Source organism: Pseudoalteromonas lipolytica (assembly GCF_001306915.1).
In the GTDB taxonomy this organism is placed as follows: domain Bacteria; phylum Pseudomonadota; class Gammaproteobacteria; order Enterobacterales; family Alteromonadaceae; genus Pseudoalteromonas; species Pseudoalteromonas simplex.
Genome location: NZ_LJTC01000002.1, coordinates 461374 through 519044 on the forward strand (window position 1 = coordinate 461374; position 57671 = coordinate 519044).

The 57671-nt window shown below is 40.6% G+C and carries 56 protein-coding genes (1 of these 56 running past the window's edge); 26 read left to right on the top strand and 30 right to left on the bottom strand.

Features of this window, described 5'->3' with window-relative positions; all coding sequences use genetic code 11:
* Both ftsH and rlmE read right to left on the bottom strand, forming a co-directional pair.
* Nucleotides 1-692, bottom strand: partial view of an ATP-dependent zinc metalloprotease FtsH gene (gene ftsH / locus AOG27_RS04015; RefSeq protein ID WP_054551702.1) — the beginning only. The gene continues 1246 nt to the left of window position 1, outside the view; 692 of the gene's 1938 nt are visible here — the first part of the coding sequence; its start codon is at nt 690-692; the stop codon falls past the left edge of the window.
* 66 nt (nt 693-758) lie between these two features.
* Nucleotides 759-1388, bottom strand: a complete 630-nt coding sequence (gene rlmE, locus AOG27_RS04020) for a 23S rRNA (uridine(2552)-2'-O)-methyltransferase RlmE (protein ID WP_054551703.1) — start codon at nt 1386-1388, stop codon at nt 759-761.
* An 89-nt stretch (nt 1389-1477) separates the two neighbouring features.
* Between rlmE and yhbY the strand changes: the two genes are divergently transcribed.
* The gene (gene yhbY, locus AOG27_RS04025; protein ID WP_054551950.1) at nt 1478-1774 is read left to right on the top strand and encodes a ribosome assembly RNA-binding protein YhbY; all 297 of its coding nucleotides are present in this window, start codon (nt 1478-1480) and stop codon (nt 1772-1774) included.
* Nucleotides 1775-1880: 106 nt separating this feature from the next.
* On the opposite strand, the gene AOG27_RS04030 is transcribed toward yhbY, so the two are convergent.
* A complete protein-coding gene (locus tag AOG27_RS04030; RefSeq protein WP_054551704.1) occupies nt 1881-3029 on the bottom strand; it encodes a serine hydrolase domain-containing protein in 1149 nt (382 codons plus the stop codon).
* Nucleotides 3030-3144: 115 nt separating this feature from the next.
* Between AOG27_RS04030 and AOG27_RS04035 the strand changes: the two genes are divergently transcribed.
* From AOG27_RS04035 to AOG27_RS04060, 6 genes are all read left to right on the top strand, one after another.
* The gene (locus tag AOG27_RS04035) at nt 3145-3951 is read left to right on the top strand and encodes a hypothetical protein (protein ID WP_054551705.1); all 807 of its coding nucleotides are present in this window, start codon (nt 3145-3147) and stop codon (nt 3949-3951) included.
* Between the two features lie 163 nt (nt 3952-4114).
* Nucleotides 4115-4954: a MipA/OmpV family protein gene (locus AOG27_RS04040; protein ID WP_054551706.1), complete on the top strand. Its 840-nt coding sequence runs from the start codon at nt 4115-4117 to the stop codon at nt 4952-4954.
* The gene (locus tag AOG27_RS04045) at nt 4944-5333 is read left to right on the top strand and encodes a DUF3019 domain-containing protein (protein WP_054551707.1); all 390 of its coding nucleotides are present in this window, start codon (nt 4944-4946) and stop codon (nt 5331-5333) included. Before AOG27_RS04040 ends, AOG27_RS04045 begins: the two co-directional genes overlap by 11 nt.
* A gap of 13 nt (nt 5334-5346) precedes the next feature.
* Complete coding sequence (locus tag AOG27_RS04050; protein WP_054551708.1) at nt 5347-6054, top strand: response regulator transcription factor; 708 nt, start codon at nt 5347-5349, stop codon at nt 6052-6054.
* Between the two features lie 12 nt (nt 6055-6066).
* The gene (locus AOG27_RS04055) at nt 6067-7356 is read left to right on the top strand and encodes an ATP-binding protein (RefSeq protein WP_054551709.1); all 1290 of its coding nucleotides are present in this window, start codon (nt 6067-6069) and stop codon (nt 7354-7356) included.
* 173 nt (nt 7357-7529) lie between these two features.
* Nucleotides 7530-8882, top strand: coding sequence for a sodium-dependent transporter (locus tag AOG27_RS04060; RefSeq protein ID WP_054551710.1), 1353 nt, complete (start codon nt 7530-7532; stop codon nt 8880-8882).
* A gap of 31 nt (nt 8883-8913) precedes the next feature.
* Here AOG27_RS04060 and AOG27_RS04065 read toward each other — a convergent pair whose 3' ends face one another.
* Nucleotides 8914-9354 carry a GNAT family N-acetyltransferase gene (locus AOG27_RS04065; RefSeq protein ID WP_054551951.1) on the bottom strand — a complete coding sequence of 147 codons (441 nt, stop codon included), beginning with the start codon at nt 9352-9354 and terminating at the stop codon, nt 8914-8916.
* 66 nt (nt 9355-9420) lie between these two features.
* The gene (locus AOG27_RS04070; RefSeq protein ID WP_054551711.1) at nt 9421-10164 is read right to left on the bottom strand and encodes a sporulation protein; all 744 of its coding nucleotides are present in this window, start codon (nt 10162-10164) and stop codon (nt 9421-9423) included.
* 221 nt (nt 10165-10385) lie between these two features.
* Between AOG27_RS04070 and AOG27_RS04075 the strand changes: the two genes are divergently transcribed.
* From AOG27_RS04075 to AOG27_RS04085, 3 genes are all read left to right on the top strand, one after another.
* Nucleotides 10386-11957: a cation:proton antiporter family protein gene (locus AOG27_RS04075; RefSeq protein WP_054551712.1), complete on the top strand. Its 1572-nt coding sequence runs from the start codon at nt 10386-10388 to the stop codon at nt 11955-11957.
* Nucleotides 11958-12240: 283 nt separating this feature from the next.
* Nucleotides 12241-12522 (top strand): hypothetical protein, encoded by a 282-nt coding sequence (locus AOG27_RS04080; RefSeq protein ID WP_054551713.1) that lies wholly within the window; start codon nt 12241-12243, stop codon nt 12520-12522.
* Between the two features lie 138 nt (nt 12523-12660).
* Complete coding sequence (locus AOG27_RS04085) at nt 12661-12879, top strand: DUF3820 family protein (protein ID WP_054551714.1); 219 nt, start codon at nt 12661-12663, stop codon at nt 12877-12879.
* Nucleotides 12880-12987: 108 nt separating this feature from the next.
* Here AOG27_RS04085 and AOG27_RS04090 read toward each other — a convergent pair whose 3' ends face one another.
* From AOG27_RS04090 to ilvY, 6 genes are all read right to left on the bottom strand, one after another.
* Entirely contained in the window at nt 12988-14235 is a 1248-nt protein-coding gene (locus AOG27_RS04090) for an ATP-binding protein (RefSeq protein ID WP_054551715.1), read from the bottom strand.
* Nucleotides 14236-14241: 6 nt separating this feature from the next.
* Nucleotides 14242-14934, bottom strand: a complete 693-nt coding sequence (locus AOG27_RS04095) for a response regulator (RefSeq protein ID WP_054551952.1) — start codon at nt 14932-14934, stop codon at nt 14242-14244.
* 14 nt (nt 14935-14948) lie between these two features.
* Nucleotides 14949-15335 (bottom strand): DUF3019 domain-containing protein, encoded by a 387-nt coding sequence (locus AOG27_RS04100; RefSeq protein ID WP_054551716.1) that lies wholly within the window; start codon nt 15333-15335, stop codon nt 14949-14951.
* A 1-nt stretch (nt 15336) separates the two neighbouring features.
* Nucleotides 15337-16116 (bottom strand): MipA/OmpV family protein, encoded by a 780-nt coding sequence (locus AOG27_RS04105; protein WP_054551953.1) that lies wholly within the window; start codon nt 16114-16116, stop codon nt 15337-15339.
* A 225-nt stretch (nt 16117-16341) separates the two neighbouring features.
* Nucleotides 16342-17391, bottom strand: coding sequence for a GGDEF domain-containing protein (locus AOG27_RS04110; protein WP_054551717.1), 1050 nt, complete (start codon nt 17389-17391; stop codon nt 16342-16344).
* A gap of 179 nt (nt 17392-17570) precedes the next feature.
* A complete protein-coding gene (gene ilvY, locus AOG27_RS04115) occupies nt 17571-18473 on the bottom strand; it encodes an HTH-type transcriptional activator IlvY (RefSeq protein WP_054551718.1) in 903 nt (300 codons plus the stop codon).
* Between the two features lie 146 nt (nt 18474-18619).
* On the opposite strand from ilvY, the gene ilvC reads away from it, so the two are divergent.
* From ilvC to AOG27_RS04135, 4 genes are all read left to right on the top strand, one after another.
* A complete protein-coding gene (gene ilvC / locus AOG27_RS04120; RefSeq protein WP_054551719.1) occupies nt 18620-20092 on the top strand; it encodes a ketol-acid reductoisomerase in 1473 nt (490 codons plus the stop codon).
* 144 nt (nt 20093-20236) lie between these two features.
* A complete protein-coding gene (locus tag AOG27_RS04125) occupies nt 20237-22150 on the top strand; it encodes a methyl-accepting chemotaxis protein (RefSeq protein ID WP_054551720.1) in 1914 nt (637 codons plus the stop codon).
* Between the two features lie 84 nt (nt 22151-22234).
* Nucleotides 22235-23419, top strand: coding sequence for a tetratricopeptide repeat protein (locus AOG27_RS04130; protein WP_054551721.1), 1185 nt, complete (start codon nt 22235-22237; stop codon nt 23417-23419).
* Nucleotides 23406-24272 carry a M20/M25/M40 family metallo-hydrolase gene (locus AOG27_RS04135; protein WP_054551722.1) on the top strand — a complete coding sequence of 289 codons (867 nt, stop codon included), beginning with the start codon at nt 23406-23408 and terminating at the stop codon, nt 24270-24272. The genes AOG27_RS04130 and AOG27_RS04135 overlap by 14 nt, the downstream gene beginning before the upstream one ends.
* Here AOG27_RS04135 and AOG27_RS04140 read toward each other — a convergent pair whose 3' ends face one another.
* On the bottom strand, nt 24273-24590 hold the full coding sequence (locus AOG27_RS04140; RefSeq protein WP_054551723.1) for a GIY-YIG nuclease family protein: 318 nt from the start codon (nt 24588-24590) through the stop codon (nt 24273-24275).
* A gap of 117 nt (nt 24591-24707) precedes the next feature.
* Here AOG27_RS04140 and AOG27_RS04145 point away from each other — a divergent pair, with 117 nt between their 5' ends.
* Nucleotides 24708-25070, top strand: a complete 363-nt coding sequence (locus AOG27_RS04145; protein ID WP_054551724.1) for an outer membrane protein assembly factor BamE — start codon at nt 24708-24710, stop codon at nt 25068-25070.
* A gap of 41 nt (nt 25071-25111) precedes the next feature.
* On the opposite strand, the gene AOG27_RS04150 is transcribed toward AOG27_RS04145, so the two are convergent.
* Both AOG27_RS04150 and AOG27_RS04155 read right to left on the bottom strand, forming a co-directional pair.
* Nucleotides 25112-25438: an RnfH family protein gene (locus tag AOG27_RS04150; protein ID WP_054551725.1), complete on the bottom strand. Its 327-nt coding sequence runs from the start codon at nt 25436-25438 to the stop codon at nt 25112-25114.
* Entirely contained in the window at nt 25435-25875 is a 441-nt protein-coding gene (locus tag AOG27_RS04155) for a type II toxin-antitoxin system RatA family toxin (RefSeq protein WP_054551726.1), read from the bottom strand. Before AOG27_RS04155 ends, AOG27_RS04150 begins: the two co-directional genes overlap by 4 nt.
* A 133-nt stretch (nt 25876-26008) precedes the next feature.
* Between AOG27_RS04155 and smpB the strand changes: the two genes are divergently transcribed.
* Together smpB and AOG27_RS04165 are read left to right on the top strand one after the other, a co-directional pair.
* On the top strand, nt 26009-26488 hold the full coding sequence (smpB, locus tag AOG27_RS04160) for an SsrA-binding protein SmpB (protein ID WP_054551727.1): 480 nt from the start codon (nt 26009-26011) through the stop codon (nt 26486-26488).
* Between the two features lie 265 nt (nt 26489-26753).
* Nucleotides 26754-29279 carry a TonB-dependent receptor gene (locus AOG27_RS04165; protein WP_235523675.1) on the top strand — a complete coding sequence of 842 codons (2526 nt, stop codon included), beginning with the start codon at nt 26754-26756 and terminating at the stop codon, nt 29277-29279.
* Between the two features lie 68 nt (nt 29280-29347).
* On the opposite strand, the gene AOG27_RS04170 is transcribed toward AOG27_RS04165, so the two are convergent.
* Nucleotides 29348-29953, bottom strand: a complete 606-nt coding sequence (locus tag AOG27_RS04170; RefSeq protein WP_054551729.1) for a peroxiredoxin C — start codon at nt 29951-29953, stop codon at nt 29348-29350.
* Nucleotides 29954-30232: 279 nt separating this feature from the next.
* Between AOG27_RS04170 and AOG27_RS04175 the strand changes: the two genes are divergently transcribed.
* Nucleotides 30233-31114: an NAD-dependent epimerase/dehydratase family protein gene (locus AOG27_RS04175; protein WP_054551730.1), complete on the top strand. Its 882-nt coding sequence runs from the start codon at nt 30233-30235 to the stop codon at nt 31112-31114.
* A gap of 51 nt (nt 31115-31165) precedes the next feature.
* Here AOG27_RS04175 and fadR read toward each other — a convergent pair whose 3' ends face one another.
* The gene (gene fadR, locus AOG27_RS04180) at nt 31166-31879 is read right to left on the bottom strand and encodes a fatty acid metabolism transcriptional regulator FadR (RefSeq protein WP_054551731.1); all 714 of its coding nucleotides are present in this window, start codon (nt 31877-31879) and stop codon (nt 31166-31168) included.
* A gap of 232 nt (nt 31880-32111) precedes the next feature.
* Between fadR and nhaB the strand changes: the two genes are divergently transcribed.
* Nucleotides 32112-33692 carry a sodium/proton antiporter NhaB gene (nhaB, locus tag AOG27_RS04185; protein ID WP_054551954.1) on the top strand — a complete coding sequence of 527 codons (1581 nt, stop codon included), beginning with the start codon at nt 32112-32114 and terminating at the stop codon, nt 33690-33692.
* Nucleotides 33693-33780: 88 nt separating this feature from the next.
* On the opposite strand, the gene tyrA is transcribed toward nhaB, so the two are convergent.
* From tyrA to ffh, 6 genes are all read right to left on the bottom strand, one after another.
* On the bottom strand, nt 33781-34914 hold the full coding sequence (gene tyrA, locus AOG27_RS04190) for a bifunctional chorismate mutase/prephenate dehydrogenase (RefSeq protein WP_054551732.1): 1134 nt from the start codon (nt 34912-34914) through the stop codon (nt 33781-33783).
* Between the two features lie 268 nt (nt 34915-35182).
* The gene (gene rplS / locus AOG27_RS04195; protein WP_054551733.1) at nt 35183-35542 is read right to left on the bottom strand and encodes a 50S ribosomal protein L19; all 360 of its coding nucleotides are present in this window, start codon (nt 35540-35542) and stop codon (nt 35183-35185) included.
* Nucleotides 35543-35575: 33 nt separating this feature from the next.
* On the bottom strand, nt 35576-36343 hold the full coding sequence (gene trmD, locus AOG27_RS04200; protein WP_054551734.1) for a tRNA (guanosine(37)-N1)-methyltransferase TrmD: 768 nt from the start codon (nt 36341-36343) through the stop codon (nt 35576-35578).
* Nucleotides 36343-36876 carry a ribosome maturation factor RimM gene (gene rimM / locus AOG27_RS04205; protein ID WP_054551735.1) on the bottom strand — a complete coding sequence of 178 codons (534 nt, stop codon included), beginning with the start codon at nt 36874-36876 and terminating at the stop codon, nt 36343-36345. Before rimM ends, trmD begins: the two co-directional genes overlap by 1 nt.
* A gap of 17 nt (nt 36877-36893) precedes the next feature.
* Nucleotides 36894-37142 carry a 30S ribosomal protein S16 gene (gene rpsP / locus AOG27_RS04210; protein ID WP_054551736.1) on the bottom strand — a complete coding sequence of 83 codons (249 nt, stop codon included), beginning with the start codon at nt 37140-37142 and terminating at the stop codon, nt 36894-36896.
* Between the two features lie 240 nt (nt 37143-37382).
* Nucleotides 37383-38759 carry a signal recognition particle protein gene (gene ffh, locus AOG27_RS04215; RefSeq protein ID WP_054551737.1) on the bottom strand — a complete coding sequence of 459 codons (1377 nt, stop codon included), beginning with the start codon at nt 38757-38759 and terminating at the stop codon, nt 37383-37385.
* 243 nt (nt 38760-39002) lie between these two features.
* Here ffh and AOG27_RS04220 point away from each other — a divergent pair, with 243 nt between their 5' ends.
* The 3 genes from AOG27_RS04220 to AOG27_RS04230 all read left to right on the top strand — a co-directional run bounded on the left by AOG27_RS04220 (nt 39003) and on the right by AOG27_RS04230 (nt 42140).
* On the top strand, nt 39003-39806 hold the full coding sequence (locus AOG27_RS04220) for a cytochrome C assembly family protein (protein WP_054551738.1): 804 nt from the start codon (nt 39003-39005) through the stop codon (nt 39804-39806).
* 61 nt (nt 39807-39867) lie between these two features.
* The gene (locus tag AOG27_RS04225) at nt 39868-41136 is read left to right on the top strand and encodes an HlyC/CorC family transporter (protein ID WP_138601544.1); all 1269 of its coding nucleotides are present in this window, start codon (nt 39868-39870) and stop codon (nt 41134-41136) included.
* Between the two features lie 164 nt (nt 41137-41300).
* Nucleotides 41301-42140 carry a mechanosensitive ion channel family protein gene (locus AOG27_RS04230; protein ID WP_054551740.1) on the top strand — a complete coding sequence of 280 codons (840 nt, stop codon included), beginning with the start codon at nt 41301-41303 and terminating at the stop codon, nt 42138-42140.
* Between the two features lie 43 nt (nt 42141-42183).
* Here AOG27_RS04230 and AOG27_RS04235 read toward each other — a convergent pair whose 3' ends face one another.
* Together AOG27_RS04235 and gshA are read right to left on the bottom strand one after the other, a co-directional pair.
* Nucleotides 42184-42792: a hypothetical protein gene (locus AOG27_RS04235; protein ID WP_054551741.1), complete on the bottom strand. Its 609-nt coding sequence runs from the start codon at nt 42790-42792 to the stop codon at nt 42184-42186.
* Nucleotides 42793-42928: 136 nt separating this feature from the next.
* A complete protein-coding gene (gene gshA / locus AOG27_RS04240; protein WP_054551742.1) occupies nt 42929-44503 on the bottom strand; it encodes a glutamate--cysteine ligase in 1575 nt (524 codons plus the stop codon).
* A 386-nt stretch (nt 44504-44889) separates the two neighbouring features.
* Here gshA and AOG27_RS04245 point away from each other — a divergent pair, with 386 nt between their 5' ends.
* On the top strand, nt 44890-46437 hold the full coding sequence (locus AOG27_RS04245; protein WP_054551743.1) for a PAS domain-containing methyl-accepting chemotaxis protein: 1548 nt from the start codon (nt 44890-44892) through the stop codon (nt 46435-46437).
* 59 nt (nt 46438-46496) lie between these two features.
* Here AOG27_RS04245 and clpB read toward each other — a convergent pair whose 3' ends face one another.
* The 3 genes from clpB to rluD all read right to left on the bottom strand — a co-directional run bounded on the left by clpB (nt 46497) and on the right by rluD (nt 50887).
* On the bottom strand, nt 46497-49073 hold the full coding sequence (clpB, locus tag AOG27_RS04250; protein WP_054551744.1) for an ATP-dependent chaperone ClpB: 2577 nt from the start codon (nt 49071-49073) through the stop codon (nt 46497-46499).
* A gap of 108 nt (nt 49074-49181) precedes the next feature.
* Nucleotides 49182-49904 (bottom strand): peptidoglycan editing factor PgeF, encoded by a 723-nt coding sequence (gene pgeF, locus AOG27_RS04255; RefSeq protein WP_054551745.1) that lies wholly within the window; start codon nt 49902-49904, stop codon nt 49182-49184.
* A 5-nt stretch (nt 49905-49909) separates the two neighbouring features.
* The gene (gene rluD / locus AOG27_RS04260) at nt 49910-50887 is read right to left on the bottom strand and encodes a 23S rRNA pseudouridine(1911/1915/1917) synthase RluD (RefSeq protein WP_054551746.1); all 978 of its coding nucleotides are present in this window, start codon (nt 50885-50887) and stop codon (nt 49910-49912) included.
* Nucleotides 50888-51016: 129 nt separating this feature from the next.
* Between rluD and AOG27_RS04265 the strand changes: the two genes are divergently transcribed.
* Entirely contained in the window at nt 51017-51775 is a 759-nt protein-coding gene (locus tag AOG27_RS04265) for an outer membrane protein assembly factor BamD (protein WP_054551747.1), read from the top strand.
* Between the two features lie 96 nt (nt 51776-51871).
* On the opposite strand, the gene AOG27_RS04270 is transcribed toward AOG27_RS04265, so the two are convergent.
* Nucleotides 51872-52210 carry a P-II family nitrogen regulator gene (locus AOG27_RS04270; RefSeq protein WP_054551748.1) on the bottom strand — a complete coding sequence of 113 codons (339 nt, stop codon included), beginning with the start codon at nt 52208-52210 and terminating at the stop codon, nt 51872-51874.
* A 138-nt stretch (nt 52211-52348) separates the two neighbouring features.
* On the opposite strand from AOG27_RS04270, the gene AOG27_RS04275 reads away from it, so the two are divergent.
* Both AOG27_RS04275 and AOG27_RS04280 read left to right on the top strand, forming a co-directional pair.
* Nucleotides 52349-52897, top strand: a complete 549-nt coding sequence (locus tag AOG27_RS04275; protein ID WP_054551749.1) for a GspH/FimT family pseudopilin — start codon at nt 52349-52351, stop codon at nt 52895-52897.
* Nucleotides 52898-52968: 71 nt separating this feature from the next.
* Nucleotides 52969-53496, top strand: a complete 528-nt coding sequence (locus AOG27_RS04280) for a GspH/FimT family pseudopilin (RefSeq protein ID WP_082389185.1) — start codon at nt 52969-52971, stop codon at nt 53494-53496.
* Between the two features lie 2 nt (nt 53497-53498).
* Here the strand turns inward: AOG27_RS04280 and AOG27_RS04285 are convergent, their stop codons facing one another.
* On the bottom strand, nt 53499-53924 hold the full coding sequence (locus AOG27_RS04285; RefSeq protein WP_054551751.1) for a type IV pilin protein: 426 nt from the start codon (nt 53922-53924) through the stop codon (nt 53499-53501).
* Between the two features lie 108 nt (nt 53925-54032).
* Nucleotides 54033-57251 (bottom strand): pilus assembly protein, encoded by a 3219-nt coding sequence (locus tag AOG27_RS04290; RefSeq protein WP_054551752.1) that lies wholly within the window; start codon nt 57249-57251, stop codon nt 54033-54035.
* Nucleotides 57252-57671: the final 420 nt, after the last annotated feature.

Here is a 57671-nt window from a genome sequence, read left to right on the forward strand (position 1 = left end):
CCAACACCAACAAACATTTCTACGAAATCAGAGCCTGAAATTGTGAAAAACGGCACTTTAGCTTCACCAGCTACCGCTTTAGCTAGTAATGTTTTACCTGTACCAGGAGGACCAACCATCAACACACCTTTCGGGATGCTACCACCTAGCTTTTGGAATTTTGATGGGTCACGTAAGAAGTCTACAAGTTCAGTTACATCTTCTTTCGCTTCGTCACAACCAGCAACATCAGCAAACGTTGTTTTAACTTGGTCTTCACTCATCAGGCGCGCTTTACTCTTACCGAAAGACATCGCGCCTTTACCGCCACCACCTTGCATTTGACGCATGAAGAAAATCCACACACCAATAAGCAGTAACATCGGGAACCAAGAGATTAAAATGCTGGCGAGGAATGACTGCTCTTCTGGCTTAACGCCTTTGACATTAACGTTGCTTTTTAAAAGATCATTCAAGATGTCTTTATCATACATAGGCATGATGGTTTGAAAGCGCTCACCATTTGTTTTAGTACCAGTAATCGTACCAGTGGTGCTTTCAATTGAGACTTCTTGGATAGCGCCACTGCGAGCGTCGCTAACAAATTGAGTGTAACTTGTTTGGCGATCTGCCTGATCACCACCATTAAAGCTCTGGAACACTGACATTAGCACTACTGCAATGACCAGCCAGAGTATTAGATTTTTCGCCATATCGCTCAAGGAGTTAACCTCTTGTATCCAATTAATTTAAATTCAACTTAACGCAGCACAACTGTACTACAGTTTGTAACCTGTCGCCACTATATATACTTCCCGAGAGCGGGCACGTGACGCATCGGGCTTTCTAATTTTCACTGCTTTAAAGCTATTACGTACTTCTTGTAAGTATTGATCAAATCCTTCACCTTGGAAGACTTTGACACAAAACGCACCATTTTTCTTTAAAACTTGGTGACACATATCTAATGCTAATTCGACTAAATACATACTTCCCGCTTGGTCCACTGATGTATTACCACTCATATTGGGTGCCATATCAGAAAAAACTACATCAACATTTTTTCCGTCAATACGTGTTAATAGTGCATCAAGTACCGCTTCTTCACGAAAGTCACCTTGCAAGAAATCAACACCTGCTAAGGAATCCATAGGCAAGATATCACAAGCAATAACCTGACCTTTATCACCAACCTTTTCAGCTAAATACTGTGACCAACTTCCTGGCGCAGCACCTAAATCAACCACCGTCATCGATGGTTTGATTAATTTATCTTTGTTTTGAATTTCGTCTAATTTGAATACCGCACGAGAGCGCCAACCTTTCTTTTGCGCTTCGTGAACATAAGGATCGTCGAAATGTTCCTTCAGCCAACGCTTAGAACTGGCTGAATGTTTTTTATTTGCCATAAAATTAATACGTAACTAATTAGTAATATTCTCTAGATGGCGTTAGAATACCCTTAATTCAAGCCATATTCAGCAAAATTTGTAACATGATGAAATTATCGAACAAACAAAAGCAGTTTTTAAAAGGCCAAGCGCACAGTTTAAAACCTGTTGTATTACTTGGTGCAAACGGATTAACCGAAGGCGTTTTAGTTGAAATCGAAAGCGCTCTTGAAATCCATGAGTTAATCAAAGTTAAAGTTCCTACAGATGAACGTGAAACTAAAACATTGATTTTTGATGCAATTGTTCGCGAGACAGGCGCAACAAAACTACAAACAATTGGTCATACAATTGTACTGTATCGTCAAAGCGAAGAGAAAAAGATTCAATTACCGCGCGGTTAATCCTGCCTTGTGGAGTTTCGAATCAGAAAAAGCCAGCAAATTTGCTGGCTTTTTTGTAGGCAAAAATAATTTTCCATTAATTTGTAACTAAACTTTTTTACCTAAGCTATTTTTGCTCTCGCGTGAATTTAAGAACCCGATTGATAAACTCGGTAGTAAGCTCGTTAATTAACCCAGTTTCGGCATTAAGAACTAAGCTAAACCCGATGTTTAGATGCGGAAATACAACAATATCGCTGCGATAACCTTGTACCCAACCGCTATGGTAGTAAAGCACTTCATCATCATAATCATAAACACGCCAACCTAATCCATAATAAGCATCTTTTACATGTTCACGCCAAACCCTACGACGAGTTTCTTTTTTAGTATGTGTGTAAGGGCGGGTTTGTTTGATCAATGCCTCGAGTGGTAATACGTCAGGGTATTGCCCTAACTGTGCATTCAACCAAATCGCCATGTCATTTGCGCTGGCGTTCACTCCTGCAGCCGCAGGCACTTTATAATAGTTTTTCTTCAAGCGTGATGTATACCATCGTTTTCTGCCGCGCACATGAGGGTGAGCATAATTATCATCTTTCACCATCCCCTCAAAACCAACACTCGCATCCGCCATTTTTAATGGTGCAAAAATATACTCCGAAATCCAGTGTGAGTAATCCATCTGTGTTGATTGATAAATCACAGAATCAATCAAGCTAAACATCACATTTTGATAACCGTAACATTCACTTGGTTTGCAGATAGGCTCAACAGTCAATAGCCGCTCGACAATATCTGGGTAGCTCATACGCGACTCAATTAGGTTATCGTATGCGTTAGGTACCAAGCCACTAGAGTGACTCAATATGTGATAAATTTTTAAGTCATCTTTATAAGCAGTATTAGCAAAAGCAGGAATAAACTTACTGATAGGGTCATCAATATTAAACTCCCCTTGTGCTGCCAGTTTAGCGGTTAATGAACCCGCAAAGGTTTTTGAGACGGATGCCAATCGAAAGCGGGTATGTTTATCGACTCTGCGGCCTTTTTCTATTTTTGTTCGACCAATACCGTTAATAAAATCATCATGACCAATATTTACAATTGCCAATGAGCCACCTGGGATCCCTTTACTTTTTAGTTTTCGGGTGAGGTGTTTATTATAATCAGCAACGAATGTTTGCCATTGCTTATCACTCGAAGCAGCTTCACCACTAACAAAAAGCAGTGTTAAAGAAAAAAGAAAGGAAATTAAAAATAAGCTGTACTTCATTATTTATTTTTTTAAGTCTGTTTAGGAAGTTTCTTATAACATAATATCATGAACTTTTGCCTCGACTAACGTACAATACGCTTAATCTTAATTATTTATGGGTAGATTATTTTTTATGCGCTTATTCGTGCTTTTATTTTTTGTTTTAATTTCAGTCGGTTGCGCCCTTAAACCAGAGCCAGCGCCGTTACTTACAATGCCAAAAAAACCGAGCTTACAGAGCCAGCGTTTTCAAGTTGAGTATCAAACAGAGCATGCATCACCTAAAGTAAAATCGGTACAGCTACCAGCTCATACAGTAAGTAAAAATCAAACCGTCATGATAGTTGCCGACAAAACCAGTGTCACAGATACACTGTACTCTCAACTAACTGAGGCACTTATAGCTAAGCAGTTAAAAGTCGTAGCCGAAAGCGCACAAGCAGATTATACCCTATCTATCCATCAGCTTGATCTTGAGCTTATTGAAGAAACAGAATACCAATTGGTGAAACCCAAAAAGCCACTTTCTTTATTCGATGAAGTCGCCAAGCAATACCCTGTTCAACAATGTGCGACTATTTTAGGCCAAGTAAGTATGCGTTTAACTCATAGAAAAACCGGTGATGTCGTGTGGTTTGCAAAATCGTCAATTGATAGCGCAAGCTTTCACCGCGAGCCGCTAATCTACAGCTTTGAGCAACAACAACTAATAAAGAATGAACTTGAAGTAGCCAGTTTTGTGCATGAGCAAAATTCAGAGCAAGCACGTATGGCACGTGTGAATAAAGACGTGACGATACCTGAGTATCAGACCATTACACGCATGGACATGTTAAAAAAAGAACAAGGCCCGTGTACCCGTACTGAAGTTAGTGCTCTTACGCCTATGATGCAATACTATCTTAGCAGTATCTTAATCGATAAAATCAAAGTTCAATAAGTAACTTTCGCTGTTTGTCTGCCCATAGGCAAACAGCGCCCTTCACTATCTCCTCAACATCATTTCATTCGTCTGTTGCTACATTTTTTTACAGATTACAGGAACTCATTAACAATATACTATATGCTATTACCCTTTCTTACAGACAGACAAGGAAGCCACGTTGCGAGCTCAAAGTACCCTATTTTTAATATGTTTAACCTTGCTAAGTACCCCAAGCCTAGCAAGTAATCGCTATTATGCCGACAATACACTAGAGCCTAGCCAAGGCTTTGCATGGGACTGGGGCATAGGCGCTGGGTATTACATTGAAGACTCGTATCTAATAGGCATGGACTCTTACAATGATGGCTTTGAACCAGATATTCACCTTGCCATTACTTACAACAATTTTTACCTTGATTATGATCAAAGCCAACTTAGTGGTGGTTTGACTCTGGGTTATAGTGTTATCGACAAATTTGAATGGGGCTTAGACCTAGTAGGCACAAATGTTCAATCTGGTTTTGATGATACAGGCTTAACTTTTTACGGTGACGAAGTCATCGCAGAACTCGAAGGTATAAAAAGCCGTAATTATGATTTTGATGTTGGCCTTCGCCTATCACGCCGTTTCGAAAACTCACAAATCTCATTTGAGTATTTACATGATGTTTCTGGTACCCACAACGGCTGGGTGATGAATTCATTTTTTAGTCAGATTATCCCTTGGCGAAATTGGGAGTTCCGCTCTGGTGTTGGCTTAAGTGCTTACTCTAATGATTTTACTGACTATTACTTTGGAATTTCACCATCAGAATCTTTATTAACACGCCCTGTCTATGATCCTGATACCTCGTACAGTTTAATTTTTGAATTCCATGCTGAATACCCTATAAATAGGCATTGGGTGTTTCTAACTGGCTGGCTTTCAACCTGGTTTTCTAAAGACATTCATCAAAGCCCAATTATTTCGCAAGAGTATCAGCATAAAGCCAAGGTAGGCGTGCGTTATGTTTTTTAAGTATTGTGTAACGTTAACAATATTATTTGCAAAACCCGTGTTTGCCCAAGATCAAGCAAATACAGATAATGCGTTAGTTGCATTGCCTGATACATGCGTAGCCTTACGTGAAGGTAGAAATTGCTTTGCCGAGGTGGATATAACCTGGCAACAACATAATACTGGCAATTACTGCTTACGCAACGCTCAAAGTAAGCACATCATGCAATGCTGGTTAATGCAACAAAAAGGGCTATTTAGATACCAGTTTGATTCTGCTGAAAGTATTGGTTTCGAGCTAATAAATAGTAATAACGGTAAAGTTGTCGCAAGCACCGAAATACAATTGCAATGGGTCTATAAAAATCGTCAGAAGAAACGACGCTGGCGATTGTTTTAACTAGGAGTGAATAATGGAACATTATGGGACCATCTTATTGGTTGAAGATGATATATCTCTTGCCAACTGGGTTGCAGAATATTTAATCGAACAAGGCTACCAAACAACACTATGTCAACGCGGTGACCAAGTTGTTGAGCAAGTACGTAAAACAAACCCAGACTTGGTTTTGTTAGATATTATGCTACCAGGACAAGACGGTATTAGTGTGTGCCGAGACTTAAGGCAGTTTTATCAAGCCCCAATTATTATGCTAACCGCTCGTGATGATGAAATGGATGAAGTGATTGGCCTTGAAGTGGGTGCAAGCGATTATATGATGAAGCCCGTTCGTCCCCGTGCATTATTAGCACGTATTAAAGCGGCACTGCGCTCTAAAACTGATACGCAAGAGTCAACAGCCAACTCTGAACTAATAAATGTGGGTAAGTTATCAATTAATACTGAATCACGTACCGTTTACTTGGCAGATGAAGAAGTTCATATTTCAAGTGCTGAATACCTTCTACTCCATTACTTAGCAAGTAATGCAGGCCAAGTTGTATCCCGCGACTCTGTGTTTAAAGCGACGAAAGGTCGAGAGTATGATGGCTTAGACAGAAGTGTGGATGTGCTCATTTCATCGTTACGTAAAAAATTTAATGATGACCCACAACACCCTGAAAAAATTAAAACCATCTGGGGCAAAGGCTATTTACTTGTTGCCACGGCATGGCAATAGCATTGAGCGCCTGTGAAAAAGTTTTATCTTTCGCTACTTGGTAGTGCTTTACTTTCAATCATTGTTTTGGGTTGGCTAATTGATGCTTTCAGTCAGCAAACCCAAGCTCCTCAAGATGTGTTTTCTAGCGAAACACAAATGATTAAAGGTTTTGCAAAACAAATCGCCAAGCTTGACGCTAAACAGCGCGAGCAAGCTATCACGGATATTAATCAAGACTTTGCAGTGCAACTTGAGTATCGCCCGACGCAATCGCTTGCGCTACCTCATTCATTGTTAGCACAAATGACCCAACCTAGCGGTCTGATCCTCGAAGATCAACAAGGCTACTATTTACTTTATAGTGAAGCCGCTTTAGGCACGCACCACTTAAAAATGCGTTTAGATAAAGACTTAACACACGAACAAGGCAACGATGTGTTACTCACCTTGTTGTTCTACGCTGGGTTATGCGTATTTATGGGCTTTATCATTGCGCCACTAGCCAAGCGTTTAACCGTTTTAAACGAAGCAGCAAAACGCTTTGCCAAAGGCGATTTAAAAAGTCGTATTCACTTATCTCATTTTACCTATATCAAAGATGTTGAGCTAACATTCAACCGTATGGCTAGCCAAATTGAAAAACTGCTTGATGAGAATAAGTTGATGGCATCGAGTTTATCTCACGATATTCGCACACCTATCGCCTGCTTGCGGTTTGGTCTTGAAGCAGCGCAAGATTGTAGTAGTGAAGAAAAGCGCCTAGAGTATCTTGCTCGCATGGAAAACGACTTAGATCAAATGGAGTCAATGCTAAAGAGTTATCTGGCATTTGCTACCCTTGAGCAAAAAGCGAATCAATTGACCTTCAATCATTCTGATTTAGAAACCTACATCCTTACACTCATTCATCAAATTGAACCTAAAGTAGAACAACATGGCTTACGCATTAATCACCGCGTTGAAGGCGAAGATATTTGTGCTGATTTGCACTGGTTAGCTCGGGCCATTGTTAATTTATTAAGTAATGCTTGCGACTTTGCTGAATCTGAAATTTTACTCAGTGCAACCAGTACCAGTGAACTCGTTACCATAAAGGTTGAAGATGACGGCCCGGGTGTCAGCGAACAAAACTGGCAAAAAGTATTTAGTCCATTTTTCCAAGAACAAACACATCGAAATCGGGATGGAGAAAGCTACGGGCTAGGTTTAGCCATTGTCGCTAAAGTTGCTGACTGGCACCACGGCACCGTCAGCGTTACAAAGAGCGAACAGCTCAGAGGCGCGTGTTTTACTCTTTCAATTCAAAATAAAAGCCTTTAAACATGTTTCAATTACGTTAATTGTCTCGTATTGTAGAGAACAATTGCACGAAATGTACGCTGACTTCAAAGATAACAATATATAGAACGAATTTGACCTAGATTAACCCTTTTTATTTAGCGTTAATTAAAGTAGATTGTCAGCGCCGTCACAAATAGAGAAGTAACAATAATATGAGCGCATCACGTGGGGAGTTCAGCTCCCGCTTTGGATTTATTATGGCTGCAGCAGGCTCTGCTGTTGGCTTAGGAAATATTTGGGGTTTCCCAACACAAACTGCAAGTAATGGCGGTGCCGCATTTTTAGTGGCTTATTTAGTGTTAGCATTTTGTCTTGCTTATCCTGCTTTAATGGCTGAGTTAGTGATTGGTCGTCATGGTCAAGCTAATGCAGTTACTTCACTTCGAAAAGTAACAAATCAAGCATGGCAAAAAAAGTTTGCCTTCATAGTTGGCTTTGGCGGTATTATTTGTGCGGGCCTAATCCTAAGCTTCTATGCGATAGTGGCTGGCTGGATGCTGAGCGCTACACTTGAACCCGCAGCACAATTAGTGGGGCAAGAGCAAGCTAGCAGTTGGCTTAGTGAGCAGTCACTATCAAGAAACCTTATATTTACTGCTACATTTATTATTTTAACCGTTGCGATTATCTCTAAAGGCGTCGAAAACGGCATTGAAAAATGGTCGAAGCGCTTAATGCCTGCCCTGTTAGGTATTTTGTTTATGCTGATCATCTATGTAATGACTCAAGATGGCGCAATGGCAGGCCTAAAAGCGTATTTAGTGCCAGACTTTTCATCGATTTTAAACCCTGAGTTATTAGTGAATGCGTTAGGGCAAGCATTTTTCTCACTATCGCTTGGTACCAGCGTAATGATCATCTACGGCTCATACATCAGCAAAAAGGAGAACTTAGTATCGTTAGGCGCTTATGTGACTTTAATCGATGTGTTCATTGCATTTGTTGCCGGTTTACTTATTATTCCTGCGATGTATGTAGCCCAGGCACAAGGTGTTGAGATTTTCTCTGCAGAAGGTGCACTACTTTCAGAAGATACCTTAGTATTCCAAGTGTTACCGGCGCTTTTCACCAGCATGGGTGATGTGGGTATTTTTGTTGGTTTTGCTTTTTTCGCGTTAATGAGTATTGCAGCATTAACGTCATCAATTTCGATGCTAGAAGCACCTGTTTCTTATGCTGTTGAACGTTTTGCGCTAAAGCGAGTACAAGCGACTTGGATCATTGGCGGTATTATTGCCCTTATCAGTTTTACAATTGTCTTTAACCTAGGCACCTTGTTTGGCTTTGTGATCACCTTAACAACTAAGATTGGTCAACCTATTCTAGGCTTAATGTGTTGTATTTTTGTTGGTTGGATTTGGCATCGCGGGTCGTTACTAAAAGAAATTCAACAAGGGTGCCCAGAAGCTGCTAGTAGTTTCTTTTGGAAAGTATGGCCATGGTATATCAAGTTTATTTGCCCACTCGCCATTGCACTCGTATTCGCTAACTCTTTGTTAAGCTAGTAAGCATTTATGTTTGAAGTGGCCCCATAGGCTACTTCAAACACATATCCTGATGTGGAATACCATCTTCTAGGTAATCATCGCCCACATTTTCAAAACCAAATTGCTGATAAAACCCTGTTAGGTAACACTGAGCACCAATCATAATCGCTTTATCAGGCCAATGCCTCTTACATGTATCAATCGCGGTTTGCACTAGCTTGCTTGCGAGTCCTTCACCACGAAATTGCTCTGCTACCAGCACACGACCAAATGCGCTAAATTGCTCATTCTTTTTATAGCATCGTGCATAGGCTGCCACCTGCAGGCCTTTGAACAAGAACACATGTTGGGTCAGTTCATTGTTATCCACTTCGTCAATTTCTGGGTAAGGGCAAGTTTGCTCTACCACAAATACATCAACCCGCGCCCGTAAAATGGCAAATAACTCATCTTTACTGAGTTCGTTATAACTTTTAATTGAAAACATAATGCTCCTTAATGAAAACAAAAAACCCAGCCGTAGCTGGGTTTTAACTCGCTATTCAGTCGTTAATCTTTAAGCAAATAATCGCTCTAGCTGATCACACAGCTGCGACAGGTTTACATGATCATGCTCAATCGTTAAATCGACATAACCGTCCCCCCTAAAGGCACGGTCAAGCTCGATTAATACATGAGTTTTATGTGCTTCAGGCACAAACGACAACTCAATCTCTTGTAAGCCAAATAGGCTTCGGCTATTTGGGCGATATTCAAGTTCTTGATAACAGCCTGAATGCGATTGAAAAGTAGGTGCTTTTAAATAACCCTTTTCTACATCTGCTTTCACTAAGCTAAAACCAAGTCTATCCATCGCTTCCATTAACGTGCTTACAGCGTCATTAGGATAAATGTGTAATGCATCACGGTCAGTTGGATCAAGGGCTAGATCAATGTCTAAGCCTGTTTCAAGCCAAACATGCGATTGGTTATAACCAGCGTTAATTTCAGTGATCGGGGTTTCAGAATGTAGGCGAGCTTCAAATGGGATATGCTTTTCAGCGCCCGCTGCAATCATGCCAATATCTGTAATTCGCCATTTTTCTATCACATGGTTTGTAAAATACTCACCGTCATCACTTTCAACTTTCACACGGGTCATAAGTGCTAGGTCTAAACCCGAAATTTCTTGATCAACATCACCACCTTTGATGACTATCACGGCATTAAATTTTTGACCAGGTTGTAAATGCTCTGTCTCAAGTACAGTGTCAACTTTTGCTGCACCAATACCTACTGATGCAAGGATTTTCTTAAACATCTATTCTCCTTAAGCCAGCTTCTTAGTTATGGCTTAAATTCCTTTGTTAATGCATCTTAACCACAATTAAAAGCTATTGTCAGCGAAAAAATGTTGCTTTTGGCGGATTAATCAATAAATCATGGATAAGTGCTTATTTTTTGAACTCTTCTTGCTCGATATTGTTTTCCAATAACGAATATTTCGCTACACTGCTAGCAAATGAAGCTAAAAGAACAATTATGGAACTTATCTACTTTGCTACCGCTTTCGTGTTTGGCTTTGCCATTTATCAATTAAAGCTACCTCCTCTCATCGGCTTTTTATTAGCAGGCTTTGCGCTTAATCTTTATGGTTATAAAACAACCGAACTACTAAATACATTAGCAAACCTCGGTGTAACACTATTACTTTTTAGCATAGGTCTAAAACTTAAAGTGTCTAATTTAATGAAACCGCAAGTGTGGGCGCCTGCCTCAATGCACATTGTTCTGAGCAGCACGCTGTTTAGTGGTTTTATGTTACTGCTAGGTGCCCTTGCACTGCCTTTATTTAGTGAACTTACTTGGCAAAGTGCATTGTTAGTCGGCTTTGCTTTTAGCTTTTCAAGCACCGTATTTGCCGTAAAAGTATTGGAAGAACGCGGTGAGATGGCAAGCCTGCATGGTAAAATCGCCATTGGCATTCTAGTTATGCAAGATATCTTCGCTGTTATCTTCTTAGCCATCAGTACAGGTAAAGCACCGAACATGTGGGCACTGGCATTATTAGTGGGATTGCCTATTTTACGTCCAGTGATGTTTTGGGTATTAAATCGCTCAAAACACGGTGAACTATTACCTTTATTCGGGTTTTTCTTTGCACTAGTTTTAGGTTACCAAGCATTTGAATTTGCAGGTCTTAAAGGTGATTTAGGTGCGTTGATTATCGGTATGATGTTCGCATCACACAAAAAAGCAGGTGAGTTATCAAAGTCATTACTGAATTTAAAAGATGTGTTACTGGTTGGCTTTTTCTTAAATATTGGTTTGAATGCCGAACTGACAAGTCACGCAGTGATTGTTGCACTTATCATTATACTCGTCTTGCCACTAAAAGTTGCACTTTATTATGTACTGACAAACGCATTTAAGTTACGTGCTCGTACTTCGTTATTAAGTGCATTTAGCTTAGCCAATTACAGTGAGTTTGGCCTGATCGTTTGCGCAGTTGCAGCTACCAGCAATTTAATTACTTCTGAATGGCTGGCAGTTATGGCTATTGCAGTTTCAATCACATTTGTTTTAGCCTCGCCTCTTAACAAACGATCAAATGAGATTTATGTCAAAATCGAACATTGGCTACTTAAATTTGAAAGTGACAGCCGTCTTGCTGAGGAACTACCTGTTAATTTAAATGATACTAAAATCGTGATATTTGGCATGGGCCGAATTGGCACGGGTGCTTATGAAACGATTAGCCAAACCCATCCAAATCTTGTCGCGGGTATTGATATCAAACCTGATGTAGTAGAAAAGCACATCAAACGTGGTCGTCGGGTATTACTCGCTGATGCAACAGACCCTGATTTTTGGCAACGTGTAAATCATTCACATGTCGGTATGGTAATGCTCGCTATGCCTAAACATATGCAGAATATTTTTGCTTTGGAGCAACTACGAGCCTCAGGTTATCAAGGACAAGTTACTGCAATTGCCAATTATCCAGATCAGCAAAAAGAACTAGAAGATATGGGCGTTGACTCTACTTATAACTTTTATTTAGAGGCAGGAAGTGGTTTTGCAGAGCATGTAAAGCAAAAACTTTTTTCTTAGCACCTAAAATAATTATTGGTACTTAAGGATGGTACCAATAATTATCTCTAAAATTTTCAGCAAGTTGCATAGTCAGGATAAAATCACCTGTTTTTTAGTTCCCTTTATTAGGTCAACTCTATTTACAAAGCTTTACATGTAGATTAGCAATCACCAATAAAAAAAGAGTAGAATCCTAAGAGTACTAATAGCTTAGTATCTATTTTTAACACAAAGAAGTGACTCAGTATAAGCATATAACGACTAGCATATGCGTAACTGTAAACTGATTAGGGTTGTTTAAATGAAGAATAAGTTTACCAACGAAGTTTTGGCAGACACGGATGATGCGCGTTCTGGGAAACTTTCAGACATTCAGCAGCAGCTTGATGAATTACAACAAAATGGCATGACCCCAATGGATATAAGGGCGGTGCTTTTTAACAAGATGCTCGATATCTATCAGGTACCTAATGATCACTTTCTGAGAGATGCAGAAACACCGGAAAGAATTGATGATCCGTCTATTGCATTGCAATTGCAACAGCTCGGTTTTTCAAAAAAACCTCGATATCAATTACACTAACTACTAGGCATTACTCTAGTAGTATCTATTCTGAGGGCCTACCTCCCTCACTAAATAGGCTGTTTCTTGCCCGTCACAGCCTATTTTCTCTCTTATTTTTACCGTATCATCTAGCTTTAAAATTTCTTTGAGATAAAGATGGATACAGCTGAACTCAAACGTGCCATAAATACTAAGATGCCATTTGGAAAGTATGCTGGCCGCCCTTTATTGTTACTCCCTGAGCCTTATTTAGTTTGGTTTAAACAGCAAGGATTTCCAGACTCTAAATTAGGAGCACAACTGGCGATGATGTATGAAGTGAAGCTAAATGGCCTAGAAAAAATGCTCATGCCATTATTAAATGAAAATAATTAAACTTTTTACGAACTTTTATAAATTGGTGCGGTCTATTACTTTGCTACTTGTTTATTTTTGGTTTTAATCTTTAAAAAGCGCCCTAGGCGCTTTTTTTATGCCTGCAATTTAAAGCGAGTTACTTTTAAATAAATGAATAGTAAATTTAGCTCCACCTAATGGTGAATCACACACCTCAGACTGCCCTTGATGCCAACTAACAATTTTAGCAACAATCGCAAGGCCTAAGCCAAAGCCGCCAGTTTTCTTGTCACGGCTTTTATCTAGACGAGTAAATGGCTTAAAAATACTTTGCCACTCAGACTTAGCTATCCCTGGGCCGTCGTCTTCAACACTTATTTGTATTGAATCACCCAACTCTTCAAGGCTGACATGAATTTTATGGTTTGCGTATTTTTGTGCATTGCCTAATAAATTTTGAATACAACGCGCCATAAAATGCTCGTCACACTCATAGTAAAGCTGCCTAGGCGCACTCACTGCTACATCGATATCAGTAGCAAATTCGAGCTTATTCACGACACTGTTAATAAGCGCTGTAAGGTCACACGAACGTGGCTTTAAGCTTGGTTGATGCGAATCAAGTCGTGCGTATTCAAGCATCTCAGACACTAGCGCTTCAAGCTCAGCAATATCAGCCTGCATATTATCTATATAACTATAAGATTTCTCATTTTCAATTTGCTCTTCAAGCATAGCAACGGCAAATTTTAAACGCGCCAACGGCGTTCTAAACTCATGAGAAACAGAAGAAGTCAGTTCTTGCTGCGCAGCTAGTAGGTACTGAATACGCTCTTGCATAGCATTAAGCGTGCCTGTAATTGGCAAAAAAAATGATTTAGATGCATCACGCAATTCGAAATCTTGCGAGCCGCCTACCGCCTCACAAGCTAAAGTGAGTTTGTTAAAGTCTCGCCAAAGTAACAAGCTCCAAAGACCAATAGGAAGACCAATAATGGCTAGTAATAAAAAATAGGGCCAAACAGAGCTAAAGTTAGGATTTGATATTGAGAGTGGACCAACTTGTAATAGCTGAGTCTCATTAATAGTAATGTACCAAATTACCTTCTGCTGCTGATTAAAAAGATACAGATAGTGATCATTTTGTAATTGTGTTTTGAGGTTTGTTGGTAGAGCGAGATCAGTTAAATCAATTAGCTCGCTATTAAACTCTTGCTGTAATTTAGCTAAGCCATTGTCAGTTTGACTTAATAGCCATAATGATTTACCAAACTCTTGATCTAGAGCGATTTGTTGCTGTGTGTCTTCATAGGGCCATAACTGCTCTATGACCCCACTAACAAGAAACAGAGAAACTATTATGTAAAGATATAAGCTAGCAAACAGTTTCCCCATTAATGATTACATATCCCATGCATCAGAAACGAACAGGTAACCTTGCCCCCAAACTGTTTTAATTCGGTATGGTTTATCACTGTTATCACCTAATTTCTTACGGATACGCGATACACGTACGTCAACGGTTCGGTCTAAACCATCATATTGACGACCAATCATATGTTGATGAACATGCTCACGACTTAACACTTCACCTGCATTTGAAGCAAGCAACCAAAGCAGCTCAAATTCATGAGAAGTCAGTGTAATTTCACTGCCTTTAAGTGTAACAATGCGGCTAGTTTTATCAATGGTTAAATCGCCAAAGCTAAGCTCTTCTGGTGCTTTGTTTGTAGCTTGACCACGGCGTAACAATGCGTTGATGCGCGCTAATAATACGCGTGGTTCTGCAGGCTTAATAACATAATCGTCTGCACCTAGTTCAAGCCCAATTACTTGATCAAAGTCTTCACCTTTTGCTGTAAGCATTAGAATTGGTAAGTTGAATTTATCGCGTACCTGACGGCAAACACTAAAGCCATCTTTACCCGGTAACATGACATCTAAAATCATTAAATCAACTGGATTGTTCTCAAGGTATTCGAAAACTTCATCGCCGCGTTCAAGGACCGCAACATCCAATCCATTATGCTGAAGGTAATCGCGTGTTAACTGCTGTAAGCCGAGATCATCTTCAACAAGTAAAATCTTTGCCATTGGTTGCTCCTGATTTAAAAAAAGCTCCACGGTGAACGTAACCTACGCCTCGTTGTTTTTGCTTCAGTGCTTTGCACCTCGACTTTTGTGGTCGCAACTTTGCTCCCCGTGTGCGGATTGACTAAGGAGTATATTGTTTCAACCTGAACCCGCGCTTTATGGCTATAAAGCCCATTATTACTATCAGTCCAGCATTGAATTTGCTGGTTATTTTGGTATAAACACAGATCTTGAGGTTGAGCAGTTTTCCAGCTAATTTTTAATTCAAGATCACAAAATTCGTGCTGTTGTAATACAACACACACTTTTGGTGTGATATCAAACTGAGTCGCTTGTGCATAGCTTGGGGGAGCCCAAATAACAGCAACAAACACACACAGACTAAAAACAAAATACTTCATATTAAAAAATATGATTGAATCCTATAAAAGCAGTCATCGAATACGTGTGTTCAAAAAGCGGACTGTCATCCACGGCTGAGTAGTCATAATATGCTAAATGAAAACGAAGAGAGTTAGTCTCACCTAGAGGCCAACGGGCGTCGATTTTAGCATAAGGTTGCCAGCTACTGCCAACCTCTATTTCTCCGTATGATGATTCTTCGGCCGATAAACCATAAAAATAATCATTTAATTCGTTCGATTTATACCAAACACCTAAGCTCGGTGCGATACTTAAACGACCTAACTGATGGTGAGATTGCCATTGTAAGGCACTGCGAACCCCTTTATAAACCCCGGAGACATCAGCTAGAACCTGAACAGAGAATACATGATTACTGCGGATATAGTGATAGCTCAAGCCCGCATCTAAAGCCCAGCGTCTTTTTTTTACGTCATTTGTTGTGACAACAGACTTTTCAACTAATTCATCACTACTCGTTGATTCAACAACGAAGCTATTTGACGTTTGCAAGGCAAATACATTACTAGGATGAAAATCTATAAAAAAACGGGTCTCGGGGTTAAATTCAGTGACAATGTTAACAACATGTGTGTCGCTTTCATGAAGGGAATAGCCTAAGCGACCATTATCAAAAAACCATTGTTCACCATAAAAAGCAACCTCTGGTAGCAGTATTAAAGGTAAATTGTCACCTCCATGCAATGGGTTTGTAATTACCCCAGCCCCAGTATTAACACTTAAGTGCCACTGCTCAGTATCAATTTGTTGATTTGCCATACGGCTTTCACGTTCAGTGCGAGTAGAATCATCAGCATACGCTTGACCCACACATACTAGCGCCAAAGCATAGAAAACTACGCAGAACCTGATCGTTAGAAACTTCATTATTATTTTACGACCAAAGAAAATTTTGCAATGTCAGCATAATATCAAGATGTGAACAAACTGTCCTCAGCAGGTTACAAGTATTCACAAATTTGATACATATTTCGATTAAGTTTGTTACTCCTCGACAATCTCTATGCGATTGCGACCATGTTCTTTAGCTAAGTAAAGCGCCTTATCAGCTTTAGCAATGAGCTGTTCAGGGTTACTATTTTTAGCTTTTATCGCAATACCAAAACTAGCCGTTACTTGACTCAACACCTTATCAGAATTTGGCTTCTTGATTTGTAATTTAGCGATAGTTTGGCGAAGTAGCTGTGTGAAATTAGTCATATCACTAATACTTGCAAACTGGGCCGTAAAGCAAAACTCTTCACCACCGTAACGATAGACTTGGCCAATACTGGAAACATGCTTTAATAGCTTAGCAGACACTGCTCGTAAAACTTGGTCCCCTTTTTGATGTCCAAAGTTATCATTAAATGATTTGAAATGATCAATATCTATCATGGTTAATACTGATACTTGAGCTAATTCATTGTTTTTACAAAAACGCTTTATATCCTCATCAAACTTGCCACGATTCAATAACCCTGTTAATGGATCTCTTTGCGCTTTATCTTTCGATCTAATCAACTCTTGTTTTAAGTCGGTAATTTCTGCATAAGCTTGTGCTAGTTGATTTTGAAAGTCCTGTGCCCTACTTTGTAAGGTCGCTGACTCGTCACTTAGACGTTCTACACAATCAAGTACATCATCAAAGCCTGTTTCTTGGCTGATATCTGCATTTTTTAGTTTCAAATGGCATTCTTGAAGCGTTTGGTTAAACTCTGTTGAGTAATTTATTGCTTCATTGATGTCTTGATGTACCTTTCCAACAACATCATTAAAACCACCTGATAACTGATAAAACAATGCTAAATCATCACTAGATAGAAACTGGTTGAACAGCGCTTTAGCATGCTCGTGGCTGCACGTTTTAAATTCATCAATAATTTTATCCAAAGCATCATTAAGTTCGGGGGTTTTATTGCTGACATACGCATACCAAATCGCATAATTTAGCGGTGTTATTGGCATCTTGTACTTAACCATGAGAGGAATAGCTTGTTTTAAACAGTGACTTGAATAACTTAGTGAATGCTCGGCTTGCGCAGAAAGTATCATGATTCTAGGCCATGAAAATTTTATTATTTTAAATTACGTTAACAACACCTTGAAAAAAAGCAATAAAAATGGATTTTATCCATTTAAAACCAGTAAAAAACACGAAAAATAAATGCAAAAACCAATACTAAATAACTATCAAAAATTAAACCTTTTATACCAACATCAAATCGTTAACGCTAAATAGCTTGCTGAGTAAGTGATTGAGCAATGCTCCAGATAGCATTGAGCGCAGGATCATGGCGCTCTTTATTCAAAACAGCTAAACCAATTTCGAAACCAGCAACAGTCTGCTCAGCATCACTTACGATTTGCACTTTATCTTTAAGCGGACTGTTGTCCAAAACTATCTTTGGCACCATGGCAATACCTAAACCTAAGCTCACCATAGACACCATCGCTTCATGGCCTGCAACCTGAGCGTAAATTCGGCCGTGAATATTCTTTTTACGCCACCACTGCTCAAGACGTTGCCTTGATAATCCTTGCTCAGCAACAATAAACTCTAAATCTGACCAATCAATTTGTTCACTGGCAGAAAGCTTTTCGCTGATCGGGCACGCTATTTTTGGTGCTATCAATACTAATGGTGAGTACCCGACACTGGTAAAGGCAATTTGCCCAGGTAGCTTTAAAGGTTTTGCGGCAATTGCCATATCTTCATGGCCATCTAAAACACGGTTTATTGCAAGAGCGGGATCACCGGTATTAAGGGTAATTTCAATATATGGATGTTGCATTCGCAATTGCTCGAGTATTTGATGTAAAAAACTATATGAGGCAGTTACAGAACAATAAATACTGACATTGCCATAAACATGCTGTTGTGGCTCTTGTACATTAGCCTTAAAACGATGCCAGTTAGCCAGCGTCGCATTTGCGTACTCAATGAATGACTCACCTTCGCGAGTTAATTTGACAGTGCGATTATCCCGATTAAAGAGTACCACCCCAACCTCTTCTTCGAGCTGTTTAATATTACGGCTCAAAGTTGGCGCACTGATATGGCAAAGCTCACTCGCTCTGGCAAAGTGTAGCGTCTTGGCTAACGCTAAAAAGTAATTAAGATGTTTGTGATCCATACCGCCACCATTTCATTTTATGAAATACTTTAATTCAAATATATCATTTTACGCAAGGTAAAAAATTGCATAGTGTTAATACATACAAAGAACACCACGTCGGTTCTTTGATTTTCTAACAAAATTGTATTTATAGGACACTAACAATGGCGAATTATTTTAATACTCTTCCTTTGAGAGAGCAGTTAGCGCAATTAGCGCAGTGTGAATTTATGGACCCAGCAGAGTTTGCTGATGGTGTAGACGCTTTAAAAGGGAAAAAACTCGTTATTGTCGGTTGTGGCGCACAAGGCCTTAACCAAGGTTTAAATTTACGTGACTCAGGCTTAGATGTTTCTTATACATTACGTGAATCAGCAATTACTGAGCGTCGTCAATCTTTCTTAAACGCATCTGAAAACGGTTTTACTGTAGGCACGTATGAAGAGCTTATTCCAACAGCAGATGTAGTTTTAAACTTAACACCTGATAAACAACATACGGCTGTTGTTAATGCCATCATGCCATTAATGAAACAAGGTGCAACACTTGCTTATTCACACGGCTTCAACATTGTTGAAGAAGGCATGCAAATCCGTGAAGATCTAACTGTTATTATGGTTGCACCTAAGTGCCCTGGTTCAGAAGTACGTGAAGAGTACAAACGTGGCTTTGGCGTACCAACATTAATCGCGGTTCACCCAGAAAACGACCCTCAAGGCCATGGTTTAGCGCAAGCTAAAGCGTATGCAGCAGGTACCGGTGGTCATCGTGCGGGTGTACTAAAATCATCATTCATTGCAGAAGTTAAATCTGACTTAATGGGTGAGCAGACGATTCTATGTGGCATGTTACAAACTGGTTCACTACTTTGCTTCGATAAAATGGTCGAAAAAGGCATTGATGCAAGTTACGCGTCAAAACTAATCCAATATGGTTGGGAAGTGATCACTGAAGCACTTAAGTATGGTGGTGTAACTAACATGCTTGACCGTTTATCAAACCCAGCAAAAGTGAAAGCATTTGAATTAAGTGAAGAGCTTAAAACAATCATGCGCCCACTTTATAACAAGCATATGGACGATATCATCAGTGGCGAATTCTCACGCGGTATGATGGCTGATTGGGCTGAAGATGACGCAAAATTACTCTCATGGCGCGCAGAAACTGCCGAAACTGCATTCGAAAAGCAACAAAATACCGACCAAGAAATCAGCGAGCAAGCATTCTTCGACCAAGGTATTTTAATGGTTGCAATGGTTAAAGCAGGTGTTGAGCTTGCCTTCGAAACCATGACTGCAGCAGGTATCATCGCAGAATCTGCTTACTATGAATCACTACACGAAACGCCGCTTATCGCAAACACCATTGCTCGTAAGAAGCTTTTCGAAATGAACCGAACTATTTCAGATACTGCAGAGTATGGCTGTTACTTATACAACCACGCGTGTTTACCACTTTTACAAGACTTTATGAAAGACGTCGATACAGATGTGATTGGTAAAGGTCTTGATAGTGCAAGCAACCAAGTCGATAACCAAACCTTGATTGCCGTGAATAAAGCACTACGCGAGCACCCGGTTGAAATCATTGGTAGCAAACTACGTGGTTACATGTCAGCAATGAAGAAAATTGTTTAACCCTGGAAAGTAAGTTTCGCTTGTTAGAAACCAAGCCCAATTGCTTATATGCTTTGGGCTTTTTTTTTGTCCCTACATTGATTCGTCATCTGTAAAGTGTATGCTAAAATTACTGACTTAAATGTTGTAAACTAAGACACTTTCATGGCGTTAAATCAATTCACCATCACTAAAAAAATTACCCTACTTGGCAGTTCTATCGCCCTCATTGTTGCTGCGTTAATCGGCGCAACAGCGATATACAGTGCAAAACAAATCATTGAACAGCGAATGATTGAATCGGAACTACCGAGCAAACTACAAGCAATTGATAATTATATTACTCACGATATAAATCAAATGATCAGTGCAGCTGAGCAACTCTCCAGTAACGAGTTTGTATTAGAGTGGGCTAACTCTGGCAATACAGATGATAAAACACTGCTAAAAGAGCTTAACCGCCTTGTTACCCAGTACGATCTAGCAACGGCTTCTTGGGCTAACCGTGAAACAGCACAATATTGGAACCAAGACGGTTTCTTGCGCGTTTTAACTAAAGAGCAAGATGGTTGGTTTTTCGCGTTTACTAACACCGCACAACCCTTTTCGATCAGTATCTATCAAGAGTCACCGACTGATGTAAAAATGTTTGTGAACCACCAGCAAACTAATGGCATTGGTTTAGCAGGCCTTGCAAAAAGTATCGACGATATGCAGGGCATGCTTAAACGCTTTCAAATAGAAGAAACCGGTTTTGTATTTGTTGCAGATAAAAACGGCCTAATTCAGCTGCATAAAGACGAAAACAAAGTCGCAAAAGCTAAGTTGGATGACGTTTATAAAACGGGTATCACGCGTACTCTGCTAACGCAAAGCGACTTCAATTTACAAGAAATCAACCTTAATGGCGAAGCAACCTTAGTGGCGGCAAGCCCAATTAAAAACACTGATTTGTTTGTTATTGCCCAAGTGCCAAAGCACGAAGTGTTTTCGAGCATTCAAGTTTTACAATGGCAAATCATCAGCTTTGCGATTGTGATTGCGTTGATTGCAAGCTTTGCAGGTTTAGTACTGGCACGTACGCTTTCATCGCCGCTGTCGAAAATGGCTGAGTTGTTCACCCGTTTAGGCTCTGGTGATGCTAATTTAGCGTATAGACTTCCTGACTCTGAGCAACCTGAACTTGCAAACTTATCAGCGGGCTTTAACCAATTTATCTCTAAGATTGAAACTGCAATTAGCCAAGTTGCTCAAGAAAGTAGTGAAATTAGACAAAGCGCCGATCATGTGTTTCAGCAAGCACAAAAGAACTCAGTGGCGCTTGATAATCAAAAAGAGCAAACTATCTCGGTTGCTGCGGCGATTAATGAAATGGGTGCAACAGTGCAAGAAATTGCCTCAAGCGCAGCGAACACGGCTAAGCTCACTGAGAATAGCAAGCAGAACACTGAACAAAGCCATACTCAGGTAACGCAAAGTAAAGAAGCAATAATTGAATTGGCATGTGATATCGATAATATCACCGAGCAAGTAAACGAGCTGGCAAACAAAACACAAGCGATTGCCAGTATTGTCGACTCTATCAGAGGGATTTCGGAGCAAACCAACCTATTAGCACTTAATGCGGCGATTGAGTCTGCTCGTGCGGGTGAGCACGGTCGAGGCTTTGCTGTTGTAGCTGATGAAGTTAGAGCGCTTGCAAATCGCACGTCGCAATCAACAACGGAAATTCAAACCATGATCAGTGAACTAACAAATACGTCTGATTTAGTGGTTAATCATATCAATCATTCGAAATCACAAGCTCAATTGAGCGTTGATGCAATGCAGAGTTCTGTTGAATTACTTAATGCCATTAACGATGCTGCCAATGAAATAAACGATATGGCAACCTTAATCGCAACTGCAACTGAAGAGCAAAGTAATGTAGTGGCAGATGTCGGTCGTAACATTGAGCAAATAAGTGACATAAGTGATAACGTTATGCGTGAACAAATTGATAGTGAACAAGCAATCAAAGACTTAGCAAACAGTGCGCAAACCCTTGATGACCTTGTTGCAACTTTTGATAAACGCTGACACGTTTTGTAACAGTTAACCCTGACCCTTTTTCATGCACGGCCTATACTTAAATGGTATTAGGCCAAGAATTAAGAGGGTCAAATGAAATTACCTAGCATTGTTTTCGCCTCAAGCTTTTGCTTATTAACAGCGTGTAGTAGTACAGAAAATAACACCGCCCCACCACCACTTGCTTTGGTGCAAAGTAATACGTTTACCCAAACCTCAGTTGAAACCCAACAAGAAATTTTTGCATTAAGCAAACATGTCAAACAACAACTTGACAGTACTTTTCCCAAAGATGGTCGATCATTGCAAAGTACTAAAGGCTTACTCAGGTTTCTATTACAAAATGGCGATGCGTCTTTATCTTATCAATCTGGTGCGACCTTAACGGCCAATCAAGCCTACGAAAATTTAAATGCTAACTGTTTATCGTTATCGATTTTAGCCTATAGCCTTGCTGACTACCTTGGCCTCGAAGGGCAATTTCAAAAAGTGCATATCCCAGAGTATTGGGCGCTGGATAATGGTTTTAACTTACTCACAGGGCATATTAATTTGAAAGTGAGTGAATCAACAAAACAAGTGTTAAATCGTAAAGTTATATACCCTCAAGAGCGCTCTTTGGTGATAGACTTTGACCCTAACAGTCGCCAAGAGGCGTTTAAAACCAGCAACATCAACAAAGCCCGTATCACAGCGATGTTTTATAACAATAAGGGCGCAGCTGCGATGTTAAAACATGATTACGACACTGCTTTTAGCTATTACAAAGCAGCAGTTGATATTGATAGCAACTACTCAGGTGCATGGGGCAACCTTGGGGTATTATTCAGATTAACGAGTGACTACCAAAGTGCTGAAACAGCCTATCAGTATGCGATTAGTTTAGATCCTGACAACAACACCGCGCTAGGCAATTTAGCAAGACTCTATAACCTGACCGATCGTAAAGAGCAAGGCCAAGCTATATTAGCCATGCTTGACAAGAAACGCCAAGCAAACCCTTATTACCATATTTCTTTAGGTAATGATGCCTATACAACCAGCCGTTACCAAGATGCCATAAAACACTACAAAAAAGCCCGTGACTTAAATTCAACCCTGCATGATACTGATTTTGGTTTAGCCAGAACCTATTATCAATTGGGTGACTTAAAACTGGCTAAAAAGTATTTAACTATGGCAAACAATAAAGCTGACTTTGATCATGATAAACAGCGTTACGAAAATAAATTACAAGCGCTTCGCTCGCATACTGCAAAACTTATTGATTATCGCTAGTGCTGCCCTGATAAGCACAGGGCACGCTTTTGCCAATACAAACTTAGTACAAGACGTTATAACGCTAACATCGCCTCAATTTGCTGGGCGAAAAACGAATACAGAGGGCGCTAAATTAGCCGCCGATTTCATAGCAGAGCGCTTTGTCGCTCTTGGCTATTCAGTAAATGAACAAATTTTTACTTATCAATCAGGTTTCTTTAGTGAGGCGGTTGGGAGAAACATTGTTGCGATAAAAAATAGCCCTTGTGAAAAGTGTAAAAAAATTATTTTTACAGCCCATTACGACCACCTTGGGCAACAAGGCAGTCGGCTTTACCCGGGTGCCAATGATAACGCCAGCGGCGTTGCAGCTTTACTTTATTTAGCTGACCACTTTGCACAAAGCCCTCAACGCTATCAGTTAGTGTTTGTTGCAACCGATGCCGAAGAAAATGGCCTACATGGTAGCGATTACTTGGTATCGACACTTAATACAGACAAAATAAAACTTAACATTAATTTAGATATGCTTGTTGTGAATCCACGAAAACCGCGTATCTATGCGTTTTTAGATAAGCAATCATTAGCGCACTATAAAGATGACATTAAAGCTTTGTCTGATGAGCAGCTAACCTTTATGGCAACTAGCTCGTCGGCGAGGCTGAATCGATTATTTGATCTCAAAGTTGATTGGCGCAGAGCAAGTGACCATTATTCGTTTGCTAAAGCGGGGATCCCATACATTTACTTTGGTATCGGACACGATAAACATCATCATCAGAGCACCGACACAGCTGCGCACATCGACTTTACATTGTTCGAATATGCCATGGCGAAAATAGCCCTATTTATTGAAAAGCTTCCAAGTTAGCTACTTTGGTAGCTCAGAGGTTAAAACAAACTGCCTTTTTTGCGCTTTACTAAGCTTTTTTACGCTTATTTCAAGTTTAGTTGCTTCACTACGGTTACCCACTTGCTGTTGATAGATAAGTGTTAAAGGCCCCTTGCCTTTGAGGTTTTTAGCCCCTTTTCCCGCTTGATGCTGCATAAATCGCTTTTCAACATTGGTGGTGATCCCCGTATACCAATGACCCAAACGTGTTTGCACTATGTACAAATGCCACAGACTCTCTGAATTATCATTGTTTTTTATAGGCTGCTGTAAACTTTCTGGGTTTGCTGTGGTCAAATTTGTGCCTCTTGATTGTTAATCGCATTTGTGTAAAAACAATTACTGAAAAGGGTTTTACCTTCAGTGACTAATCGGTATCATGCAGTGTATAAAAAATAAGGATTCAAACAAATAATGCAGTCGTTTAAAACTTTTTCTTTTTGGTTAGTACTTACCCTTACTTTAAGTGCTACAGCAGGGTGTTCAAGCTGGGTTTACCGAATCAACATTCCTCAAGGTAACTTCTTAGAGCAATCAGATGTAGATAAGCTACGTGTTAATATGACGCGCGAGCAAGTACTGTATGTACTAGGCAAGCCAGTCGCTGAAGACTCATTTGATAAAAATACCTGGCACTACCTTTACGTATTCAATCTTGGTCGTAGCAACGAGCAACGTAAATCACTCACTATTAACTTCGAAAACGATAAGCTTGTTTCGTTATCGGGTGACTATGAACAACCTAGCGAATTTAATACGCCGCTTGAACAAGAGTAATAGCAGCGCAAATTATTAAGGGTAGCCTAGGCTACCCTTTTTTATGCCTTATTAAGCGGACGCCCGCCTGTAATTTTATTAGCTCGGCCCTCTTCTTTAGCTTTTTCAGCACGGCGCCTGCGTGCATCCTTTGGATCAGCAATAAGAGGTCGATAAATCTCAATACGATCGCCATCTTTTACTTCTTGATGCAGTTTACAAGTACGATTCCAAATCCCAAGCGTTAAATTATTTGCGTCTATTTCTGGGCACTTCTCGATAATGCCCGACTTAATCACCGCTTGCTCAGCGGTAGTACCTACAGGCACTTCGACCAGTAAACTGGTTGCTGTTGTTGGTAAGGCGAAAACCACTTCAACAGTGATCATGGGCGAACTCCATATACAGTTTTAGCGCGTTGAGTAAATGCATTAACCATATTCTTAGCGACTTCGTTAAATACTTTTCCGAAAGCCAGCTCAATAAGCTTACTAGCAAATTCAAACTCAAGATGCAGTTGCACTTTACAAGCTTTATCGTCCAGCGGTAAAAAGTGCCATTTGCCTTGCAGCTTTTTGAATGGGCCATCAACTAGGCGTAGCGCAACCGTTTGCTCATCAATAAAGGTATTTTCGGTAGTGAACCACTTTTTTAAACCTGCTTTCGATATTTCTAGACTAGCTGTCATACCACTGGCTTGTTGTGTAATGATTTTAGCATCAGAGCAATGTGGTAAAAACTCTGGATATGCATCTACATCATTCACTAAATCAAACATTTCTTTGCTGCTGTACATTACCAGCGCACTTTTTTCTATTTGCGGCATATTCACTCCCAACTTTGTCGGCGAATTTTAGCAAGCTTTGACTATTTACCCAAATATTAGTGACGCGAAAATTTCTGCAAAGCCTTAAAAAAGCGATGTAAAAACGCTGTTTTTACGTATAATATGAGTCACTATGGCTAAGAAAAAATCATCTAAATCGACAAGTAATACCATCGCGCTAAACAAAAAAGCGCGTCATGAGTATTTTTTACACGATAAGTTCGAAGCAGGGGTTGAACTACAGGGCTGGGAAGTAAAAAGTATCCGAGCTGGTAAAGTAAACATCTCTGAGACTTATATTCACATTAAAAACGGCGAAGCATTTTTACTTGGCAGTCAAATTCAGCCTCTCAACAGTGCTTCTACTCACGTAATTTGCGATCCTTTAAGGTATCGTAAGTTACTTTTAAATAAGCGTGAAATCGATCGTCTTATCGGTGCTACAGAACGCGAAGGTTTTTCATTAATCGCAACTGCAATGTACTGGAAAAAATGCTGGGTGAAGTTGGAGTTCCACCTTGCTAAAGGTAAAAAGATGCACGACAAACGTGAAGACGGAAAAAATAAAGATTGGGCGCGTGAAAAAGAACGCCTGATGAAACATAAAGCTTAATTTATGAAATGAGCCTAACCTTTTTGTTAGGCTCGTACCCCCTACCAGTCCTGACTCTTACCACTTAAGAACCTTAACATCTTAATAAACCCATACTTTTTTGCTATTTCATTCACCGCTATTTACATGGTATCAATCTTTGTCGTGATTAATTCACAACACTTTCACAATTATACAAGGATTGAAATATATGAAGAACACCCATCGCTTTATACAACGACCTCTCTACGCATTTACAGTTGCCGCATTAGCAGGCACCAGTTTTATGTCTGTTGCTGCACAAGAAGATGGAGCTGAAAAGGTCGAGCGTATTGAAGTTACAGGTTCTCGCATCAAGCGCTCGGACATTGAGGGGCCATCACCGGTTCAATCAATCAGTCGTGCAGACATCGATAACATGGGCTACGACAACCTACAACAACTATTAGAGCGTATGCCTGTTGCCGGTAATGGTACTTTTTCTACTCGCGGTAATAACCAAGACTCCACAGCCAATGGTGCTGCAGCTGTTAGCCTTAGAGGTTTAGGCTCTGATGCTACATTAGTACTAATTAACGGACGCCGTGTATCTATCAGTGCTTTTGCAGAAAGCATTACCAATTCATTTGTTGATATCAACTCGATTCCAGTCTCTGCGATTGAACGTATTGATATTTTAAAAGATGGTGCATCTGCTATTTATGGTTCTGATGCAGTTGCTGGTGTAGTTAATATCATCTTAAAGAAAGATATTAATGGCCTAGAAGTGAACCTTGGTTATGGCGGTACTGATGGTCCTAACTACGAAGAAAAAACAGCAAGTTTAGTATGGGGTACTAATACAGAGAAAAGCAGCGCATCAATTATTATTGATTACTTTAACAACACAGCACTCTCATCTGATGAAATGGGCCGCCTAGGCACAGCCAACCAAGAACCATACGGTGGTATGGATTTTCGCTCATCGCGTGGCTTTCCGGGCTACTTCTATGTAGATGGTGAAAAAACCATTGATCCAGCCTGCCCAGCAGAAAATGCAACCGCAAGTGGCAGCTGCTTATTTGACTACGGCCCGTATGGTTACGTAACCCCAGCATCTGAGCGTGTCGGTGCTATCTCACAATTTGAATATAACTTCGACAATGGTATTTCAGCTTTCTTAGAGGTTGCAGTACAACATAATACGTCGCAAGCAGCAGGTGCACCGACCCCGCTTGATGAAGATGCAGGCCTTACAGTACCTGCAAGCCATCCTAACAACCCGTTTGGCCAAGATATCGAAATTGGTCGCTACAGAACCGTAGATGCCGGCCCTCGCCAATGGGATATTGAATCTGATACGCTTCGCTTTGTTGCCGGTCTAAAAGGTGAAATAAATGACTGGAGCTGGGAAGCAGCTGTTCAAAAAGGTCGCAGTGAATCAATGCAAACAGGTAATAGAAGCCAAGGTTGGGTGCGCACTGATTTCCTACAACAAGAAATCGATGCAGGTAACTATAATCCATTTGGTGGCACCTATAATGACCAGGCAGTGATTGACCGTATCACGACAAGCTTAGTGCGCCGTGGTGAGTCTCATATGACCTCATTTGATGCAAATATTAGTGGTGAAGCATTCAGCTTTGGCGATGATGTAGTAATGATGGCTGCAGGTATTGAATACCGTGAAGAAGATGTGAGCGATATTCCAGACGACCAATTCCAGCGTGGTTTAATTTTTGGTACTGAGTCTGTATCAGCCGCTGCTGAACGCGACCAATACGCAGCTTACATTGAGTTTTCAATTCCGCTGGCTGATAACCTAGAGCTGCAACTAGCTGGTCGATACGATGACTACAGCGATTTTGGCTCAACTACAAACCCTAAAGTAGCTGTTCGCTGGGCACCAACTGATTCAATCACTGTTCGTGGTTCGTGGGCTCAAGGTTTCCGCGCGCCTTCACTAGCACAAATTGGTTTAGGTCCGTCGGAAGAAAGTCAATTCTTTGTAGATACTTACCGCTGTCAGGCAACAGGGCTTGACTGTAACGCTCTAGATTACAATATCCAATTTGCAGGTAACCCAAACCTTGAAGCTGAGGAGTCAGAGTCATGGAATGTTGGCTTTATCTGGGCACCAACCGCTGAATTTGGTTTTGGAATCGATGTATGGAGCATTACTCAAGATAATAAGATAGATGAGCAAGAGTTCGGCCCTATCTATGATGAAAACTGTAATGATCAAAACAGCACTGTCTGCGTGCGTTTAGCACCACAAAATGGTCAAAGCTTAGGTGTAATCCAAAAAGTTTATAGCACCTTTGAAAACGTCTCATCACAAGAAGTATCAGGTGTCGATGTATCGGCTAACTACACACATGCGATGAACGATTACGGCTTCTTAAAATTCAATTTAGAATGGGCTTACCAAAACGAATTTAAGAAAGATGGCCGCGATTACACTGGCGAATATCGTTATCCTGAAAACCGTTGGATTTTCTCAACAAATTGGGAAATGGGTGACTTCAACACGAATGTGAACGTTAGTTACACGGGCGAGTTTGAAGATACGCCAGATATCGACTTTGACGGTAATTTAGACTTTGATAGCAACACATCACGTATGGTTGATTCACAAACGCTGGTTGATTTACAAACAGCGTATAATTTCTCAGAGAAAATCAAACTTTCTGTGGGTGTGAATAACGTGTTTGATGAAGATCCTCCGTTTGCAATCGGTGATGGCGATGGCGACTTATATGGCTATGTATCAAGCGTACATAACCCTCGTGGTCGTTATTTCTATACTAAACTAACGATGCGTTTTAATTAATCTTGTTGTGCTTAAAAACAAAAACCCGCCAATTGGCGGGTTTTTTAATTCTTTAACTAAGGCCTAAATTATAGGTCGCCTTCGTTTTCAGAAAGGAACTTAGCAACACCTTCAGGGCTTGCGTCCATACCTTTTTTGCCTTCAGTCCAACCAGCTGGACATACTTCACCGTGCTCGCTGTGGAACGCTAGCGCGTCAACCATGCGGATCATTTCGTCGATGTTACGGCCTAGAGGAAGGTCGTTAACTACTTGGTGACGTACGTTACCTTCTTCGTCGATAAGGAAAGAACCACGGAAAGCAACACCTGCTTCTGGGTGCTCAACATCGTATGCTTGACAGATTTCGTGTTTAACGTCTGCAACTAGTGCATATTTAACTTGACCAATACCACCGTCAGCAACGGCAGTGTTACGCCATGCATTGTGTGAGAATTGTGAATCGATAGAAACACCAATTACTTCAACGCCACGCTTTTGGAACTCTTCAAAACGCTTGTCGAAAGCGATTAACTCTGAAGGACAAACGAAAGTGAAGTCTAACGGGTAAAAGAAGATAACTGCTTTTTTACCTTTGATAGTTTCTTTTAGGTTGAAGTTTTCAACGATTTCACCGTTACCAAGAACAGCTGCTGCAGTAAAGTCTGGTGCCTGACGGCCAACTAATACACCCATTTTTATCTCCAAATATTTGAGTTTATTTCCAATTGCCTAAGCAATACTCACATAGATATGGTTACTAAAACGCAAAAACCAAGTGTAAGTATTGATAAATTGCAAGATAGTGTAATGAGGTTACAGACAAATGAACAATCGAAAAAAGCGATATGCCTAATCGGAAAAATTGATTTATAAAAATATTACGTAACTCTTGAAGCAAACAATCGCACAGAGCTGCAAAATCAGCAGCTAAAATCTGATAAAATATGCCGAGCTAAGCAACTAGGTAGAAAAATGAAAGTTTTGATCACAGGTTCAGCAGGTCGGGTTGGCCGTGCAATTTATATCAAGTTAATGAGCAATTATAATGTCGTTGGGATGGATAAAGCGCCCTGCTCTACAGCTGACTTTGTGGGTGATATTCGTGACCAACACTTAATTAAGAGAGCTCTTCAAGACATCGACGTGATAATCCATACAGCCGCTTTACATGCCCCTCATGTTGGCCTGCACTCTGACGACGATTTTTACACTATAAATATGGAGGCGACAGAACAACTGGCACTGTTAGGTATAGAAGCAGGCGTAAAACAGTTTATTTTTACCAGCACCACAGCACTCTATGGTTCAGCTTCAACGCCATTAGGTCAAGCGGGTTGGGTAAACGAGGATATTATTCCAAAGCCAAAATCCATTTACCATAAAACTAAAATTGCCGCTGAAGCCAAGCTTGAAGCTATTTCAGTAAAGCACAAATTACCAATCACAGTATTACAGATGTCTCGCTGTTTTCCTGAACCTGCCGATATTATGGCGCTATTTCGTAATAGCCGTGGCATCGACGCTCGCGATGTTGCCAATGCTCATTTATGTGCAATCGAGAAAAAACTAAGTGGTTTTAATCGCTTTATTATTTCAGGCGTTACGCCTTATTCAAAAAAAGATTGCCAGTCGCTTTATAAGCAAGCAGATAAAGTCATTATTGAAAAAATCCCAGCATTAGCAGATGCATTTAAGGAGCGAGGCTGGCTATTACCAACGAGTTTAGACCGAGTATACGATTCAACTAGAGCGCAGCAGCAACTTGGCTGGCATCCCAAACATGATTTTAATAGTGTTTTAGCAATGCTTGATGATGAAAGCGCTGAAGTACTCCCGGTGCTTAAAAGTAACTAACAAAAAACCCAGCTTTTAGCTGGGTTCTTAAATGAATATCAATACAGACGCTTAGTCCATGATATCTTCTGGCATATCACCACGGATTTGCTGCCAGATTTCACCTGTTTGATGACCATATTTACGCATCATTGAAATCGCACCGTCGTGTTCACGACGCTCTGCCAGCTCTGTTAAATCTTTATAAAATTGACGCGCTAATTCACGAGTTCGAGAATCAGAGAAGTAGTGGCAGCCAATTTTTGAGTAGAAACCTTTAAAGCCATTTAGGATAAGAACGTAAATGCGGTTATTACCCGCAACTGCTAATTCATGGTGAACTTTATAATCGTAATCAGCAAATGCTTGCGCACTGTCTTCTAGCTTTTCACTTTGCGATAAAATTTCAATTACACGCTCAGGAGCAAGCTTAATAGCCGCACGGGTATAAATTGCGCTGATATTTGTGCGTGCAGAAAGTAATTGATCTGTAAGCTCTGGCATTTTGTCTTCATCTAGTCGCGCTAGCGTTTCTAAAATGTTCAGGCCCGAGGTTTCCCAGAAGTTATTTACACGGGTAGGTTTACCGTGCTGAATCGTTAGCCAGCCATCACGGGCTAGACGCTGAAGTACTTCACGTAAGGTTGTACGTGTAACACCTATCAGCTCAGATAATTCACGCTCAGCTGGAAGAATTGAGCCAGGCGGAAAGTCACCATTCCAAATAGATTCAACAATGTATTCTTCAGCAAAACCTGCTGGGCTTTTCGCTTTAAAAATTCTCATTCACTTTCCACTTGAGTTAGCAACTACTTTTACCGCATTTGGTGTTCAACTCACTGATTGTACCAGATGATAAGCAACTAACAAGTAAACTAACTCGGCAGTACATAAAAATCTATAAGATCTAGTTAAATAAATGGCCTTTTGGATTAAAAGTACATCAAATAACAATACTATCGATATAATCAATTTCTATTTATTAACAATAATAACCAGCACTGATATAGGTATGGCCATGCAGCAGCGCGTTTTACCAGCTCTATTTAAAAATTTTTTAGGAACTTCACCAAAGTGGTACAAATACACCATTATTGCGTTTTTACTAATCAACCCGGTGTTATTTCAACTTAACCCTTATCTGGCAGGATGGGTATTAGTGTTAGAGTTTATTTTTACACTCGCCATGGCACTTAAATGTTACCCGCTACAACCGGGTGGTTTACTGGCAATTGAAGCCTTGTTTATCGGCATGACAACAGCAGGTCAAGTTGAACATGAGATAGTACAGAATATCGATGTGATCCTGTTACTTATCTTTATGGTTGCTGGTATCTATTTTATGAAAGACTTACTTTTATATATCTTTACAAAGCTGGTTGTTTCGGTACGAAGTAAAACCGTATTATCTCTGTCGTTTACGATAGCTGCCGCATTTTTATCTGCTTTCTTAGATGCGTTAACGGTGATGGCCGTTGTTATTGCCGTCGCGATGGGCTTTTACAGTATTTACCACAAGGTAGCATCAGGCAAAGACTCCAGCAGTGAGCATGATATTAATGACGATAACCAAGTTCGCCCAGTCAATCGTCAAGAGCTTGAAGAGTTTCGTGCTTTTCTTCGTAATTTATTAATGCATGCATCCATAGGTACTGCCTTAGGCGGTGTTTGTACTATGGTAGGCGAGCCACAGAACTTGATCATTGCAGAGCGTGCAGGCTGGTTATTTGGCGAATTTTTCTTCCGAATGTTGCCTATTACTTTACCCGTTATGATTGCAGGTATTGCCACTACTTTCTTACTCGAAAAAACCAAAACCTTTGGTTACGGCGCAAAACTCCCTGCCCCCATCCACACGATTTTATCGGATCATGCTAAAAAGCTAGAGAAAAAACGCACTACACGCGACAAAGTAAACCTAGCGATTCAAGCTTTCATTGCTGTTTGGTTGATCATAGGTTTAGCCCTTCACTTAGCCACTGTTGGTTTAATTGGTTTGTCTGTTATTATTTTTGCCACGGCCAGTGCCGGTATTATTGAAGAGCACCAATTAGGTAAAGCATTTGAAGAAGCCCTACCATTCACAGCGTTACTTTGCGTATTCTTCTCAATTGTTGCAGTTATTATCGACCAGCATTTATTTACACCTGTGATCGCATGGGTACTTACTTTCGAAGGTCAGCTGCAACTGGTGATGTTCTTCATTGCCAACGGTATTCTTTCGATGGTCAGCGATAACGTGTTCGTGGGTACTGTGTATATCAATGAAGTGGCTGCTGCGTTACAGGCAGGTCAAATTACCCGTGATCAATTTGACCTATTAGCTGTGGCAATTAACACAGGTACTAATTTACCAAGTGTTGCTACGCCTAATGGACAAGCTGCCTTCTTATTCTTGCTTACATCAACATTAGCCCCTGTGTTAAGACTATCTTATGGACGCATGGTATACATGGCGCTACCTTATACCATAGTGTTGACGATTGTTGGCTTGAGCATGACCTTATTCAGCCTTTCAGATATGACTGACTTGCTGTATCAATGGGGCTTAATCAATCACCATAGCGGTGCGTTACCTGGCTCATTAGGTGGTCATTAAAACGATTATTTAAAACAAAACATTTGAAACTAAAAAGCCCGCTTGATGCGGGCTTTTTGATAGAGCTCTTTTTTGCTAGATTAGCTGTTTAATCAAGCACTTTCGCGTCGTTTGCTTTGTTGAGTAAGCTGCGACTTTGCGTTAAGAAATGTGCAGTTGCATCAGAGAAGTATTCTTTTGCATCAGCAAATGCGGCAATCAATGATGCTTTATCCCCTGCTTTTAGCTTTTCTAGCGTGTCTGCAAAAGTATCTTGGTAGTTGGCAAGCAGTGCTTCTACATCGTCGAATTGTGCTAACATGATGTCAGAGTAAAGCTCTGGCGATTGGGCAAATAAGCGCCCTACCATCATTAACTCTAATTGATAAATGGGTGATGAGCAGCTGCGAAGCTCTGCAAGTGTATGGCTTTGCTTGGCAAGAAACTGGCCATATACAAAGGTTGTTAAGTGGCGCATAACCTGAATGATCTGCATTGCTTCATCGTGTTTTTTAGCATCCATTTCAACTACTTGACAGCCCCAAACTTGTAGTTGTGCCATTAACCCTTTAGCCACTTCATGATCTCGCCCTTCACACACGACCACCGTTTGTTTTACCCAATGTGAAATATCTGGGCCAAACATGGGGTGTAAGCCAACTACAGGGCCGCTATGAGCCGCCATAAGTGCTTTTAAAGGTTTTTGCTTAACAGAGGTAATATCAACCAGCAAACAGTCATCATCAAGTGTCGGTAGCGCAGCGACAACTTGCTCAAGTGCATTAATTGGCACACTGACAAGAACCAATTTTGCCCCTTTTAATATCGTCTCACTTTGTGCTTGCTGTGCTTTATCTAAAATACGCACTTCATAACCTGAACGAGTAAATTGTTGAGCAAATAGCTGGCCCATGGCACCTTCACCACCCACAATTACAATGGGTGATAATTGGGGTGCAACACAGGCAAGGCTACCTTGTTGGTTTTGATAGGCTTCACGCATCATACGACGCAATATATCTTCAACTAACTCAGGGTTAACCCCTTGTGCGACAGCTTCTTGACGACGAGCTGCAAGTAACTCAGCCTCGCGATCTGGGGCATGTAATGGTGCTCCGATTTGTTGCTTAATTGCGCCTATTTTTTCTGTAATCCCATTACGCTTTGCCAGTAATTCCACCAATTGCGCATCACATTCATCTATTCCTGCTCTTAAATCAGCTAGATCATTCACTGTTACCACGTTACTACACCTCAAACCCTATAAACGTAAATATTTATATACAAAAAAGTAAAGCTTTTAATACAAATTATAGTAACAGGATAACAGCCAAAGCACAAAGCCCCAACGCTCTTGTAGCATAGCTTATAAAGGGATAAATAGGAGTAAGTAGATAAGTTAGAAGGGAGTATCTCTCAGAGGGGTAAATTATTTTTGTGGTATAAAAACCAAAACGGGTTGCAACCTAAGGCTGCAACCCGTTTTATTTTGCGTTGTAAAACAGCGCGTATTAGTTAAGTTTTTCTCTAATACGTGCAGATTTACCAGAACGCTCACGTAGATAGTAAAGTTTCGCACGGCGAACTGCACCGCGACGTTTAACTGAGATACTATCGATAAGAGGGCTGTGCGTTTGGAATACACGCTCAACACCTTCACCGCTCGAGATTTTACGAACTGTGAATGCTGAGTGAAGACCACGATTACGCTTAGCGATTACAACACCTTCAAAGGCCTGTAGACGCTCTTTGTTACCTTCTTTTACACGTACCTGTACAACTACTGTATCACCAGCGCCGAATGCTGGTACGTCTGTTTTAAGCTGCTCTTCTTCAAGCGCTTTAATAATATTTTGGTTTACTTTTGCCATTATATTTCTCACTTTCCTAGGTGTAACTGTCTTCTAGCCACAAGCTTGTTGGTACTCTTGCTGAAATTCAGCAAGGAGTGCCGCTTGCTCCTCAGTCAGAGCTAGGTTATGCAACAAGTCAGGACGACGAAGCCAAGTTCTACCAAGTGATTGCTTTGTGCGCCACTTAGCGATTTCTTGGTGGTTTCCGCTGAGTAATACAGCAGGCACCTGTTTATCATCCAATGTCTCTGGCCGTGTATAGTGAGGACAATCAAGCAAGCCATTCGAAAATGAATCCTGCTCAGCTGACTGGTTATGACCTAACACCCCTGGTACTAATCGTGCTACTGCATCAATTAGCGTCATCGCGGGTAGCTCACCACCACTTAAAATAAAATCACCAATTGACCATTCTTCGTCAACGTATGATTCTATGATTCGCTCATCTATACCTTCATAGCGACCTGCAATTAAAATCAGCTTTTCTGATTGTGCAAGCTCGCTTGCACCTTGCTGATCTAATTTGCGCCCTTGCGGGGACATATAAATTACTTTTGCACCATCACCTGCCGCTTTTTTGGCGTCAAGGATAGCTTGTTTCAATGGTTCAACCATCATTAACATGCCAGGACCGCCCCCGTAAGGACGATCATCCACAGTTCTATGCTTATCAGTGGCATAGTCACGTGGGTTCCAACAGTTAAAGTCGATTAGACCATTTTTAACTGCGCGACCTGTTACCCCTTGGGTGGTAATCGCATCAAACATGTCCGGGAAAAGGCTTATCACCCCTACCCATAGCGAACTCGTTTGTGACATTAAAACCCTGGGTCCCAGTCTACGGTAATTTCTCTTGCATCATGTTTAACTTCTTTAATAACAGAATCTGTTAAGAAAGGAATTAAACGCTCTGCTTGGCCAAATGCATCTTTTTTGTTTGCTTTCACAACCAAAACGTCATTTGACCCTGTCTCCATTAGGTCATCAACAGTGCCTAAGTTATAACCTTTATCAGTTATAACAGACATGCCGATCAGATCTCGCCAATAGAATTCACCTTGCGGTAATTCTGGTAGCTGCGCTGCATCTACTGAGATTTCTGCATTGGTTAAAGCCATTGCTTCGTCTCGGTCGTTTACTTGCGCAACTTTAGCGATAAAGCCTTTGTTGTGGCGACGCCAGTCGACCACTTCTAAGGTCTGCCATTTACCTTGTTGCCCTATCAACCATGGGCTGAAATCGAAGATCCCTTCGGGATCATCAGTAAATGAATGCACCTTAAGCCAGCCCTTTATACCATACGGGGCACCGAGCTTTCCTACTGTAATATACGAGGTGTTCTCTTGACTCATGGTTACTCTTACGCCTATTAAGCCGCTTTACGAGCGTCTTTAACTAACTTAGCTACGCGATCTGAAAGAGATGCGCCTTGACCTACCCAGTGATCAACACGAGATAAATCTAAACGTACTTTTTCTTCCTGACCAGAAGCGATTGGGTTAAAGAAACCTACTTTCTCGATGAAGCGACCGTCACGCGAGAAACGGCTATCCGCAACCACAATTTGATAGAAAGGGCGTTTTTTAGCGCCACCACGTTGCAAACGAATAGTTACCATACCGTCCTCTACATTAGATTGACTGTTTTCATTAATAAGATTTACTCCCCAATACGGGAAGCTGGGGAATTGTACGAGTTTTTTGCAACATTGCAAGTAAGAACTGCTGCAAAATGTAAGTTTAGTTGATTAAACACTGATCTGGGCTTTAAATCTTACATGCAGCTAACAACTACGCATAAATTATCTACAAAAAAAGGAGCTATATGCTCCTTTTTATACATTTAATAGACAGTACTATTAAAATTTAGGGCCACCACCCATCATCCCTGGTGGTAACATGCCTTTCATGCCGCGCATCATTTTCTTCATGCCACCTTTGCCTTTCATCTTCTTCATCATCTTCTGCATTTGCGTAAATTGCTTAAGCAGTTTATTGATTTCTTGCACCTGAGTACCAGAACCTGCCGCAATACGTTTTTTACGCGAGCCTTTGATGATTTCAGGACGGGCACGCTCTTTTGGCGTCATAGAGTTGATGATGGCTTCCATTTGTACGAAAGTTTTATCACCCATCTGGCCTTTTACAGCGTCTGGTAGGTTTTGCATGCCTGGCAGCTTATCAAGCATCGACATCATACCGCCCATGTTCTTCATCTGACGAAGTTGCTCAGCAAAGTCATCTAATGTGAAGCCATCACCTTTAAATACTTTTTCGGCAACTTTAGCTGCTTTCTCTTTATCTACTTTCATTTCGACTTCTTCGATTAATGAAAGTACATCACCCATACCTAGGATACGAGAAGCAATACGGTCAGGGTGGAATGGTTCAAGAGCATCAGTGCGCTCACCCACACCCATAAACTTAATTGGCTTACCGGTAATATGACGAATCGATAATGCAGCACCACCACGGGCATCACCATCGGTCTTGGTTAAGATCACACCACTTAAAGGCAGTGCCTCATCAAATGCTTTTGCGGTGTTTGCCGCATCTTGACCTGTCATCGCATCAACAACGAATAAGGTTTCGATTGGGTTAATCGCGCTGTGAAGTGCTTTGATCTCGTCCATCATGTCGTTATCGACGTGTAAACGACCTGCAGTATCAACTAATACCACATCAATGAATTTCTTCTTCGCGTGAGAAATCGCGTTGTTTGCGATATCAACCGGCTTTTGTGAAATGTCACTTGGGAAGAACTCAACACCCACTTCATCAGCCAGTGTTTCAAGCTGTTTGATTGCTGCCGGACGATAAACGTCGGCACTCACAACTAATACAGACTTCTTTTTACGCTCTTTTAAAAATTTAGCTAGTTTACCAACACTGGTCGTTTTACCAGCACCTTGTAAACCCGCCATCATCACTACCGCTGGCGGCTGTGCATTAAGGCTTAGCTCTTCGTTAGCTTCACCCATGGCTTTTTCAAGTTCTTCACGAACAATCTTAATAAAGACTTGGCCGGGACTTAAGCTTTTTGTTACTTCAACACCTACGGCGCGTTCTTTAACTTGCTTAACGAATTCACGAACAACAGGTAATGCAACGTCCGCTTCCAAAAATGCCATGCGGACTTCGCGTAATGTATCTTTTATATTGTCTTCAGTTAGGCGTCCGCGGCCACTGATATTTTTTAAGGTTTTACCTAAGCGTTCTTGGAGATTCTCAAACATGTAAAGGTTCCGATAAAACGTGTTGCACCTGCAATGTACATAAATCAAACAAGTTTGGTGACAATACAGGCAATATTAAAATTTAATTCCTAGCAGTATACCGTAAATGGTGGTCGACAATACAGTGTTCAAGTGCGCAGTTTGAGTTTCTTTTTACAAACTCTATGCTTTTGCCTTGCTATAAAATACAATGGCATCAAAGAGACAAGGATTTATCGATATAAATTAAGTGGCCAAAACACGATGATTATTAGTTTAACTATTATTGCTAGTTTGTTTTATGTGTTAGCAACGTCACATGTGCTATCACGCCTTTTCCACAAACAAGGTCCAAGCCAAAAACTCACAGTCATTCTTAGCACTGTGGCTATCCTTGCTCATATGCTATTACTGGTTAATTCAGTTTTTCGTGCTGACGGCCAAGATTTAAGTATCGTCAACGTTGCTTTATTAACCTGTTGGGTCATTGTGGTATCGGTGACTGCTGTGTCTCTCAAATTCCCTGCGACTTTATTGTTGCCAGTTGTTTATGGTTTTGCTGCCTTACTGACTCTTGCCAGCTTGTTTATTCCGCATCATGTGATTTTGCAATCAATCGATGTCGAGCTTGGTTTAGTTACTCACATATCGTTATCACTGCTAGCCTATTGTGTTTTGATAATCTCAACACTTTATGCAGTCCAGTTCTACTTTATTGATAAGCGCCTCAAACGCAAAGACTTGGCAATTGTACACAGCCACCTCCCTCCTTTAATGGTGGTTGAGCGTCAGCTATATCAATTACTCACGCTGGGTACTATCTTACTGACTTTTGCTCTCCTTTCTGGGTTTATCTTCTTAGAGGGAATGTTTGCCAGTGAGTTTATCCACAAAACAGTCTTATCACTAATTGCTTGGCTCATTTTCACCGTGGTCACTGTAGGTCATTTACGCCAAGGCTGGCGTGGAAAGCCTGTGGTGTTTTCGATCATGATAGCCGCTTTTATCTTGTCACTTGCTTATTTTGGCAGCCGTTTCATCCAAGAAGTGGTTCTAAATAAGTTTTAACTTGACTCAGCAAGCTGTCTCTAGCTTAATATGCACTGATTTATAAAAAAAGGATCCATCCTTGGACGACATATCGACTAGTACCCTGTTTATTATATTGGGATTATTGATACTTATTTCTGCTTATTTTTCTGGTTCTGAAACTGGAATTATGTCAATCAACCGTATTCGCCTGCGTCATCTTGCTAAAGAAGATCACCGTGCAGCGAAGCGCGTCAGCAAACTATTAAGTCGCCCTGACAGACTCATTGGTCTGATCTTAATTGGTAATAACCTTGTAAATATCGCTGCAGCACAGGTTGCAACGATTATTGGTATTCGTTTGTATGGTGATCTCGGTATCGCTATTGCAACCGGCGCGCTAACGCTGGTTGTTTTAATCTTTGCCGAAGTAACGCCAAAAACACTTGCTGCGCTCTACCCAGAGAAGGTTGCTTTTCCAAGCTCAATTGTGCTTAAAGGCCTTTTGAAAATCCTTTTCCCGTTTGTGGTTATCGTAAACTGGATGACTAACGGCATGTTACGCTTGTTTGGTATTACCACAGCACAAATTGAAGAGCACAGCTTAAGCAAAGAAGAATTAAAAACTGTGGTGAACGAATCAGGTGCACTATTACCTGCTCGCCACCAAAGTATGCTGACTTCAATTTTAGATTTAGAGCAAGTCACTGTTGAAGATATCATGATCCCACGCAACGAAATTGTTGCTATCGATATCAATGATGACTGGAAGCTTATCAGCCGCCAACTTACTCATGCACAACACACTCGCGTTTTGTTGTATCGTGATCAAATTGATGATGCTGTTGGCTTTATTCACTCACGTGATGCACTGCGCCTACTAACTAAAGAGCAGTTTGATAAACCATCACTACTGCGTGCAGTACGTGAAATTTACTTTATCCCTGAAGGCACATCACTGAACACGCAACTACTTAAGTTCCAGCAATCAAAAGAGCGTATTGGCTTAGTCGTGGATGAGTATGGTGATATTCAAGGTCTAGTAACACTTGAAGATATTCTTGAAGAAGTTGTGGGTGATTTCACTACAACTCAAACGCGTACACCGAGTGAAGAAGTAACAGAGCAAGATGATGGCTCAGTACTTGTTGATGGCGGTGCTAATATTCGTGATTTAAATAAAGAAATGGGTTGGGAGCTACCGATTGATGGCCCGAAAACGCTAAGTGGTTTAATTGTTGAATACTTAGAGGACATCCCAGACTCAAACCTAAGCTTGCGTATTGCCGGCTACCCTATTGAAGTTATTGAGATAAAAGAAAATATGGTGAAGTTAGTTAAAGTTATTCCAAGTAAACGCACTGACTGACTGCTAACTAAACCTAAACAAAAGGAGTAGCTTACTACTCCTTTTTGTTACTTATAGCTTAATTACCTCTGAAGATTCACATTTTAAAAGCTAACCCGCACAACCAAACACAAATTCCTCTACTATTATTTTCTTTTGCATATATTGATATAAAAGGGAAAATAATGGACGAAATATCAATCGAGAAAATCTATAACCAAGCCATTGAATTACTGATGCTTTACGGGCCGAAGTTTATTCTGGCAATTCTGGTTCTAATCATAGGTTGGTGGCTAATTGGTCGTATTGCCAATATGGCTGAAAAATCAATGAATAAGGTCAAGTTCGAAGTTGGCCTTACGCACTTTTTAGTCTCTTTTATCTCAGTCATTCTAAAAATACTATTACTGATCTCTGTTGCTTCGATGATTGGTATAGAAACCACGTCATTTATTGCAATGCTAGGTGCTGCTGGCCTTGCGGTGGGCATGGCACTGCAAGGTAGCCTTGCTAACTTTGCAGGTGGCGTGCTTATTTTATTCTTTAAACCTTTTAAAGTGGGTGATGTAATCGAAGCACAAGGCTATATGGGGAAAGTTGTTGAAATACAAATTTTTGTCACCGTTTTACTCACCTACGACAATGAAAAAATCATTATCCCTAATGGCACGCTATCAAACGGCTGCGTTAAGAATAAGTTCGCAGAACCTCTACACCGTGTTGCAATCGAATTTGGTATTAGTTACGGAGATGATGTTCATAAAGCACGTGATGTGCTTATGAGCGTACTTGATGATTATGATTTAATACTAAAAGATATAGAAGATAAAAAACCATCGGTTCATGTTAGTCAGCACGGTGAAAGCCATATTGGCATGTTGGTATGGGCATGGGTGGAGTCTGATAACTACTGGCCAGTGTATTTTGGCTTGTACGAGCGAGTTAAAATTGCCTTCGACGCTGCAGATATCACTATCCCATTCCCGCAAAGGGATGTTCATATTCACCAGTTTCCTGGTAAATAACGAAAAAAAGCCCGCTAATTGATGCGGGCTTTTTATTTATGTATTAACTAAATAAACGCTCAAACCAGTTCTTATCTAAATCTGCTTCACATTTTTTAAGTTGAGCGCCATAGCGGCTTGCTCGATGTTTAACTTTATTTGCAACACTCATTAGCCACTTCTTACTTTTGTAAGTGCCTCGCTTATAGCCGCCCCACCCTTCATGATAATTAAGGTACTGCGCATAGGCATCCCACTTTGATATACCATTTACTTTATGGGTTTTGTAAACGAACCAAGCCATAAAATCGATTGCATCGTCAAAATCATCTCTGTCTGCACCGCTATTACCTGTTTCGCGAATGTAATCAGACCATGTTGGGGTTTTTGCTTGTGAGTAGCCATATGCCGAGCTGGCACGGCCGATTGGAATTACCCACAAGAAGTACTCCATTGGCGGCGCTGCATCATGACGAAATGAACTTTCTTGATACATCATGCTCATCAGTACATGTTTTGGCGAGCCCCATTTTTCTTGTGCATCACGGGCATCGTAATACCAATCGGGTTTTTCTTCAAAAATTTTACAAATATCATGAGGTTGCTCAGGAGGAGCCGTTGCACAACCAGCCAATGATGCGGCCAGCGATAAAATAATTATACTTTTTTTCATTTTTTTATGGATCTCGCTGAACTTTTTCTCGTCAGGTCAGTCTGAACTTATGAATGCAGCAGTATAGCATTGTTTCATCCCTGAAGAATCTTTGACGCAGCCTCCCTAGGCTGCGTTTTTTTATGCCTACAACATACTAAGCTTTAGAAAAATAGTCATCTAAAAATGCAGTGAAAGATACACTGTCTGCCGCTTTAACTTCACGCTCTTTAAGCACCGAGTCAGCAGCTTGCTCTGCCAAAAATGCTTGATCATAAAATTGGTAATCTGCATCAAGGTGACTTTGCTTGTACTGCTGTGCAAGTGCTAAAGCGAAATGACCATTATCCTGGTTTTCATTTGCAAGTGCTGCTACATATCTACCAGAAAAGGTTTTACTAGGATCCTCGACCCAGGTTACCATTTCTTTTATAGTTTCAGAGTAATAGCTCACACCGTAAGCTTTATCCATGTACTGTGCTACTGGGTGTAATTTATCAAAAATAGCATGCGCCCACTCAGTTAAGCTAGTAGCCCGCCCTTCTTTTGTTAACATTAACTCTGGATCACGACCATCATTAACAACCGCATCTAAATTTGCAGTACTTAATTTTTGCTCTTGCCAATCCATTTCTGGAGATTCGCTTAATAGGCAATAGGTTAAGAAAACATCTAAGAAGCGGATTTGCTGTAGATCAATTCCAGTTTCACTAAACGGATTAACATCCAATGCACGTACTTCTATATATTCTATACCGCCACGTAACAACGCATCAGTCGGTGTTTCACCCGAAGCTGCATTACGCTTAGGACGAATTGGCGAGTAAAACTCGTTTTCGATTTGCAGTATGTTTTTGTTTAGCTGCTTTGGTTCGGCACTTTTATAATCATCAAGATGACCATACAAATCCGAAGATAGGTGGATTGCTTCTTTTAACCCAGCTACATATTCTTCTAATGAGTTATACATAACACGCAAAGACGATTGTGCACTATTTGTGTAGCCAAGATTTCCCAGACGTAGTGCTGTACCGACTTCTAAATAAAGCGTGCCTTTACCTAATTTTTTAAAGGGTAAATCTGTTTCACGCCCTTGTAGAAACGAATTACACAAAGCCGGTGAAGCACCAAACAAATAACTGATAAGCCAAAGCTCACGCTTAAAATTGCGGATCAGACCTAAATAACCTTGTGATATAAAGTCCGACAAGCTTACTTTACTTTCATTTAGCTGATATAAGCTCTGCCATAAGGTTTCAGGAAATGAAATATTAAAGTGAACACCAGCAATCGCTTGCATCATACTGCCATAACGATTTTTAAGGCCTTCACGATAAAGTGTTTTCATACGCCCTATATTTGAATCACCAAACTGCGCCAATACAATGTCGTCTTGATGCTCAATAAAACATGGCATACTAATCGGCCATAGAAGTTCATCATTCATATGTGACAATGTGAACTTTTGTAAGTCTTTTAGCTGGGCTAGGGTTTGCTCAGCTGATGTACTCACTGGAGTGATAAATTCTAGCAAAGATTCAGAAAAGTCAGTCGTGATATGCTCATTAGTTAGCGCACTCCCCACGCCTTTTGGATGCCCCAGCTTTGATATGTGACCACTTGGTTTGATCCTTAAAGCTTCTCGCTCGATACCACGTTTAATCCCATTAATTGCGTTAGGAAATTGAGCTGTTAACGCTGCTAGCGTTTTATTTAAATCATGTTTTATCAAAAATGCTTCCTCGAGCCAGGTGGCTTTAATCCTAAGTGTATGGGGGCTAAAAATAATTACTCAAGAGCCAATTATAAGTTTCTGAAAAGTCCTTACACTGAAAGTTAATCTTGCCACTGTGAGTCATATTATACAATTGCTTTAGTGACCGCAGTGACGAGTATAAATTTTATTAGTGCAAACAAAGACCGAAACAAGATAACAATTCTTTCATCCAATACTAAAGAACTAGAGCAACCATATTTTTTCTGCTTCGTTATTGTTCTAGATCAATTCTCTTAAACAATTTTTAAAAGTTTAACAAAGATCAATCCTCAAGCTCTTCCCTTACATTTTTCTGAGTTTATAATCCGCGCACCATAAAAAAGTATATTTCAAGGACTCATATGCGTCGTGGGCAAGAAATCATTAATCAGGAAGTAACATACTCTGACAATCAAGAGCTTGTCTCTACCACTGACTTACGTGGTGTTATCACATACGTAAATAAGGAATTTTGTGCTATTGCTGGTTACAGCGAAGAAGAACTCCTCGGAAAAAACCATAACATAGTACGCCACCCTGATATGCCTAAAGCGGCATTTAAAGAGATGTGGGAAAAACTAAAACAAGGTCACTCTTGGCGTGGCATGGTGAAGAACCGCTGCAAAGATGGTCGCTACTATTGGGTCGATGCGTTCGTAACGCCAATTTACGAACATGGGCAGTTAGTTGGCTATCAATCTGTACGTACCAAACCAACTGAGCAATTAAAGAGTCGTGCAAAAGCGCTCTACACTAAAATTAATGATGGTAAATCAATCGCATCATTGCGAGAGAATATTTCACTAAGACAAATAGTGTCTGCGATTTTATTGGTTGCAGGTATTGGTGGTTTAGCTGTGGCCGCCTCATGGATGGTTGCTTTAGTCGCATGTGTCCTTGTAGCACTACTTTTTGCGCTAAATTATGACGAACTCGTTATTACGCCAAGCCATTTAAAGCAGCAACGTGCAGAGTTCGATTCAGTATCAAGGTATGTCTATTCAGGATCACATCCATTTAGCATTGCTGCCTTTAATCAGCAAATGCTGTTTGCAAAGCTCAGAACGGTGCTCGGTCGTGTTAAAGACTCTACTTACTCGTTTAAAAATATTGCCACCAGCTTAGATAAACAATCGTCACTAACTGAGCAAGGCATTGCTGCACAAAGTCAACGTTTGAGTGATATTGCCACAGCAATGACGCAAATGAGCGCAACGATTGGCGAAATTTCTGCTAATACTCATCATACAGCTGATAAGGTTAAGACAACTTATCAAAGCTGTAACGATATCAAACTGCATATTGAAGATAACAGTAGCATGGTGTCTGATCTAGCTAACCAAGTAGAGCAAGCTGCCACTACTGCTAACTCTCTTGCTAGTGAAGCTGACAAAATAGGCCAAGTAATGAGTGAGATTGAAGGCATTGCTGAACAAACAAACTTATTAGCACTGAATGCAGCAATTGAAGCAGCACGTGCCGGTGAGCATGGCCGTGGTTTTGCAGTTGTAGCAGATGAAGTACGCGCACTTTCTTCACGTACTCAAAATGCAACTTCGCAAATTCACAGCTCAATTAAAGAAATTCAAGATACTTTATTTAGCTGGTCTAAAGTGATGCAATCAACTAAAGCGCAAGCAGATAGTTGTGTTGATACTACCGCCCATACACAAACTGAGCTTGCGAGCATCTTCGCACAAATTGATGAAATATCAGGCCTTGCGACTGAAATTTCGACGGCTGCTGAGGAACAACAAGTTGTCAGCACCGATATACGCGAAAATGTAGAAAGCATTAAAGGACACAGCGAAGAGAACTTAAAGCTTAGCTACAACGTGGCTAAAGATGCAGCGGGGCTTGTAGAAGGCTCACGCAAAGTTAACGATATGCTGTTAACCTTTAAAGTTTAAACTTAACTGATACAAAAAAGCCGCATCATAATTGATGCGGCTTTTGTTTTTAGGGCTAATTAACGACTCGAGAAAACAAGTCCATTCTCATCAGCATCAATATGGATGATGGCACCTGGTTGGTAATTCCCACCGAGCAGGCGCTGTGCTAATGGGTTTTCAATGGTATGTTGAATAGCACGTTTTAAAGGCCTTGCCCCATACACAGGATCAAAACCACTTTCAGCGATGCGGTCTAAAGCTGCATCTGTAACTTCAAGAATGTAGCCTTTTTCAGTTAATCGCTCACGTAGCTTACTTAACTGAATATCTGCAATTTCCTTAATGTGCTCATTAGCAAGTGGATGGAATACCACGGTTTCGTCGATTCGGTTAATAAACTCAGGGCGGAACTGACTAACTAATACGCCCATCACTTTTTCTTTTAACCCAGCATAATCATTTGAACCTGCTTGCTCTTGGATAATATCTGAACCCAAGTTAGAGGTCATAATGATCACCGTATTTTTAAAATCAACGGTACGGCCCTGACCATCCGTTAAGCGGCCATCATCAAGCACTTGCAGTAAGATGTTAAATACATCAGGGTGCGCTTTTTCGACCTCATCCAATAAGATGACGGAATACGGACGACGGCGTACAGCTTCAGTTAAATAGCCACCCTCTTCATAGCCAACATAACCTGGAGGTGCACCGACTAAACGTGCCACCGAGTGTTTCTCCATAAACTCCGACATATCAATGCGCACCATGGCATCTTCAGTGTCAAACATGAAACTGGCTAGTGCTTTGGTCAGCTCAGTTTTACCCACCCCTGTTGGGCCTAAGAATAAGAATGAGCCGATTGGGCGATTTGGATCAGCAAGCCCTGCGCGAGAGCGACGAATTGCATTCGCAACAGCTACAACGGCTTCATCTTGACCAATCACTTTGTGGTGTAATTGATCTTCCATTTGCAGTAGCTTTTCACGTTCGCCTTGCAGCATTTTCGATACCGGAATACCTGTCCAACGCGATAAAATCTCAGCGATTTCGTCTTCACCTACTTGGTTTTTAAGCAAGCTCATTTCTTGCATTTCAGCTTGTGAAGCAAGGTCGAGTTTGCGCTCAAGTTCAGGGATACGACCATATTGCAGTTCAGACATACGCTGTAAATCGCTGGCACGGCGTGCCACGTCTAAATCAAGACGTGCCTGCTCAAGTTCAGCTTTGATAACTTGCGTGCCTTGCAGTGAGGCTTTCTCAGCATTCCACACTTCGTCAAGTTCGCGGTATTGCGCTTCAAGTTCAGTGATCAGCTCTTGCATTTCGGTGCGGCGCTTTTGACTTGCTTCGTCTTTTTCTTTCGCCAGTGCATTATCTTCCAGTTTTAACTGAATAATACGACGCTCTAGCTTATCTAAAGACTCTGGTTTTGAGTCAATTTGCAAACGAATTGAAGAACCCGCTTCGTCAATTAAATCTATTGCCTTATCTGGTAGTTGGCGATCGCTGATGTAACGATGCGACAACTGCGCCGCGGCAACAATGGCCGGATCGGTAATATCAACTGAGTGATGCAGCTCATAACGCTCTTTTAAACCACGTAAAATCGCTATGGTGTCTTCAACCGATGGTTCATCAACAAATACCTTTTGGAAACGACGCTCAAGTGCCGCATCTTTCTCAATGTATTGACGATACTCATCAAGGGTTGTGGCACCCACGCAATGTAACTCACCACGGGCAAGTGCAGGCTTTAACATATTACCCGCATCCATTGCTCCGTCTGTTTTACCTGCGCCTACCATAGTATGAATTTCATCAATAAAGAGGATGACTTGGCCTTCTTCTTTGGCAAGTTCATTCAATACTGATTTTAAACGCTCTTCAAATTCACCACGGTATTTAGCACCAGCAACCAAAGCACCTAAATCGAGCGATAATACTCGCTTGTTTTTTAAACCTTCAGGTACTTCACCATTGATAATACGTTGTGCAAGGCCCTCAGCAATCGCTGTTTTACCTACACCTGGCTCACCAATTAACACTGGATTATTTTTAGTTCGGCGTTGTAATACTTGAATAGTACGACGAATTTCGTCATCACGACCAATAACAGGATCAAGCTTACCTTGCTCTGCTCGCTCAGTTAAATCGATGGTGAATTTTTTTAATGCCTGACGAGTTTCTTCAGCATTTGGGTCTTCTACTTTTTGGCCACCACGAATGGCTTCAATTGCAGATTCAATTTTGCTAGAAGTAATATTCAGCGCTTTAAAAATGTCGCCTAATGGACCTTTATCATCACACGCGGCAAGAACAAACAACTCACTTGAAATGAATTTATCTTTTCGTTTTTGAGCATATTTATCGCATAAGTTAATTAATGAAATCAGGTTATTTGACAGCTGAACATCGCCACCAATACCTTCAACTTTAAACAGTTTCTCGATTTCTTGGGATAACTTGGTGTTTAACTCATCAGCACTGACGCCTGCTTGTGCAAGTAACGCACGCACACTTGAACCATTTTGCTGAAGCAATGAATACATTAAATGCACAGGCTCAATAAATTGATGATCGCGCCCAAGTGCTAATGACTGCGCATCTGAAAGCGCAGATTGAAATTTACTTGTAAATCTATCTAAACGCATAAGGGTTTACCTATTAAAAAATCTAATTGCTTAATTAATGGGTATGCTTAGTGATTTGTTCAAGTAAAAGAAGAAAATTTAATCGTATAAAATGCGTATAAAGGCGTATTAATTGCGCCAGATCAAGCTAGCCATACGGCCTGTTTGTCCGTCGCGGCGATAAGAGAAAAACTGTGATTTTTCAGTAACAGTACAGTGCTCGCCACCATACATTTTGACCACGCCTAATTGTGCTAATTGCTGACGTGCTAATAAATAGATATCAGCCATGTATTTTTCATGTTTGGCTGTAAAAGCTTGTTGATGCAGTGGGTTTTGCGAACAAAAACTGTCTTTAACTTCTTGCCCGACTTCAAATTGTAAAGGACCGATGGCTGGGCCTAACCAAGCAATAATATCGCTTGCTGGCGCTTGAAAGTGCGAAACCGTGTTTGCCAATATACCTTGCGCTAAACCACGCCAGCCACCATGGACAGCAGCGACTTCATCCCCCGAAGTCGAGCAAAGTAATACCGGCAAACAGTCTGCGGTCATTATCGCCAGCGGCTGCTTTATTAAACGGGTGTAAAGCGCATCAGCAGAGCGTACTTGGCTTAAATCAGACTGCTCATCAATCACGACTACATCGCTGCTATGTGTTTGGTTTATCCATACAGCAGGGTTAGGCAGATGATTTGTAAGTAAGGCGCGATTTGCAAGCACGGCTTGCTCATCATCACCAACATGTAAACCCACATTAAAACTATCAAAGGGTGCAACCGAAACACCGCCCTGTCGGGTGGTACTCAGCGCGCTAACAGTGTTTGGGGCAGTCCATGCTGGTGTGATCATAACGCTTAAAACTCGATATTTGGGTTTGCTTTAGTATCAGCGCGTAATGCTTCTGTCATAGCTGCCATATCATCTGGAATTGGCGCTTGCCAAGTCATTAGCTCACCCGTAATTGGGTGCGCAATTGATAGCTTAACAGCATGTAATGCTTGGCGTTTAAAGTCGCGTAGCATTTGAAACAGTTCAGGTGTTGCGCCTTTTGGCGGACGCGGACGACCACCATACAGTTGATCGCCAACTAATGGGTGGTTTAAATAAGCCATGTGTACACGGATTTGGTGAGTACGACCTGTTTCTAGGCGTAAACGTAAGCGTGTATGTGCACGGAATTTTTCTGCAACACGGTAATGCGTAACCGCTGGTTTGCCCATTTCATGCACGGCCATATGAGTACGTTTTGTTGCATGTCGACCAATTGGTTTTTCAACCATGCCACCAGCCGTCATTGTGCCATTACAAATTGCTTCGTATTCACGGGTGAAGTTTTCACGCTTTTGTAGTGCAGATACTAGGTGTGTTTGTGCCGGAATTGTTTTCGCCACCACCATTAAACCAGTGGTGTCTTTATCTAGACGATGCACAATACCCGCACGAGGTACATTAATAATATCAGGATAATGGTGTAGCAAAGCATTTAATACCGTGCCATCTGGGTTACCCGCACCTGGATGAACGACTAACCCCATAGGTTTATTGATCACCAAAATATCATCGTCTTCATAAACGATGTTTAATTTGATATTTTGTGCCTCGTATTCACGAGGGGCCTCAATGGTTGTTTCTACACTCACCATTTCGCCACCGAGTAGTTTTTCGCGCGGTGTGTTTAATATTTCGCCGTTTACAGTGATTTTATCATCCAAAATCCACGTTTTTATACGTGATCGAGAATAATCAGGGAACAATTGCGCTAATACTTGGTCTAGACGTTTACCGCCAAGGTCAATTGGAACCTCGGCTTGGAGAGAAATTTGCTCTGACATTAGTAACTTTACCCAATTTACCAGTGCAAGCTGTGCTCGACTGGGTTAGAATCGCTTTAATATAATACGTATAGTTTACTCGGTTTTCCTCACTTGGCCTAGCCGAAGACATCGAAGGTAAGAAATAAAATGATAAATAAAATAGGGAAACGTGCGTTCGCCATAGTTTTTTCAGTATCTGTACTTGGCTTAGGTGCCTGTTCATCAGCACCCGATCAAGAAGATATCCAACGCGTTCCTAATAAATCTGCGCAAGCTTTATATGAAGATGCAAAACAAACATTAGATTCTGGCTTATATGCGCGTGCAATTGAGCTATTAAGTGCGATTGATTCTCGCTACCCTTTTGGTCCTTTATCAAAACAAGTACAAATGGACTTAGTGTATGCGCATTATCAAGCAGGTAATACTGAGCAAGCACTCGCAACAATCGACCGTTTTATTCGCTTAAACCCAAACCACAAAGATTTAGATTACATGTACTACATGCGTGGCTTGGTAAACATCAAAGCCGATGAAAACGCATTCCAAGAATATTTTGGTGTAGACCGTGCTGACAGGGATGCAAACCGCACTCGTGTTGCGTTTACTGATTTATCGACGCTTTTAAAGCGTTTTCCTAACAGTGCTTATGCACCAGAAGCGAAAAAGCGTTTAGTATGGCTACTTAATAAAATGGCGCGCTACGAGTTAAAAGTTGCAGAATACTACTATGAGCGAGAGGCGTACCTTGCTGCAGCAAACCGTGGTAAATATGTGGTTGAGCACTACTCACAAAGCAGCTACCTTGATCAAGCACTGGAGATCATGGAAAAAAGCTATAACAAGCTTGGCTTACCTGAGCTAAGTGAACACGCTAAAGCAACGCGAGAAGCTAACAAACGTTAAAATAGACTAAAAGCAAAAAAGGCGCCTTTGGCGCCTTTTTTAATGTTTGCGATCGAATATACCCAAACCAGCTCAAGGTGCGAGTGTCAGTTGGAATTAAATCGCGTCTTCATCTTCTTCAGCGGTACGAATACGTACAACACGCTCAACGTCAGTGACAAAGATTTTACCGTCACCAATTTTACCTGTTTGCGATGTTTTAACGATCACATCGATAGCACGGTCAACATCTTCGTCGCTTAATACGATATCTAGTTTTACCTTAGGTAAAAAGTCCACCATGTACTCAGCACCGCGATAAAGCTCGGTGTGTCCTTTTTGACGGCCAAAGCCTTTCACTTCGCTTACCGTCATCCCTGTGATGCCCACATCTGATAATGCTTCGCGCACATCATCAAGCTTAAATGGTTTAATAATTGCTTCGATTTTTTTCATTTTCGGGTTACTTATTATTTCTCGATTGCGTCGATTTTAGACAATCCCATTGCTGATGGCAAACAAAGCTATGAATTACGGTGATTAAATCAGCAATCATGATATTATTAAACAAAGTGATTCAAAATAGAGACAACAATGAAATCATTGCAACAGGGTTTTACATTATTGGAGTTAATGGTCACGATTGCTATTGTAGGTATTATTGCAACTATTGCGATCTGGGATAGCTCAGACCTACTAGAAAATGATAGAGCGGAAAGCTATTTGCAAGAGCTTAAACGCAATTTAAGTTTTGCCAGAGCAAAAGCTACTACTAGCGATGCTGTTGTGGTTGTTTGTAGTGGAAACACGTCAAGAATTGAAAATAATAGACGAGTCCCTTGTCTAAATGATTGGAGTCAAGGCACTTTATTCGTATTTTTCGATTCGAATCAAAATGGTATATACAACCCAAGAGTTGGCGATATCATTTTAAGGGTAATGGAAGAAATACCTGATAATAGTCAGTTAGCATTTTCAGGGGATCGCTCTTTAATATTCGATACCAGCGGTATGCTCACTTCAAACGCAGGAAAATTCACTTACTGCCCTTCTAAAGCTAATGATGATAACAATAAACAACTTGAGATTTTAAAATCTGGTACTGCTTTATATCGCGGCAGTACGACAGATGGCTGTAATTAATGTGCTAAAATTGACAACCCCTCTACTGAGCATATAGTTAAAATAACAGTCATTATTGGGAGTCTTCAAGGATGAGGACATTACATTTTATACGCTGTTGTAAAGGCGCTACTCTCATAGAAAGCATGGTTTTAATAGCGATTTTATCCTTGCTGTTGCATTTTGCGTTATTTGAATTCAAGCCAATGCTAGCAAAAAACCGACTAGACAACCGAGTCCATGAAATTAAAAGAGCATTGCACTTTGCTCGATTAAAAGCACAATCTAGTGGAAGTCGTGTTACCTTCTGTGCGCTCAACAATAATCGCTGCGAAAAGAAACTTTGGCATAAATCGCTTACCGTATTTGTTGATAGAGGAAACATTGGTATCTTTGAGAATAGCGATACTATTTTGCTTGAGCTTGAAGCAATTAACTCACTGGATATGTTTACTTATCCCCGCAACTCGGTAACCTTTGGACCAAGTGGTATACCTATGGCACTGAATAACGGCACGTTTTTATATTGTCCTGAGTATAAAAAAGAAAGCCTCAAAGGGCTTTCTATAACAATTAGTCCAATCGGCAGGGCCAGAGTAATTGATACTGATAAGTGTTGAGGCTACTTGCCCCAACACGTACTCGAATCAGCAGAGCCTTCAGACTTTTTGAGACCTGTATCTGTGATTATTAACTTTGTGCATTCTGTATCCTTTAGAGGTGGCCCTGATTCAGCAGTAGCCTCAAATTCGAAGGTACCCGCATTATTATCAACACTCGCCTTTAGCTTATAAAAATTGTTTTCTGTTCTCTCAGCGACACCAAGATCTCCTAGAGAAGTCGTGTATTCACGATTATCTACAAAATATTGCTCTTGTTTATTTGCTGCATCAAGCAAAGCAGTGATCCCCTCTGTTCTCGCTGTTCGCTTAACATGTTCAAAATAGTTTGGAATAGCAATGCTCGCGATAATCCCTAAAATTGCCACAGCAATCATAAGCTCTATTAAAGTAAAGCCCTTTTCACTAGTGTGTTGTATTTCATTCATTCTTTATAACCTTATAATCTGCTGAATCCAAACACGATTCCATCATAGGTTTAACACCTACTCAAAGCAACTGACAAGTCACTTATTTATAGCCGTGTTGCAATTAGGCTATTTTGAGCCATCATTAACTTCTCTTTTATAGATAAAGGTTTGTTGAGTTTTAAAGCCAAAACCAATAGGAACAGCGTCACTAACAAGCTTAATTTTACCGTCTTCAACAGTTATACCTGGGCCTAAGATTTCTTGAACCTTAAATGGGTTTTCTTGCCCCTTAATACCAGGTCCAATTGTTAGAAATTGACTTAACTCTTCGACTTTATCTTCAGTATCTTTAATGACATCTGGATTGTCAGGATCAGGTAAGTCATCACAATAGCCATTATTATTATTATCAACACAACTATTCCCCACGCCAAAATACAACTGAGGTGTGTCCGGAACATCATTGGAAGTAGTAAATTTCAGGCTATCGTAAACCTTTGTGCCATAGTGTAAATGAAAGGCATATACGCTTCCTGAGCCACCAGTTAACGAGCACTGGTTAGTTGTCTCGGTTGCAGAAGCAGGGGTATAGCTTGTGAAATAGGCAACCCCCCCTATAACTGTACTCGCAGCAAGTGATTTTTCTCCCACTGACGGAAGGTTATAATACCAGCCTTTATAGGCTCCAAGTTCAACTTCTAGCTTGGTAAATTTATCGACATTATCAAGCGCATTACCAAATGGATCTGAGTCCATATTCATTAAATCAGATTGAGTAATTACCTTGGGTACGTCACTACCTACAAAAGATTGAGTAACTGTATTAATATCTCGAATCATGAAAAGTTGATCCTTAGTTACTGTTGAAGTTGGCTTTGAACGATTACCACTGCCAACTAAAACTGCATCAAAGGGTGTATCTCGTCGAGAAAATATTTTTTTCCCATTAATAGTTGTTTCTGTGACCTTGCTGAACATAGTTCTTGCTATCAGCGGTTTGTAGAAAAAACGCCTATCTTGCGTACTCAAAGAACTGCCCAAACTTGCAAGTTTGAAGTGAGTCCAAGGACTATCAGAGCTATTTGGTTTTTCACTCGGCATATCTATTCGCCAAATATCACCACCTGTGTCAGTTGCATATAAACGGTCAACAAAGCCATCATAATCCGAATCAAGAACACTAACATCAGCCGCAATACTGTGCTTACCTTTAAAACCGTTTTCGGTTGGAGTTAGTGCCCAAATTTTATTTCCTGTTTGCGCATCAACAATATAGATCCCGCGGCCTTCGTTATCATCTGTTCGGATCACGTTATCCTTGTTAGTGTCGTAACCCGCACCAAAAATCAATACAGGACGTTTTTTATAGCCTTCCATATTAATATAGGTAACCGTAGGCTTAGACCAAGTTTGACCTAACTCTTTGAAGTCACCGGAACCACCTTCAATAGGTTGATTCCACAGTAAACTTGGTGAGTCGGGGTTTGTAATATCTAAGCCATAGTAATAATTACCACCACGCCTCAAACCAAAAAATGCCCAAACACGATCACTTCCATTTACCACACCATCATTATTTTTGTCATCGAAAAATACAGATATTGGACCATCAACACCATATACTTTAGTGTTCGCTTGATTCTCTCGTAGCGGCTTAATTATTTTGTACAAGCTACTTGGAATAAATGCCCAGCTTTCTTTAAGAACGTCCTTTTTATCTTGGAAAAAGTGTAAAAAGCCTGCATTTGTACCAATTAAAATGCGAATGTCATCATTACCATAATCAATTGTAACGGGTTTAGAATGTAGCGGATCACCGAAAATATCTTGTCGCTGGTCCACTGATGAAGAATCTCCATCCTCGTTATCAACATCTATCCCGCGCGCCCAATCAATTGTTTTTTGTAATTGTGACTTATCAACCCCAAACAACTTCGCGGCTTTTTCATCGCCACCTAAGGCACTCGAAACATTTGCTTTTGTAAAATCTACTAGACTAGACTTACCCGCGTCTGTGTATAACTTTCGCGATGCTAGTTTAGTTAAATGTAGATTTACGCCACCACGTTGCACTGTATTTCCATCAGCTTCTTCATTAGTTGGTAGCCAGAACGTTCTCGCTTTATTAGAAATCAAACCATCTTCATTAAGTGCTGATTTACCTGTTGAATCAACAATTTGATCACCAGACACTTTTAATTTTTTCAAATTTCCACGCCAACGCGCACCCGTTTCAGGGTAAAACATAGCGTAGTAAATCGATTCGCGGCTACGGGTTTGATCAACATTGTTACTCGCGATTGACGGTGAAGTGAAACTATCATTTACTTCACGGATTTGGGTGATTGTATTTTTCAATGCCTCGGATAATTGCTCTGACGTATTCGCATGCAGGTACTGGCCACCGCCTAATCGAGCAGTTTCCGAAAGTAGAGTTTTACCGTTATTACTCATCCCACTACCAAAGCCGATGGTATATACACGCCCTGTTTCATGGATATCCGTTGTGGTTGGCCTTAAGTCGACTTCAACATCATCAGTGCCATGTATGATCTGAGCTAACTTGTGTAGAAGAACCCCTGCAATTTTATCGTCATTTGATAATGAGCTACCAAAATACGACTTATATAATGCGCTAATATTAGAGTCTTGCTCATTATCAGATCCTGCAGATGGGTCCCCATCTGTCATGTAGATAATATTAACGGAGTTATCACAGCGCTTTACTTCATCAGGATTATCAAATGGTGAAATATATGAGAAATTAGTGATGACTTCATTTTCCCAACGACACCCCCACCAGTAACATTTACGAACTCTGTTTGTTGTAGTTGATTTATTCTCTACGGAAGTATCACGTAAAAGCTCATTGACTTTTTCACCATAGAATAAGTTTTGCCCTGTAATATATAAGTATGCTTCCCACAAAGTTTCAGTCAGCGGCGTACCACCATCAGCAGGTAAATTGGCAATCGTCGTTTTCAACGTTGACATTGGCGAGCCAATACCAGCAAGTACATAACCACCTTCAGTACTATTAAAGCGCATTATGCCAAAATCAATATCATCGTTACCATCAACCAGTTTAGTAATAGCATCTTGTGCAACGCCTAACCGACTATCTGAACACGGGATATACAAACCATTTGAGAACCCGCAACTGTTACCCGAACTAGTAGAAAAGGCCATACTTCCAGAAGTATCGAATACAATTAATACGCGAGGTTTCTCATCGAGATCAACATTATGATTTACATAAAGCTCTATATCTTCTGCTGAACTAGAAAAGCTAACCGCAGCAAAGGCACAAAGAAGTATCCTGTTTACTGTTTTACTAATTTTCATTACTTCTCCCGTCACCTTAACGCTATTAATTTAGCGATTAGCTTTGTTATTGCCGAACTTCTGCTTTGTGATTTTCTGCAGCAGTTGAAAACCTTAACAGTGCGATAAATTACAACAACCTTATGTTTGAGTTGCTGCAATACTTATACAGAACCATAAAAAAGGCTAAAAAGCATTTTATAAAATTCAAACTCACTATAATTATTATAATAAAAAGCTACTACTATTCCACACATTTCTTATCTAAATTAATAATAAAAAAAATAATTAGAGCATAAAAGAGAAATAAGAAAAAACGACCGGAAAAATAATCCTGAATGGGTTGGCAAAATAGTGGGAATAAAAAACAAAAGTATAAAATAAACAGAAACTTAATAGAGAATAGAAATATTGATTTAATATAGAAAAAACACTGACAAT

What these genes read in the sequence shown, in the direction of transcription:
- rplS (WP_054551733.1), bottom strand. Translation starts at nt 35,542, where the DNA reads ATGGCAAAAGTAAACCAAAATATTATTAAAGCGCTTGAAGAAGAGCAG.
- AOG27_RS04235 (WP_054551741.1), bottom strand. Translation starts at nt 42,792, where the DNA reads ATGAAAAAAAGTATAATTATTTTATCGCTGGCCGCATCATTGGCTGGT.
- AOG27_RS04045 (WP_054551707.1), top strand. Translation starts at nt 4,944, where the DNA reads ATGTTTTTTAAGTATTGTGTAACGTTAACAATATTATTTGCAAAACCC.
- ilvC (WP_054551719.1), top strand. Translation starts at nt 18,620, where the DNA reads ATGGCGAATTATTTTAATACTCTTCCTTTGAGAGAGCAGTTAGCGCAA.
- trmD (WP_054551734.1), bottom strand. Translation starts at nt 36,343, where the DNA reads ATGTCACAAACGAGTTCGCTATGGGTAGGGGTGATAAGCCTTTTCCCG.
- clpB (WP_054551744.1), bottom strand. Translation starts at nt 49,073, where the DNA reads ATGCGTTTAGATAGATTTACAAGTAAATTTCAATCTGCGCTTTCAGAT.
- AOG27_RS04230 (WP_054551740.1), top strand. Translation starts at nt 41,301, where the DNA reads ATGGACGAAATATCAATCGAGAAAATCTATAACCAAGCCATTGAATTA.
- AOG27_RS04275 (WP_054551749.1), top strand. Translation starts at nt 52,349, where the DNA reads ATGAAATCATTGCAACAGGGTTTTACATTATTGGAGTTAATGGTCACG.
- AOG27_RS04085 (WP_054551714.1), top strand. Translation starts at nt 12,661, where the DNA reads ATGGATACAGCTGAACTCAAACGTGCCATAAATACTAAGATGCCATTT.
- AOG27_RS04265 (WP_054551747.1), top strand. Translation starts at nt 51,017, where the DNA reads ATGATAAATAAAATAGGGAAACGTGCGTTCGCCATAGTTTTTTCAGTA.
- AOG27_RS04035 (WP_054551705.1), top strand. Translation starts at nt 3,145, where the DNA reads ATGCGCTTATTCGTGCTTTTATTTTTTGTTTTAATTTCAGTCGGTTGC.
- AOG27_RS04110 (WP_054551717.1), bottom strand. Translation starts at nt 17,391, where the DNA reads ATGATACTTTCTGCGCAAGCCGAGCATTCACTAAGTTATTCAAGTCAC.
- AOG27_RS04220 (WP_054551738.1), top strand. Translation starts at nt 39,003, where the DNA reads ATGATTATTAGTTTAACTATTATTGCTAGTTTGTTTTATGTGTTAGCA.
- ffh (WP_054551737.1), bottom strand. Translation starts at nt 38,759, where the DNA reads ATGTTTGAGAATCTCCAAGAACGCTTAGGTAAAACCTTAAAAAATATC.
- AOG27_RS04170 (WP_054551729.1), bottom strand. Translation starts at nt 29,953, where the DNA reads ATGGGTGTATTAGTTGGCCGTCAGGCACCAGACTTTACTGCAGCAGCT.
- fadR (WP_054551731.1), bottom strand. Translation starts at nt 31,879, where the DNA reads ATGAGAATTTTTAAAGCGAAAAGCCCAGCAGGTTTTGCTGAAGAATAC.
- AOG27_RS04290 (WP_054551752.1), bottom strand. Translation starts at nt 57,251, where the DNA reads ATGAAAATTAGTAAAACAGTAAACAGGATACTTCTTTGTGCCTTTGCT.
- AOG27_RS04125 (WP_054551720.1), top strand. Translation starts at nt 20,237, where the DNA reads ATGGCGTTAAATCAATTCACCATCACTAAAAAAATTACCCTACTTGGC.
- AOG27_RS04030 (WP_054551704.1), bottom strand. Translation starts at nt 3,029, where the DNA reads ATGAAGTACAGCTTATTTTTAATTTCCTTTCTTTTTTCTTTAACACTG.
- AOG27_RS04245 (WP_054551743.1), top strand. Translation starts at nt 44,890, where the DNA reads ATGCGTCGTGGGCAAGAAATCATTAATCAGGAAGTAACATACTCTGAC.
- AOG27_RS04280 (WP_082389185.1), top strand. Translation starts at nt 52,969, where the DNA reads ATGAGGACATTACATTTTATACGCTGTTGTAAAGGCGCTACTCTCATA.
- AOG27_RS04100 (WP_054551716.1), bottom strand. Translation starts at nt 15,335, where the DNA reads ATGAAGTATTTTGTTTTTAGTCTGTGTGTGTTTGTTGCTGTTATTTGG.
- AOG27_RS04050 (WP_054551708.1), top strand. Translation starts at nt 5,347, where the DNA reads ATGGAACATTATGGGACCATCTTATTGGTTGAAGATGATATATCTCTT.
- AOG27_RS04165 (WP_235523675.1), top strand. Translation starts at nt 26,754, where the DNA reads ATGTCTGTTGCTGCACAAGAAGATGGAGCTGAAAAGGTCGAGCGTATT.
- AOG27_RS04155 (WP_054551726.1), bottom strand. Translation starts at nt 25,875, where the DNA reads ATGCCGCAAATAGAAAAAAGTGCGCTGGTAATGTACAGCAGCAAAGAA.
- AOG27_RS04095 (WP_054551952.1), bottom strand. Translation starts at nt 14,934, where the DNA reads ATGGCAAAGATTTTACTTGTTGAAGATGATCTCGGCTTACAGCAGTTA.
- yhbY (WP_054551950.1), top strand. Translation starts at nt 1,478, where the DNA reads ATGAAATTATCGAACAAACAAAAGCAGTTTTTAAAAGGCCAAGCGCAC.
- AOG27_RS04075 (WP_054551712.1), top strand. Translation starts at nt 10,386, where the DNA reads ATGGAACTTATCTACTTTGCTACCGCTTTCGTGTTTGGCTTTGCCATT.
- pgeF (WP_054551745.1), bottom strand. Translation starts at nt 49,904, where the DNA reads ATGATCACACCAGCATGGACTGCCCCAAACACTGTTAGCGCGCTGAGT.
- rimM (WP_054551735.1), bottom strand. Translation starts at nt 36,876, where the DNA reads ATGAGTCAAGAGAACACCTCGTATATTACAGTAGGAAAGCTCGGTGCC.
- AOG27_RS04150 (WP_054551725.1), bottom strand. Translation starts at nt 25,438, where the DNA reads ATGATCACTGTTGAAGTGGTTTTCGCCTTACCAACAACAGCAACCAGT.
- AOG27_RS04080 (WP_054551713.1), top strand. Translation starts at nt 12,241, where the DNA reads ATGAAGAATAAGTTTACCAACGAAGTTTTGGCAGACACGGATGATGCG.
- AOG27_RS04145 (WP_054551724.1), top strand. Translation starts at nt 24,708, where the DNA reads ATGCAGTCGTTTAAAACTTTTTCTTTTTGGTTAGTACTTACCCTTACT.
- ilvY (WP_054551718.1), bottom strand. Translation starts at nt 18,473, where the DNA reads ATGGATCACAAACATCTTAATTACTTTTTAGCGTTAGCCAAGACGCTA.
- AOG27_RS04285 (WP_054551751.1), bottom strand. Translation starts at nt 53,924, where the DNA reads ATGAATGAAATACAACACACTAGTGAAAAGGGCTTTACTTTAATAGAG.
- rluD (WP_054551746.1), bottom strand. Translation starts at nt 50,887, where the DNA reads ATGTCAGAGCAAATTTCTCTCCAAGCCGAGGTTCCAATTGACCTTGGC.
- AOG27_RS04105 (WP_054551953.1), bottom strand. Translation starts at nt 16,116, where the DNA reads ATGGCAAATCAACAAATTGATACTGAGCAGTGGCACTTAAGTGTTAAT.
- nhaB (WP_054551954.1), top strand. Translation starts at nt 32,112, where the DNA reads ATGCAGCAGCGCGTTTTACCAGCTCTATTTAAAAATTTTTTAGGAACT.
- AOG27_RS04175 (WP_054551730.1), top strand. Translation starts at nt 30,233, where the DNA reads ATGAAAGTTTTGATCACAGGTTCAGCAGGTCGGGTTGGCCGTGCAATT.
- AOG27_RS04130 (WP_054551721.1), top strand. Translation starts at nt 22,235, where the DNA reads ATGAAATTACCTAGCATTGTTTTCGCCTCAAGCTTTTGCTTATTAACA.
- AOG27_RS04060 (WP_054551710.1), top strand. Translation starts at nt 7,530, where the DNA reads ATGAGCGCATCACGTGGGGAGTTCAGCTCCCGCTTTGGATTTATTATG.
- AOG27_RS04070 (WP_054551711.1), bottom strand. Translation starts at nt 10,164, where the DNA reads ATGTTTAAGAAAATCCTTGCATCAGTAGGTATTGGTGCAGCAAAAGTT.
- rlmE (WP_054551703.1), bottom strand. Translation starts at nt 1,388, where the DNA reads ATGGCAAATAAAAAACATTCAGCCAGTTCTAAGCGTTGGCTGAAGGAA.
- AOG27_RS04090 (WP_054551715.1), bottom strand. Translation starts at nt 14,235, where the DNA reads ATGGGGAAACTGTTTGCTAGCTTATATCTTTACATAATAGTTTCTCTG.
- AOG27_RS04270 (WP_054551748.1), bottom strand. Translation starts at nt 52,210, where the DNA reads ATGAAAAAAATCGAAGCAATTATTAAACCATTTAAGCTTGATGATGTG.
- smpB (WP_054551727.1), top strand. Translation starts at nt 26,009, where the DNA reads ATGGCTAAGAAAAAATCATCTAAATCGACAAGTAATACCATCGCGCTA.
- rpsP (WP_054551736.1), bottom strand. Translation starts at nt 37,142, where the DNA reads ATGGTAACTATTCGTTTGCAACGTGGTGGCGCTAAAAAACGCCCTTTC.